Origin of the sequence: Cyclobacterium xiamenense, assembly GCF_009467825.1 — a bacterium.
Lineage (GTDB): Bacteria > Bacteroidota > Bacteroidia > Cytophagales > Cyclobacteriaceae > Cyclobacterium > Cyclobacterium xiamenense.
The window spans coordinates 115,343-173,013 of sequence record NZ_WIOK01000009.1 but is presented as its reverse complement, the minus strand read 5'-3'; the positions used below and the strand labels follow the sequence as shown (position 1 = coordinate 173,013).

The 57,671-nt window shown below is 48.8% G+C and carries 49 protein-coding genes (1 of these 49 cut by a window edge); 25 read left to right on the top strand and 24 right to left on the bottom strand.

Annotation, left to right across the window (positions count from 1 at the left end):
- Positions 1-198 precede the first annotated feature (198 nt).
- Positions 199-1,587, top strand: coding sequence for a methyltransferase RsmF C-terminal domain-like protein (locus tag GCU44_RS09190; RefSeq protein WP_154856132.1), 1,389 nt, complete (start codon positions 199-201; stop codon positions 1,585-1,587).
- 6 nt (positions 1,588-1,593) lie between these two features.
- On the opposite strand, the gene hflX is transcribed toward GCU44_RS09190, so the two are convergent.
- Positions 1,594-2,853 carry a GTPase HflX gene (hflX, locus tag GCU44_RS09185; RefSeq protein ID WP_154856130.1) on the bottom strand — a complete coding sequence of 420 codons (1,260 nt, stop codon included), beginning with the start codon at positions 2,851-2,853 and terminating at the stop codon, positions 1,594-1,596.
- A gap of 220 nt (positions 2,854-3,073) precedes the next feature.
- Here hflX and rfbC point away from each other — a divergent pair, with 220 nt between their 5' ends.
- The 8 genes from rfbC to GCU44_RS09145 all read left to right on the top strand — a co-directional run bounded on the left by rfbC (position 3,074) and on the right by GCU44_RS09145 (position 10,965).
- Entirely contained in the window at positions 3,074-3,625 is a 552-nt protein-coding gene (rfbC, locus tag GCU44_RS09180; protein WP_092171111.1) for a dTDP-4-dehydrorhamnose 3,5-epimerase, read from the top strand.
- Positions 3,625-4,380: a tyrosine-protein phosphatase gene (locus tag GCU44_RS09175; protein WP_092171108.1), complete on the top strand. Its 756-nt coding sequence runs from the start codon at positions 3,625-3,627 to the stop codon at positions 4,378-4,380. Before rfbC ends, GCU44_RS09175 begins: the two co-directional genes overlap by 1 nt.
- Positions 4,381-4,401: 21 nt before the next feature.
- Positions 4,402-5,376, top strand: coding sequence for an NAD-dependent epimerase/dehydratase family protein (locus tag GCU44_RS09170; RefSeq protein WP_154856128.1), 975 nt, complete (start codon positions 4,402-4,404; stop codon positions 5,374-5,376).
- A 93-nt stretch (positions 5,377-5,469) separates the two neighbouring features.
- Entirely contained in the window at positions 5,470-6,882 is a 1,413-nt protein-coding gene (locus GCU44_RS09165; protein WP_154856126.1) for a tetratricopeptide repeat protein, read from the top strand.
- 36 nt (positions 6,883-6,918) lie between these two features.
- Positions 6,919-7,680: a phosphosulfolactate synthase gene (locus tag GCU44_RS09160; protein WP_154856124.1), complete on the top strand. Its 762-nt coding sequence runs from the start codon at positions 6,919-6,921 to the stop codon at positions 7,678-7,680.
- A gap of 42 nt (positions 7,681-7,722) precedes the next feature.
- Complete coding sequence (locus tag GCU44_RS09155) at positions 7,723-8,658, top strand: DUF368 domain-containing protein (protein ID WP_154856122.1); 936 nt, start codon at positions 7,723-7,725, stop codon at positions 8,656-8,658.
- Positions 8,655-9,407 carry a shikimate dehydrogenase family protein gene (locus GCU44_RS09150; protein ID WP_154856120.1) on the top strand — a complete coding sequence of 251 codons (753 nt, stop codon included), beginning with the start codon at positions 8,655-8,657 and terminating at the stop codon, positions 9,405-9,407. The genes GCU44_RS09155 and GCU44_RS09150 overlap by 4 nt, the downstream gene beginning before the upstream one ends.
- Positions 9,408-9,603: 196 nt before the next feature.
- On the top strand, positions 9,604-10,965 hold the full coding sequence (locus tag GCU44_RS09145) for a PhoH family protein (protein ID WP_092171095.1): 1,362 nt from the start codon (positions 9,604-9,606) through the stop codon (positions 10,963-10,965).
- A gap of 2 nt (positions 10,966-10,967) precedes the next feature.
- Here the strand turns inward: GCU44_RS09145 and GCU44_RS09140 are convergent, their stop codons facing one another.
- From GCU44_RS09140 to GCU44_RS09105, 8 genes are all read right to left on the bottom strand, one after another.
- Complete coding sequence (locus tag GCU44_RS09140; RefSeq protein WP_092171094.1) at positions 10,968-11,723, bottom strand: LytR/AlgR family response regulator transcription factor; 756 nt, start codon at positions 11,721-11,723, stop codon at positions 10,968-10,970.
- Between the two features lie 127 nt (positions 11,724-11,850).
- Complete coding sequence (locus GCU44_RS09135) at positions 11,851-12,585, bottom strand: LytR/AlgR family response regulator transcription factor (RefSeq protein WP_092171092.1); 735 nt, start codon at positions 12,583-12,585, stop codon at positions 11,851-11,853.
- A 13-nt stretch (positions 12,586-12,598) separates the two neighbouring features.
- Positions 12,599-13,648, bottom strand: coding sequence for a sensor histidine kinase (locus tag GCU44_RS09130; protein ID WP_092171090.1), 1,050 nt, complete (start codon positions 13,646-13,648; stop codon positions 12,599-12,601).
- Between the two features lie 31 nt (positions 13,649-13,679).
- Complete coding sequence (locus tag GCU44_RS09125) at positions 13,680-14,651, bottom strand: AAA family ATPase (protein WP_154856118.1); 972 nt, start codon at positions 14,649-14,651, stop codon at positions 13,680-13,682.
- A 123-nt stretch (positions 14,652-14,774) separates the two neighbouring features.
- Positions 14,775-15,395 (bottom strand): pseudouridine synthase, encoded by a 621-nt coding sequence (locus GCU44_RS09120; RefSeq protein WP_154856116.1) that lies wholly within the window; start codon positions 15,393-15,395, stop codon positions 14,775-14,777.
- A 15-nt stretch (positions 15,396-15,410) separates the two neighbouring features.
- Positions 15,411-16,247: an OmpA/MotB family protein gene (locus GCU44_RS09115; RefSeq protein ID WP_092171084.1), complete on the bottom strand. Its 837-nt coding sequence runs from the start codon at positions 16,245-16,247 to the stop codon at positions 15,411-15,413.
- An 86-nt stretch (positions 16,248-16,333) separates the two neighbouring features.
- Positions 16,334-18,427, bottom strand: a complete 2,094-nt coding sequence (gene recG, locus GCU44_RS09110; RefSeq protein WP_154856114.1) for an ATP-dependent DNA helicase RecG — start codon at positions 18,425-18,427, stop codon at positions 16,334-16,336.
- A 23-nt stretch (positions 18,428-18,450) separates the two neighbouring features.
- The gene (locus tag GCU44_RS09105) at positions 18,451-19,524 is read right to left on the bottom strand and encodes a phosphotransferase enzyme family protein (protein WP_154856111.1); all 1,074 of its coding nucleotides are present in this window, start codon (positions 19,522-19,524) and stop codon (positions 18,451-18,453) included.
- 287 nt (positions 19,525-19,811) lie between these two features.
- Here GCU44_RS09105 and GCU44_RS09100 point away from each other — a divergent pair, with 287 nt between their 5' ends.
- Positions 19,812-21,587 carry a sodium:solute symporter family protein gene (locus tag GCU44_RS09100; RefSeq protein ID WP_154856109.1) on the top strand — a complete coding sequence of 592 codons (1,776 nt, stop codon included), beginning with the start codon at positions 19,812-19,814 and terminating at the stop codon, positions 21,585-21,587.
- Positions 21,588-21,696: 109 nt separating this feature from the next.
- Positions 21,697-22,122, top strand: a complete 426-nt coding sequence (locus tag GCU44_RS09095; protein WP_154856107.1) for a Fur family transcriptional regulator — start codon at positions 21,697-21,699, stop codon at positions 22,120-22,122.
- Here the strand turns inward: GCU44_RS09095 and GCU44_RS09090 are convergent, their stop codons facing one another.
- A complete protein-coding gene (locus tag GCU44_RS09090) occupies positions 22,123-22,350 on the bottom strand; it encodes a hypothetical protein (RefSeq protein ID WP_092171074.1) in 228 nt (75 codons plus the stop codon).
- 172 nt (positions 22,351-22,522) lie between these two features.
- Here GCU44_RS09090 and GCU44_RS09085 point away from each other — a divergent pair, with 172 nt between their 5' ends.
- A complete protein-coding gene (locus GCU44_RS09085; protein WP_092171072.1) occupies positions 22,523-22,996 on the top strand; it encodes a YcxB family protein in 474 nt (157 codons plus the stop codon).
- A gap of 60 nt (positions 22,997-23,056) precedes the next feature.
- Here GCU44_RS09085 and GCU44_RS09080 read toward each other — a convergent pair whose 3' ends face one another.
- From GCU44_RS09080 to GCU44_RS09055, 6 genes are all read right to left on the bottom strand, one after another.
- Positions 23,057-23,977 (bottom strand): hydroxypyruvate isomerase family protein, encoded by a 921-nt coding sequence (locus GCU44_RS09080; RefSeq protein ID WP_092171070.1) that lies wholly within the window; start codon positions 23,975-23,977, stop codon positions 23,057-23,059.
- Between the two features lie 4 nt (positions 23,978-23,981).
- The gene (locus GCU44_RS09075; RefSeq protein ID WP_092171068.1) at positions 23,982-25,301 is read right to left on the bottom strand and encodes a Gfo/Idh/MocA family protein; all 1,320 of its coding nucleotides are present in this window, start codon (positions 25,299-25,301) and stop codon (positions 23,982-23,984) included.
- 19 nt (positions 25,302-25,320) lie between these two features.
- Positions 25,321-26,301, bottom strand: a complete 981-nt coding sequence (locus tag GCU44_RS09070; RefSeq protein ID WP_154856104.1) for a formylglycine-generating enzyme family protein — start codon at positions 26,299-26,301, stop codon at positions 25,321-25,323.
- A gap of 339 nt (positions 26,302-26,640) precedes the next feature.
- A complete protein-coding gene (gene uvrA, locus GCU44_RS09065; RefSeq protein WP_154856102.1) occupies positions 26,641-29,469 on the bottom strand; it encodes an excinuclease ABC subunit UvrA in 2,829 nt (942 codons plus the stop codon).
- A 71-nt stretch (positions 29,470-29,540) separates the two neighbouring features.
- Positions 29,541-31,658: a hypothetical protein gene (locus tag GCU44_RS09060; RefSeq protein WP_154856100.1), complete on the bottom strand. Its 2,118-nt coding sequence runs from the start codon at positions 31,656-31,658 to the stop codon at positions 29,541-29,543.
- A gap of 127 nt (positions 31,659-31,785) precedes the next feature.
- Positions 31,786-33,378, bottom strand: a complete 1,593-nt coding sequence (locus GCU44_RS09055) for an ATP-dependent DNA helicase (RefSeq protein WP_154856097.1) — start codon at positions 33,376-33,378, stop codon at positions 31,786-31,788.
- Between the two features lie 118 nt (positions 33,379-33,496).
- Here GCU44_RS09055 and GCU44_RS09050 point away from each other — a divergent pair, with 118 nt between their 5' ends.
- Positions 33,497-34,576, top strand: coding sequence for an endonuclease/exonuclease/phosphatase family protein (locus tag GCU44_RS09050; protein WP_154856095.1), 1,080 nt, complete (start codon positions 33,497-33,499; stop codon positions 34,574-34,576).
- Here GCU44_RS09050 and GCU44_RS09045 read toward each other — a convergent pair whose 3' ends face one another.
- The 3 genes from GCU44_RS09045 to GCU44_RS09035 are packed head-to-tail and all read right to left on the bottom strand — an operon-like array spanning position 34,577 to position 37,182.
- Entirely contained in the window at positions 34,577-35,500 is a 924-nt protein-coding gene (locus tag GCU44_RS09045; protein WP_154856093.1) for a sugar phosphate isomerase/epimerase family protein, read from the bottom strand.
- An 11-nt stretch (positions 35,501-35,511) separates the two neighbouring features.
- Positions 35,512-36,666 carry a methionine aminotransferase gene (locus GCU44_RS09040; RefSeq protein ID WP_154856091.1) on the bottom strand — a complete coding sequence of 385 codons (1,155 nt, stop codon included), beginning with the start codon at positions 36,664-36,666 and terminating at the stop codon, positions 35,512-35,514.
- A 54-nt stretch (positions 36,667-36,720) separates the two neighbouring features.
- Complete coding sequence (locus GCU44_RS09035) at positions 36,721-37,182, bottom strand: GlcG/HbpS family heme-binding protein (RefSeq protein ID WP_154856089.1); 462 nt, start codon at positions 37,180-37,182, stop codon at positions 36,721-36,723.
- Positions 37,183-37,289: 107 nt separating this feature from the next.
- Between GCU44_RS09035 and GCU44_RS09030 the strand changes: the two genes are divergently transcribed.
- The gene (locus GCU44_RS09030) at positions 37,290-37,712 is read left to right on the top strand and encodes a secondary thiamine-phosphate synthase enzyme YjbQ (RefSeq protein ID WP_154856087.1); all 423 of its coding nucleotides are present in this window, start codon (positions 37,290-37,292) and stop codon (positions 37,710-37,712) included.
- Positions 37,713-38,163: 451 nt separating this feature from the next.
- Here GCU44_RS09030 and dgt read toward each other — a convergent pair whose 3' ends face one another.
- The 5 genes from dgt to GCU44_RS09005 form a co-directional block, all read right to left on the bottom strand.
- Positions 38,164-39,492: a dGTP triphosphohydrolase gene (gene dgt, locus GCU44_RS09025; RefSeq protein ID WP_154856085.1), complete on the bottom strand. Its 1,329-nt coding sequence runs from the start codon at positions 39,490-39,492 to the stop codon at positions 38,164-38,166.
- Positions 39,493-39,538: 46 nt separating this feature from the next.
- Positions 39,539-40,960 (bottom strand): TolC family protein, encoded by a 1,422-nt coding sequence (locus GCU44_RS09020; protein ID WP_154856082.1) that lies wholly within the window; start codon positions 40,958-40,960, stop codon positions 39,539-39,541.
- A gap of 14 nt (positions 40,961-40,974) precedes the next feature.
- Positions 40,975-44,151 (bottom strand): efflux RND transporter permease subunit, encoded by a 3,177-nt coding sequence (locus GCU44_RS09015; protein ID WP_154856080.1) that lies wholly within the window; start codon positions 44,149-44,151, stop codon positions 40,975-40,977.
- Between the two features lie 12 nt (positions 44,152-44,163).
- The gene (locus GCU44_RS09010) at positions 44,164-45,327 is read right to left on the bottom strand and encodes an efflux RND transporter periplasmic adaptor subunit (protein WP_241684883.1); all 1,164 of its coding nucleotides are present in this window, start codon (positions 45,325-45,327) and stop codon (positions 44,164-44,166) included.
- 246 nt (positions 45,328-45,573) lie between these two features.
- Complete coding sequence (locus GCU44_RS09005; RefSeq protein WP_154856075.1) at positions 45,574-46,632, bottom strand: DUF481 domain-containing protein; 1,059 nt, start codon at positions 46,630-46,632, stop codon at positions 45,574-45,576.
- Positions 46,633-47,034: 402 nt separating this feature from the next.
- On the opposite strand from GCU44_RS09005, the gene GCU44_RS09000 reads away from it, so the two are divergent.
- The 11 genes from GCU44_RS09000 to GCU44_RS08950 all read left to right on the top strand — a co-directional run.
- The gene (locus tag GCU44_RS09000) at positions 47,035-48,102 is read left to right on the top strand and encodes a carbohydrate-binding family 9-like protein (protein ID WP_154856073.1); all 1,068 of its coding nucleotides are present in this window, start codon (positions 47,035-47,037) and stop codon (positions 48,100-48,102) included.
- Between the two features lie 66 nt (positions 48,103-48,168).
- A complete protein-coding gene (locus GCU44_RS08995) occupies positions 48,169-48,966 on the top strand; it encodes a DUF4382 domain-containing protein (protein ID WP_161993917.1) in 798 nt (265 codons plus the stop codon).
- Positions 48,966-50,030 carry a bifunctional diaminohydroxyphosphoribosylaminopyrimidine deaminase/5-amino-6-(5-phosphoribosylamino)uracil reductase RibD gene (gene ribD, locus GCU44_RS08990; protein WP_241684882.1) on the top strand — a complete coding sequence of 355 codons (1,065 nt, stop codon included), beginning with the start codon at positions 48,966-48,968 and terminating at the stop codon, positions 50,028-50,030. Before GCU44_RS08995 ends, ribD begins: the two co-directional genes overlap by 1 nt.
- Positions 50,023-50,505, top strand: coding sequence for a GAF domain-containing protein (locus GCU44_RS08985; RefSeq protein ID WP_154856069.1), 483 nt, complete (start codon positions 50,023-50,025; stop codon positions 50,503-50,505). The genes ribD and GCU44_RS08985 overlap by 8 nt, the downstream gene beginning before the upstream one ends.
- A gap of 19 nt (positions 50,506-50,524) precedes the next feature.
- Positions 50,525-51,124, top strand: a complete 600-nt coding sequence (locus GCU44_RS08980; protein WP_154856067.1) for a non-canonical purine NTP diphosphatase — start codon at positions 50,525-50,527, stop codon at positions 51,122-51,124.
- 19 nt (positions 51,125-51,143) lie between these two features.
- Entirely contained in the window at positions 51,144-51,767 is a 624-nt protein-coding gene (gene udk / locus GCU44_RS08975; protein ID WP_092171032.1) for a uridine kinase, read from the top strand.
- Between the two features lie 151 nt (positions 51,768-51,918).
- Positions 51,919-52,290: a hypothetical protein gene (locus tag GCU44_RS08970; RefSeq protein WP_154856064.1), complete on the top strand. Its 372-nt coding sequence runs from the start codon at positions 51,919-51,921 to the stop codon at positions 52,288-52,290.
- Positions 52,291-52,395: 105 nt separating this feature from the next.
- Complete coding sequence (secDF, locus tag GCU44_RS08965) at positions 52,396-55,362, top strand: protein translocase subunit SecDF (protein ID WP_154856062.1); 2,967 nt, start codon at positions 52,396-52,398, stop codon at positions 55,360-55,362.
- Positions 55,363-55,540: 178 nt separating this feature from the next.
- A complete protein-coding gene (locus GCU44_RS08960; RefSeq protein WP_154856060.1) occupies positions 55,541-56,209 on the top strand; it encodes a hypothetical protein in 669 nt (222 codons plus the stop codon).
- A gap of 79 nt (positions 56,210-56,288) precedes the next feature.
- Positions 56,289-57,545 (top strand): methionine adenosyltransferase, encoded by a 1,257-nt coding sequence (gene metK, locus GCU44_RS08955; protein ID WP_154856058.1) that lies wholly within the window; start codon positions 56,289-56,291, stop codon positions 57,543-57,545.
- A 103-nt stretch (positions 57,546-57,648) separates the two neighbouring features.
- Positions 57,649-57,671: the start of a DUF1572 family protein gene (locus GCU44_RS08950; RefSeq protein ID WP_154856056.1), read on the top strand. The gene runs 496 nt beyond the window's last position; only the first 23 of its 519 coding nucleotides appear in the window; the start codon lies at positions 57,649-57,651; its stop codon lies beyond the right edge, outside the window.

The following is a 57,671-nucleotide window of genomic DNA, read 5'->3' as shown; positions in this document are numbered from 1 at the left end:
AAAAGTTGCCGGTCTCGTTTGGTTAAAACCCTACCTTTCCGGAAATCCTTTGCGGGCAACGCATTTTTTCCCGTATTTTTACCATATGGAGTACTTCCGTATTTCGGTCCTGTACGAAAGCCGCAGAACGAAACGAGCAAAACCGGCGGTTTCCCATACCTGCATCCGTCCTCATAATCGAAACACTACCCAATAACAATGAACGAATACCCACTCCCCTCACACTTTTTGGAAGCGATGAAGCAACAGTTGGGCGAATCAGACCTGAACCTTTTTCTGCAGGCACTACAGCAGCCGGCGCCGGTAAGCATCCGGCTCAACCCCTCCAAAGGAATGTCGGCTCCGGCAGCAAGTGAGCCCGTTGGCTGGTCTCCGCATGCCTTCCTGCTGCAATCCCGCCCAAGCTTCACGTTGGATCCATACTTTCATGCCGGTGCCTACTACGTACAGGAGGCCTCTTCCGGTTTTTTAAATCATGTACTGAACCAGTTGGAGCTCCCAGAGGCTCCCCTGGCCCTCGACCTGTGTGCCGCTCCGGGAGGGAAATCCACCCTAATTAGCAGTTTTTTGGGAGAAAAGGGGCTGTTGCTGGCCAATGAAGTAATCAAAAGTAGAAATCTAGTCCTGAAGGAAAACACGATCAAGTGGGGACTGGGCAATACGGTCATCACCCAAAATGACCCCGCGCATTTTGCGCAGCTGTCCAATTCCTTTGATTTTGTTCTGGTGGACGCTCCCTGTTCGGGAGAGGGGCTGTTTCGAAAGGATCCACAGTCCATTCAGGAGTGGTCTCCGGAAAACGTGCACCTTTGCCAGGGCAGGCAGTCCCGCATTTTGCAGGAAGCGGCTGCCTTGCCCAAACCGGAGGGCTACCTCATCTATTCCACCTGCACCTATAATTCGTTGGAAAACGAAGAAAATATTCGTTTCCTTGTAGCAAATTTTGGCTACAAACCGGTAGAAATCCCGATTGATCCATCCTGGGGGATTAGCCAAAGCGCCTGCGAGACGGAACGAGGAGCGTACCCCGTGTACCGCTTTTACCCTCATCGGGTACCGGGAGAGGGGCTTTTCATGGCGGTACTTCAGCGCCCGCCTTCCGAGGACTACCGAAAACCCGCAAAGATGGGCAAAGACTTCAGGCACCCTCACCTGCAGCGACTTCCGGGAAAGATCCGAAACCACCCCTCCTTTCCGACGCTAGACCTCGCTGAAAACTTTGCCTACTACCAATACAGCAACCACCTCTTTGCGCTTCCAGCACGCTGGGTTGCCTGGTTTGAAACCATCGCCACCCGGATGAATGTGCAGTATTTCGGCGTGGAATTGGGCGACTGGGCGCGGGACACCTTCCTGCCCGGGCCGGCCTGGGCGCTTAGCCTATTGCCCAAACCATCCTATGCCGTGGAGGAACTAACGACCGAAGAAGCGATCCGTTACCTCAAAAAAGAACCCATCACCCTTTCCAAAGCGGATCGGGGATGGGTGTTGGTTAACTACAAGGGTTTGGGTATGGGATGGGTCAAAAACCTGGGAAATCGGTCAAACAATTATTACCCGAAAGAATGGCGTATTCGGATGGACTGAGGATGTCTATACTTCGTACTGCGACAAATCCAGTACCTCGTCTTCCAGGTAATGTGGGTAAATCTTCTGGTGAATTTTCTTCACTTCAGCCGTAACCACCTTTCGGAAGCCTTCGATATTGGTCCCATTTCCTGCCGCCATAAAGACCGGAGTAATGGAGGACTTTCTGGCATAGCTTTCCTCCAGCTTTTCAAAATCGATAAAGTTGGCCTCTTCTACTTCGTGGGCAGACATCAGCATCAGTTCTTCTTCCGAGGGCATTTTTGGCGCCACATCGATCTTATTGAATACCATGATCACCGGCTTGTCTCCTGCGCCCATTTCGTTCAAGGTCTGATTAACCACCGCGATCTGATCCTCAAAATTGGGATGGGAAAGGTCCACCACGTGAATCAGCAAATCAGCCTCCTCGATTTCCGCCAGGGTAGATTTGAAGGACTCGATCAAATGGGTAGGCAGCTTCCGAATAAACCCTACTGTGTCCGAAATCAGAAAAGGAATGTTGTCCAAAACCACTTTTCTCACTGTGGAATCTACCGTTGCAAATAGCTTATTCTCGGCAAGGATATTTGCCTTGGTCAGCAGGTTCATGAGGGTACTTTTACCCACATTGGTATAGCCGACGAGGGCGACGCGAACAATGCCTTTTCTTCCTTTGCGTTGGGTATACCCCTGTTTTTCGATTTTCTTCAATTTTTCCTTCAGCAGATCGATTTTTTGCCGAATGTCTCGTTTATCCGTTTCGATTTCTTTTTCTCCGGCGCCGCCCCGAGTTGCTGTTCCACCCCGCTGTCGTTCCAGGTGTGTCCACATGCGCGTCAGTCGGGGCAGCAGGTATTGGTACCGTGCCAATTCCACCTGTGTTTTCGCCTGTGCAGTCTGCGCACGGCTCAGGAAAATATCGAGGATCAACATGGAGCGATCGTAGACCTTTATTTTCAACTCGTTTTCCAGTATTTTCACCTGTGAAGGACTCAAATCTTCGTCAAAAATCGCCATATCCACGGCAAAGTACTCGATATACGACTTGATTTCTTCCAATTTTCCGGAACCAACAAAGGTACGGGCATCTGGCTTTTCCATTCGCTGCGTGAACCGATGGATCGCTTTCGCCCCCAGCGTCTCGGTCAAAAAGGCCAATTCGTCCAGGTGGTCCTGCACCAATTGCTCCGTTTCGTGCTGATGGATCAGGGCAATCAACACTGCCGTTTCCTCCTTGGGCGCCGTATCTACCAATTTTGCCAGTTTTCTAGTGTATTTACTCATGCATTGTATGTTCAAACATTGCCTTAATTCTGGGAATCTATAACGCAAAACTAGCGCAATAGATTCACCTATTTGGGTTTTTTAGCCCAAGAGCGCTCTTTCTTTCGGCGGAATTGCCGCCCATTTGCAGCAGGAAATGGCAAAATTCGTTTTTATGTGATATATTTTCAGAGTGGATTCACCAAATTGCATCGTTTTTTAGACATTAACTTACAAAGCTATGGAAATCAGAGAGACAGCCCTGAAAGATGTGTACGAAATCTATCCAAAAATCTTCAAAGATGCAAGGGGCTATTTTTTAGAAAGTTACCGGGAGGACCTGTTTGAGAAGCACGGTATGAGTACCCGGTGGGTTCAGGACAACCAGTCTTTTTCGGAGGCGGGTATTGTGCGCGGACTTCACTTTCAGCGCGGAATCCACGCCCAGGCCAAACTCGTACGGGTAATCAGCGGTAAGGTACTGGATGTGTGTGTAGACCTGCGCAAAGGCTCCCCTACCTTTGGAAAATACCATGCGGTAGTTCTGGATGAAAAACTCCAAAACATGCTCTATGTACCCACCGGTTTTGCGCATGGCTTTGCCGTTTGGAAAGATGCCGTGTTTACGTACAAATGCTCCAACCTATATAACAAAGAAAGTGAAGGTGGAATTATTTGGAACGATAAGCAGTTAGACATTGATTGGGGAGTGGACCATCCGCTTCTATCCGAAAAGGACCAAACCTGGCCTGATCTGGAGAAATTCGAAGAAATAAGCAGAGGAGGACTTTAATGTCTATATTTGATTTATTTATCAAATTAAAAAAATCACCCGAAAACCAGGCCCTGGACCTGAGCTGGCTGCACGCAGACATGCACAGTCACCTGATTCCGGGAATCGATGACGGAGCGCAATCCATCGAAGAATCCCTGGTTTTGATTGAACGTCTGGCATCGTACGGGCTAAAGAAACTCATCATCACTCCGCATATCATGAGTGAGTTTTTCAAGAATACCCCGGAAACCATCCTGCCCGGACTCAAAAAGCTGCAGACTGCGGTTGCAGATACCGGTATTCCCATTGAATTGGAAGCCGCTGCGGAATACTACCTGGACGAAATTTTCTTTGAAAAGGTCGAAAAAAACGAACCCCTGCTGAGTTTTGGGGCAAATAAGCTGGTACTCGTTGAAACGGGTTTTATGAGTAAGCCCCACATCCTGTTGGAAACGTTTTTTCGCATGGAAATGTCGGGCTATCAGCCGGTCTTCGCACATCCCGAACGGTACATGTACCTGCATCAGGAGAGTAGCACACTGGAAGCGCTGGCGGATCGAAACATTCCTTTTCAGCTAAACCTCCTTTCGCTTACAGGGTATTACTCCAAAGCGGTGAAGAAATTTGCCGAAAAAATTGTGGACCGGGGATTGGTAAAACTTGCCGGAACCGACTGCCACAACGAAAAATACCTTGATGCGTTGGAAAGGCTCCCACAGGAAAAATACTACGAAAAGTTGCAGGCATTGGACCTTTGGAACCAACAATTGTAAGTACCGGATAAAGCTAAGGCATTGAAAAAGATACTCATTACGGGCATTACAGGTTTGCTAGGCAGTTACCTCGCAAAGGGTCTGGTCGGGAAAGCGGTCATTTCCGGTACGAAGAGGACCGGAAGTAGTACCTCCTTGTTGGGAAATCTGGCAAACGACATCGCCTGGTTTGAAGGAGAAATCACCGATGTGGAAATGCTGGCCGAGGCCTGTAAGGGGCAGGACCTGGTGGTGCATGCGGCCGGTTTGGTATCCTTTGACGATTCCCAAAAGGAAGCCCTGCTAAAAACCAATGCGTATGGAACCGCCTGTCTGGTGGATGCCATGCTTTCCCTGGGGGCCGGAAAGTTGGTCTTCATTAGTTCGGTAGCAGCCCTTGGGAGGCAGGAAAACCAATTGTCCATTTCCGAAGAGCAAAAATGGATCAATTCCGAACTGAACACTCCCTACGCCATTTCCAAACACCTGGCTGAATTAGAAGTCTGGCGGGGAGCGCAGGAAGGCCTGGAGGTCATGGTTTTCAACCCCTCCGTGCTGCTTGGGAAAATTTCCGACGAACGAAGCAGCAGCCAAATTTACCGCTATGTATTGGAAGGCAACCGCTATTATCCCAAAGGCAACGTCAACTACATCGATATACGGGATGCGGTACACATCATGCTGCAGCTAATGGAGTCGGGCCGTTGGAATGAACGGTACATCGTCAGTAACGAGAGCCTTTCCTACCGCGAATTTTTTGCGGAAATGGCACGGGTTTTCCAAAAAAATCCACCGTCCCTTCCCCTCAGCGATTGGCTGGCAGGATGGGTAGTCCGTTGGTCTCGGTTGCACAATCTATTTTCCCGAACCAAACTTCCGATCAGCCGCCAATCCGTTCGGGCAGCCCAGACGCGGGTGGGCTACGACAGCAGCAAAGTGCGAGCCGAAACCGGCTTCGTGTTTACCCCCCTGCAAGAAACGTTTCAATGGGCCCTTTCGGAACAGGATCAAACATGAGGAGCAGTAGCAAATCGGAAGTGAATTTATTTACGGAATATTCCCTGCAATAAAAATAATTGGTATCTTAAACGTAAAATATATATCAAACCTATGACAGGAGATTTTGACAATCATTCGGATCAGGAGAAGGAATTGGTACAGCGGTTTGAGAATTCCCTTAAATCTAATCTGGACCTATTTTTTGGTGAAGAAGAACTGGAGGATATCATCAGGTACTATCATGACCATTTAACGTACAAAAAAGCCCTCAAAACCTGTGAGTGGGCCCTGCAAAAATTCCCGTTTTCGGTGGAATTAAAGCTGTTGATGGCCCAATCGCTGCTTTTTCTGGACGAGCTTGAAGAAAGTCTGGAGTTGTTGGAAAACCTGAATAACCTTTCTCCTAACAATGAGGAAATCGTCCTGACCATGGCGAACGCCCTCTCACTACTGGATCAATCGGAAGAAGCGATTCAGTTGCTAAATGGATTTCTCCCCCTGGCAGAAGACAAGGCAGAGGTCTACTACCTATTGGGTAATTTTTACCGCAATGAGAAAAAAATGGAAGAGGCCATCACCTGTTTCAAAGAGGTGGTAAAATTGAAAATCAACCACGAGGACGCACTTTTCCAACTGGCCATGATGACCGAAGAGGAAGGTTCCTTCGATGAAATACTGGATTTTTACCAGGAGTTTATCGATCAGGACCCGTACAATGCCAACGCCTGGTATAATTTGGGAGTGGTCTACAACCGATTGGGAAAATTTACAGAAGCGATCGACGCCTACGATTATGCCCTGCTCATCGACGACACCTTTGCTTCGGCCTATTTCAACCTGGGAAATGCACTGATGAACACCCATCAGTACGAAAAAGCGCTGGAAGCCTATCAGAACACCATACACTGCGAAGGCAGCAACGCAGAAAACTGCTGCTACATGGCCGCCTCCTATGAGAAACTGGATCAAATCGACATGGCCTTCAAGTATTTCAAAAAGTCGGCAAAACTGGATCCTGAATACGACGATGCCTGGTTTGGGCTGGGCATGTGCATGATGAAGAAGAAAAAGTATTTCGAAGCCATCCACTATTTCAAAAAGGCATTGAAACTTACGGCTGAAAACGCCAACTATTGGGTCGGACTGGCAGGTGCCGAATACGAACTGGGCAACCTGCAGGCGAGCTCGGAGGCCTACGAAGAGGCCATCAACCTGGAGCCCGGCATCATCGAAACCTATATCAACCTTTCGCTGATTTATTTTGATCAGAACCGGTTTGAGGAAGCCGAGGATGTCATCAAAGAAGGCATGGAAGAATTACCCGAAGAGGCCGAGTTGTATTACCGGCTGGTGGTCTACCTGATCAAGACAGGTAAATACAAAGAAGCCTTTTCAATTTTGGAAAATGCATTAACTTTGGACTTCGAAAAACACGAGTTGCTTTACGATCTGATGCCCGAACTCGAGCAGCAAAAAGCAATTTATAAAATCATCAATCAGTACAGAGAGGATTTTAAAAGATAAGATTCTTTTTTGTCGCTACTATCAAAATATCGTTGAATGAATTACGTTCTTAAGAGCATTCCTTCACGGACTGTGAAGCCCCGAAACTCCGGATTTACCATGGCCATGGACAAAGGGCTCAGTCTAAGAGAGGTAGAAGATTTTATTGAAGTAAGTGGGGATTATGTGGACATTGTAAAACTAGGTTGGGCAACTTCTTTTGTAACCAAAAAATTAAGGGAGAAAATTGATATCTATCGGTCTGCAGACATTCCCGTCTACTTTGGCGGTACGCTTTTTGAAGCATTTGTAATCCGAAATCAATTCGACGATTACGTTCGTCTTTTGGACGAATACCAACTCTCATTCGCTGAAGTATCCGATGGATCCATCACCCTGGATCACGGCCAAAAATGCCGCTACATCGAAACACTGGCCAAGCAGGTGACTGTCTTGTCCGAGGTAGGTTCAAAAGATGCCGCCAAAATCATCCCCCCTTATAAGTGGATCGAACAAATGCGAAAAGAACTGGACGCTGGCGCATGGAAAGTAATCGGCGAAGCCCGGGAAGGTGGTACCGTGGGCCTTTTCCGGGACTCCGGAGAAGTACGGCAGGGCCTGGTGGAGGAAATTCTCACGCAGATTCCGGAGGAACAAATCATCTGGGAAGCTCCCCAAAAAGAGCAGCAAGTCTGGTTTATCAAACTGCTCGGTTCAAATGTAAACCTTGGCAACATCGCTCCCAATGAAATCATCCCGCTGGAAACATTGCGATTAGGCCTGAGAGGAGATACCTTTGATTTCTTTTTAAATCTCTGAACGAGCTGTTTTTCATCGGATCAACTAAAACAAGGCCACACAATGAAGCGATTAGGCGATTGGATAATTTTGTTCCTTAAGGGAATGGGTATGGGAAGTGCGGATATCGTGCCGGGGGTTTCAGGAGGCTCCATCGCTTTGGTGACGCGGATCTACGAAGAACTACTGGAAAGTATCAATTCATTCGATCTGGAAGCCCTACAGCTACTCCGACGTCTGCAGTTCGTTTCATTCTGGCAACACGTCAATGGTGGCTTTTTATTGGTCCTATTTATGGGCATTTTCACGAGTATTTTCGCTTTCTCAAAAGCCATTACCTACTTCATCGAAACCCATCCTATCCCACTCTGGTCGTTTTTCTGCGGGCTGATTCTCATCAGTGCCATCGTTATTTTGCGGGATATCAAGCGCTGGAACCTACTGGCAATCCTAATGTTTCCCCTGGGCGCGGTATTGGCTTATTTTATCACCGAACTTCCCCTAATGGCCTTACCGAATAACCTTTGGTTTACCTTCATTGCAGGCGCCATTGCCATTTGCGCCATGATTTTGCCGGGAATTTCGGGAAGCTTCCTGCTGCTCATCCTTGGCAAATACGAGTTTATCCTGGCTGCCGTCAACGATCGAAATATCCTTATCCTCGCTACCTTTGCTCTGGGGTGTATCGGTGGTCTGTTGCTGTTCAGCCGGGTCATTTCCTGGTTTTTGAAAAACTATCACGCATTGACCCTGTCCTTTCTTTCGGGTTTTATGATCGGTTCGATCAACAAAATATGGCCCTGGAAAAAAGTGCTTTCGTACCGGATATCCAGTTCCGGTTTGCAAAAACCACTCCTTACCGAAAACATCCTTCCACACGTTTACCTGGTAGAGACGGGGGAAGAACCCGCCTTTCTTTTTGCCATTTTTGCATTCTTAATCGGAGTAATTTTGGTGGTAGGGATCGACCGGCTGGCTCATAATTTTACTAGAGAATGAAAAAATACGGACTTATTGGATTTCCCCTGACACACTCCTTTTCGAAAAGCTATTTTGCGGAAAAGTTTCGGAGAGAAGGCATCGTGGATTGCCAATACGAACTGTATGAACTCCCGGAGATACAAGCCTTACCGGCAGTATTGGTGAATGAACCCGAACTGGTAGGGTTAAATGTCACCATTCCCTACAAACAACAAGTCATTCCTTACCTGGATCGATTGGATCCCGCATGTAAAGAGATTGGGGCGGTCAACTGCATTAAAATCACTCCACTGGAATTAATTGGCTTCAATACCGATTATTTTGGTTTTAAAACCTCGCTTTCAAACTGGCTCGGAACCGAGCGGCCCGGGGCGCTAATCCTGGGAACGGGAGGTGCCTCCAGGGCAGTTGCACAGGCCTTAAAAGACCTGAACATCTCCTTTTTACGGATTTCCAGAAGTCCCAACCCGGATTCGGGTACCACGCGATCGTATGAAGACCTCACCGCTTCCCCTCAATTGCTGCAGGAATATCCCTTGATTATCAATACTACACCGCTTGGCACCTATCCCAATACCGCCGACCTGCCGCCAATCCCACTTGCCGGGCTCGGACCGGAACAGTGGTATTACGACCTGGTGTATAACCCGGAGGAAACAAGCCTGATGCGCGAAGCCGCTCGAAGAGGGGCCAAGACCAAAAATGGGATGGAGATGCTGCACCTACAGGCGGAGGCAGCCTGGGAAATTTGGAACGAAGTCGATTGATCGTTTTCCGTCCAAATTATCCTGGCGCCATACCCCGAGCCGTATTGCCCTCTTGCTTGTAATTCACAGCTAATTAGCCGGTTAGCATTTATCGTTTTTTTCTGTCAAATTCAAGGGATATATTTCAGCGAATTCTTACCGCTTTTTCGATTAAAATAAGTATTATTAGTAGTCATTCCACTCCAATTTTGTTTGTATGGTGAAGAAAGCATCGACTCAGGAAAAGAAGATTTTTGTTCTGGATACTTCTGTCATTTTGTATGACCATCACTCCATCATGAATTTTGCCGAACACGACGTAGTGATTCCAATTACGGTACTGGAAGAGCTCGATCAATTTAAAAAGGGCAATGACACCAAAAATTTCGAAGCCAGAGAGTTCATTCGCCTACTGGACCGGCTGTCAAAGGATCAGATGATTCAGCATTGGACGCCGCTTAACGGGAAAACCAAAGGTTCCTTTAAGGTGATGATGAATCCGGACAACGCACTCAACGCCAACGAAATCTTCGGCGAAGAAAAAAACGACCACAAAATACTGAATGCAGCACTTAGTGTGCGGCAAACCGAAAAAAAGCGCAAAGTAATCCTGGTCAGCAAGGACATCAACCTCCGGCTTAAGGCCAAATCACTGGACATTCTGGCAGAGGACTACGAAACCGGTAAAATCAAAAACATTTCAGAAATTGAAAATACGGGCAAGGATGTCATTGAAAACGTCAGCCAGGACACCATCAATGACCTGTACGAAAAAAGCAGGCTGGAAGGGGCCGCCATTTTTGGCAAACGCCGCAAAACCATTCCCGCCAACAACACCTTTTATATTCTAAAAGGAAGCACCCCCAACGCATCCATCCTGGCGTTTTATCAGGCGCAAGAGAAGTCTTTTCAAAAAATTTCCAAGTCAAAAGCCTACAATATTAGCCCAAAAAATGCCGAACAGGCATTTGCCCTGCACGCCATCATGGACCCGGCGATCAAGTTGGTGAGTATTCAGGGTGTGGCCGGAACGGGCAAAACCCTGTTGGCATTGGCAGGGGCGCTGGAACAACGCAGTAATTACAAACAGATTTTCCTGGCCCGCCCCATTGTGCCCCTGAGCAACAAAGATATAGGATACCTACCGGGAGACATCAAATCGAAGCTGAATCCGTACATGGAGCCGCTTTGGGATAATCTGAAGTTTATCCAAAACCAATACAAAGAGAGCGACAAAGAATACCAGCGGATTTCCGACATGGTAAACCAGGAAAAGTTAGTCATTCAGCCCCTGGCCTATATTCGTGGTCGCTCCCTTTCCAATATCTTTTTTATCGTGGACGAGGCACAGAACCTGACCCCCCATGAGGTGAAAACCATTATCAGCAGGGCTGGAGAAAACACGAAGATCGTCTTCACCGGAGATGTCTTTCAGATTGACACACCCTACCTGGACAGCCAAAGTAACGGGCTGTCCTATCTGATCGACCGGGTACGAAACCACCCTCTGTACGCCCACATCAAACTGGAAAAAGGAGAACGGTCCGAATTGGCCAATCTGGCAAACGATTTGTTGTAGGTTTAGCTTTCTGTAATGGTATTGAGCTTGGCCAGGAAGCTATTGTAATATTGCCGGCCTACCTGCACCACGTCCCCCGTCTTCAGGTTAATCTCCTTGGTATTGAAACTCTCAATTTGTCCCAACTGGACGATGTAGGATTTTTGCACCCGCAGAAAAAGGTTGGATGGTAATTTTTCCTCCATGTCTTTCATCGATTTTCGGATGGTAAAATTCCTGTTTTTCGTGAAAATGGTCACCATGTTGCCGTTGGCCTCCACATAATAGATATCCGAATAATCTACCCGTTCAAAGCTATTATCTGCTTTGATATACACGGCATCTACTACCAGGTAGGGACTTTCCGCGATCTTGGCGCTTGCCCCTTCTGAAAGGGCCGGTCTGGTTCGTTGGTTGTACAGCACGATTTCCACCATGGCATGGATATCGTTGCTGTTGAAAGGCTTTACAATAAACCCCGCGGGATGCGTCCTTTTTGCGCGCTCGATGATGGCCGGATCGCTGTAGGAAGTGACGTATACGATGGGTGCATCCACCATCTGCTGGATGATTTCCCCAAGTTCGATTCCGTCCTTATCGCCCTTCAGCTTGATATCCATAAAGACCATGTCGGGACGGTATTTCTTGACTACTTTGATGGCCTGATTTGCCGAATTGGCTATGTCGATGTTTACATAACCTAAAAGCTGCAGAATTTCCTCAATATTTTCGGAAATATTTACATCGTCTTCAACGATAAGTATCCGTTCTTCTTTCATGGTCTGTTTTTTAAGGGAAAAATTTAAATAAAAGCTGTTTCGCCGAATTTACAAATTAAAACACAATTTAATGCAGCGATACCGCAATAAAATGCGCAAAAAAGATAAATGATTGGGCCTATCCAAATCAAAGACTCATCAAATCTTTAAATCGGGCTGCTTGCCTTCGGCTTACTTCAATCCGCTCGCCCCCCTTCAACGTCACCACCAAGCCACCGTTAAACCAGGGTTCGATGGATTCTACCCAACTCAGGTTGATGATGTGCTTTCGGCTTGCCCGGAAAAAAGACTTCTCGTCCAATCGCTCATCCAATGCATTCAGTGATTTATGAATCATGGGTTTGTTGGTTTCAAAATACACCTTGATGTAGTTCCCATCCGACTCAAACAAGCGTACATCAGAAAGCTTGACAAACCAGCATTTGTCGCCGTCTTTGACAAAGACCTGATCGCTAAGGGAAAGTTTACTCTTGGGGCTCTTTGAGGCGGATTCCTCCTCCTTTTTCAGGTCTTCCAACTTTTTCTCCAACTTTTTCAGCGTGTCGGTCAAGCGCTCGGGCTCGATGGGTTTCAACAAATAATCCAGGGCATTTACCTGAAAAGCCTGCAGTGCAAACTCATCGTAAGCGGTAATAAATACGACCAATGGAACAAAATCAAGTTCTTCCAGTAAATCAAAACCGGTTTTTTCGGGCATTTGAATGTCCAGAAAAAGTACCTCTGGTTGCAATTCTTCGATCTTCTCTTTGGCATCGTCTACATTCGTTGCCTCCCCCAATACCTCTACATTATCGTTTTGATTTAATAAATTAATGAGTTCCTTCCTCGCCAATCGTTCATCATCTACTACTAATACACGCATATCTCTACAAATTTTATTCTAAATTAACGTTTTGTTTTGGTATTTTAATTTCTGTAACGACAAATTCGTTCCCGTAATTAAATATTTTGAAGCTAGCCCGATTACCATAAATCAATTTTAACCGCTGTATGGTGTTGGCTAAGCCATGCCCTTCCCCTTTCTTTTTGGGCGATTTGTCCTGCTTTAGGTGGCCGCTGTTTCTGACCCAAATATACAAATCATCCAAGAGACCTATCGTGCATTTTATTTCTATTAATCCGCCTTTCATCAAATTGGAAATGCCATGTTTGATCCCATTTTCCACGATGGTCTGCAGCATCATTGGGGGTATTTTGTAGTCGTAGGCTTTTTTTTCGACATCGTAGATTACCTTTAGCCGCTCCTCAAAACGTATGCTTTCCAAATTCAGGTAATCCTTGACGGTGTTCATCTCCTCGGCCAACGGAATGGTTTTGTGCTTGTCCATGATCAGCGAATACCTCAGAATATTGGAGAGCTGAGTGATGGCAGATTTGGCTTTCACCGGATTTTCGTCTACCAGCGCCCGGACACTATTCAATGCGTTGAAGATAAAATGCGGATTGAGCTGGTTGCGCAAATGGATTAGCTTGATTTCGTTGATCCTCGCCTGGTATTTCAAGCTGGAGTTGTAATTATCCAGAAAATAAAAAAGGAAGTACAGCAGTGACCAAAGCGAATAAAACAGAAAACTGGTAAATAAATTGGCCAACAACACCAGCGGCCGAAAATCATCCATCAGGTGCAAGGTGCCAAAAATCCAATTGATCAACACTTGTACAAGCGTGTTCAAAAAACTCAGGATCAACACGGCGATCAAGACGTGGCTGATCAGGCGGGTAAGTTCAAAACTTAGCCAATTGTTATTTTTTATCAGAAACCGGAAAAAATGGGTAGACAAAAAATAGAAAATGGCCAGCGAAAAATAGGCGCCAATCTGTATCGGAGTAATCCCTCTGGCCAGCGATACAAAAAACAGGTTGACCAGCGCAAAACACAGCCAACCAAATATTTGTAACAGCCAATATAATTTGTGTTTATCCATTCAACGCCCTTCTCTCCAAACCCGCCTGCGACTAACGGATGCCCGCTACCTTGTTCAAAGGTATCTTGTCGAGTATCTTGTGGATCAAATCTCGGGTACTGACATTGTCTGCTTCTGCCTCGTAATTGAGAATGATTCGGTGATTCAACACGTCTTCGGCAATGCCCTTAATATCTTCCGGCAACACATAGTCCCTCCCGTCCATAAAGGCAAGTGCTTTTGCTCCTAAATTCAAATTGATGGACGCGCGGGGCGACGCACCAAATTGTATGTATTTGGCCTCTTCCTGCATGCCGTATTTCTCTGGAAACCGGGTAGAAAAAACCAGTTCGATGATGTAATTCTCCAGTGCCTCGGCGATTTGCACCTCATTGATCGCATTTCGGATGGCAAAGATGTCTTCTTTATCCAGGATCGGGCGTACCTCCGAAGCAAAATGAGCGTTCGTCATCCGACGCATCACCTCCAACTCGTCCGAACGCGAAGGATAATCGATGTTTACCTTCATCATAAACCGATCCACCTGCGCTTCCGGAAGCGGATAGGTACCCTCCTGGTCCACGGGATTTTGGGTAGCCAGTACCAGAAAGGGCTTGTCCAGTAAATAGGTGGTCTCCCCAATGGTTACCTGCTTTTCCTGCATGGCTTCCAATAACGCCGATTGCACCTTGGCCGGAGACCGGTTTACCTCATCCGCCAGGATAATGTTTGAAAATATCGGGCCCTTTTTAACTTCAAAATCCGCATTAAGCTGGTTGTAAATCATCGTACCCACCAGGTCGGAAGGCAAAAGATCCGGCGTAAACTGTATGCGTTTAAAATCCAAATGAAGCACTTTGGACAAGGTATTTACCGTGAGCGTCTTCGCGAGGCCCGGAACCCCCTCCAGCAAGATGTGGCCGTTGGTAAACAGGCCGATCAGGAGCCGGTTGACCATCTTGTCCTGACCGACAACTATCTTTTTCACTTCTTGAATGACTTCCTGTATCTTCTCCTGATGCATGCTGATATGTTATGGTTATAATTAATTGGTTAAGTCTACCGGCTAAAATAGAAGCCTAAATTAGAATAATTCATGGTTTATCCCAATTCAGAACCTTTTCTTATTTTCTACCCGAATCAAATATTACTGTTTTTTTGGAAAGGAACCCGGCCGAGACCGGGAAATTCCCAGCAAGGCATACACTTCTTCCTCGTTAAAGGCCCTTACCTCTCCCGACCGAAAGCCCTCCACCGTGAGCCCCTCTATGGCCCACCTCGCAAGGCGCAGCGTAGGAAACCCCACCGCTGCGGTCATTTTCCGTACCTGCCTGTTTTTTCCCTCGGTCAGGGTAAGGGCTATCCAGGTATCGGGAACTTGCTTGCGGTACCGGATCGGAGGAAGACGCTCCGGCAATAAGGTACCCGCTTCGGGATGAAGCCTTACGGTCGCTTTCGCTGTTTTGACTCGCTTCCCTTTGACTCGGATGGATGGCCCCTGCTCCAGTTGCTCCAACGCATGCGCCGAAATTTCCCCTTCCACCTGAACCCAGTACGTGCGGGCATGCGCGTGCACCGGGTCCAAAAGCTGGTGGTTTAACCTGGGATCGTTGGTAAGCAGCAACAGCCCTTCGCTATCTTTATCCAGTCTCCCTACCGGGTACACGTCGGATGGAAAGTCCCCAAGTGCAGCCAGGGTTTCGCCTTCTCCGCTAAACTGACTCAACACACCATAGGGCTTGTACAGCACGTAATACCTGTAGTCCATGGGCCTTAGATTTCGTTAGTTTAGAAGCTGGAACAACTCGTTCAGTCGAGGTGTCAGTATGATTTCTGTCCGCCTGTTTTTTGCCCGGCCGTCTGCCGATTCGTTGGATGCCTTGGGTTCATAAAAACTTCTTCCCGCTGCAATGACCCGCTCGGGCGCCACACTGAGGGTTCCTGTGAGAAGCCGGACAATCGCCGTAGCTCGGGCAGTGCTCAATTCCCAGTTGTCTTCAAACCTTCCACGTATCGGTACCGAATCCGTGTGGCCTTCCACCATAATCTGGATCTCCGGGCTGTTGTTCAAAACCACCGCCAGTTTTGCCAGTGCTTCCTTCCCATCCTGATTTACCGTAGCACTACCCGATGAAAAAAGCAGCTTATCCTGCAAGGACACGTACAATTTCCCATCCTGCTCGTTGATCTGAAGCTCATCCGAACGGTATTGCACCAGGGCCTTATCGATCGTAGCTTTCAAATTTTCCATCACCGAACGCTGCTCGTCCAATAGGTTTTGGAGCAAATCCAATCGCTGTTGCTGCTCCGACAGGCGCTGCTCCTTTTCTGTCAACTCCTGCCTAACGGAGGAGGACGTGGACATGGCCCGATCCAGCCGCGCTTCCAGTTCTGCTTTTTCCTGCCGTTCGGCTACCAAATTCTCCTCCAGTTCTGCGTTCGACTGCCGCATGTCTGCCAGTTTTTGGAACGCACTATCCAGTTGATCTTCGGTATCTCTCAAGGAACGCATCATTTCGGCATTCCTTATGTTTACTTCGTGGTATTTCTTCTGTGGCACACAGGAACCGATCACCGAAACCCCAATTAAAAAACTGCCAATTATTACTTTTATCTTCATCGCTTAGCTGACTTTATGACAAAAACACCAAAAACGTACCAATTTACAGTGAATACAATTAAATATGCACCATTAGAAAGAATACCTTACGAAATTCTGCTCCAATTCAACTCATTTTTTCGCAATCGAGCTAGCTGATCGGCAATAGGCTTGTTTTCCGGAAAACGTAAATAGGGATCTTTTTCCAATACCGTTCGGGCTGCCTCCCTTGCTTGAGAGAGGATGGCTCCATCCCTGGCCAAATCAGCCACCTTCAGGTCCGTTATACCGGACTGCTGGGTTCCGGAAAGGTCCCCCGGACCCCGAATTCGCAAATCCACGTCGGCAATTTCAAAACCGTTGGAAGTCCGAACCATCGTTTCCAAACGCAGCCGGCTGTCCTTGCCCAGTTCGTACCTGCTCATCAGGATGCAGTAGGATTGCTCGGCTCCCCGGCCAACCCGTCCCCGCAACTGGTGCAACTGAGACAATCCAAATCGTTCGGCGTTTTCGATCACCATTACCGTGGCATTGGGTACGTTGACACCCACTTCGATCACGGTGGTAGCCACCATTATTTTGGTTTCGCCCGTTACAAAACGGTTCATTTCGTATTCCTTGTCAGCCGATTTCATGTTGCCATGCAATATCCCGATGGGGTATCCGGGAAAAGCCCGGCATACACTTTCGTAACCATCCATCAGGCTTTTCAGGTCGCTCTTTTCGGACTCCTCTATCAGCGGGTAAACGATGTACACCTGCCGGCCCTGTTCGATCTGCTTTTTTAAAAACCCGAAAACCCGAAGCCGATCCTTGTCGTACCGGTGCAGGGTCTGAATCGCTTTACGTCCGGCCGGTAGCTCGTCTATCACCGAGATATCCAAATCTCCATACAAGGTCATGGCAAGGGTCCGGGGAATGGGCGTGGCCGTCATCACCAGGACATGGGGATAAAAATCTTCGTTTTTTGCCCATAATTTTGCCCGCTGTGCGACTCCAAACCGGTGTTGCTCGTCAATAATGGCCAAGCCTAGCCGGTGAAACTTTACCACATCTTCCAGCAGCGCATGGGTGCCCACCAGTAAATGCAATGCTCCCGAGGCCAGGTCCCGATGTATCTCCTCCCGCTTTTTTTTACTGCTCGACCCAGTCAGCAAGGCAATCTTCAGCCCCATTTGTTGGGCATAGGGCATCAAGCCCTCGTAGTGCTGATTGGCGAGAATTTCGGTAGGGGCCATCAGGCAGGTCTGGTACCCGGAATCCACCGCCACCAATAGGCAAATAAATGCCACAATGGTTTTGCCGGAACCCACGTCTCCCTGCACCAACCGGTTCATCTGCAAGCCGGATTTCAAGTCGTTGTATATTTCGCGGATCACCTTCTTCTGCGCGTTGGTAAGCTGAAAGGGCAGAATATCGTGGTAAAAACGGGTAAGCAACCGCGTTTGATCCAAAACCCTTCCCTTGTATTTTTCGGTTCGAGCCAGCTTAAGCTTTAATAGGCGCAACTGCAAAAAGAAAAACTCTTCGAATTTCAACCGGTGCATGGCCTTTCGTAAGGAATCGCTTCCGGAGGGAAAATGAATCTCACGGATCGCGTCCCTCTTTGGTAGCAATGCCAGCGACTCAATGAGGGCTGCAGGAAGGGTTTCCGGGAGTTTGGGCAGGGCAAGGGGAAGCAGCCCTTTTAACATTCGCGAGAGGCCTTTGCTATCCAGAAAGCGGTGCCTGAGCTTCTCGGTGGTGGGATAGACCGGCTGAAAAAACGGCGCCTGATCCACAGTCCCACCTAGCGGCTCCAAATCCGGATGTGCCATGCTGAACTTGCTACCAAAGCGCTGCGGCTTTCCAAAGGCCACCAGGGGAACTCCCTTTACTAATTTCTTGCTGACCCAACTCAGTCCCTTAAACCAGGTGAGTTCGATGATCCCTGTTTCATCGGCAAACTGGGCCACAAGCCGTTTTTTCCTTCCCTCACCAATAGACTGAACCGACAGAACCTTCCCGACGACCTGCACCAGTGGAAGGTCCGCCTGAATTTCCCTAATTTTGTAAAACCGGGTTCGATCCTCGTACCGAAACGGATAGTGTTGAAGCAGTTCACCAAAAGTGAAGATATTCAGCTCCGAATTCAGCAAAGCTGCTTTTTGAGGTCCTACTCCCTTCAGGAATTCGATTTTGGTATCAAAAAATCCGGACAAGGTTTACGCGGTTTGGCAGGTGGTTACAACGATAATTCATTCCTTAACTTTTCTTCCAGAGCGTTTATGGCCGCTCGTTTTCCGATCAACGCATCAAGCAATGCTGCCTGGTTTTGTGCCCGGTGCAGGTTCTGCTCGGGGTACTGCACCTGGTAGTAGACGTTTCCATTTAGGTGATCGGTCAAAAAACGAACGCCCATGATCAAGGTCATCATTTCCCCGCCAAAAGGCAAGGATTCCAATTCCTCACTCCCGATTTCTCCAGCCAACACCGTATAAAACCCTTCCAGAAGCCCCTCGTATTTTACCATATCCACGTCGATAGTGTCCCATTCCATCGAGGATTCATCCCGGGTACAGGCTACCGTCCGCACCAGATCGCCAAAATCAAAAAACACAAACCCGGCCATGATGGTGTCCAAATCTATAAGCGCATTTACCCGTTCTAGGTTTTCGGCAAATATCAAATTGTTGATTTTTGTGTCGTTATGCGTGACGCGTAGGGGAAGTTGGGAACGGTAGTACAGGTATTTATCCACCAGCTCGCTCTTTTCCCGGTAAAAATCAATCATTTCTTTGGTAACGCGATCCAGGGACACCTTCGGGTGCAGCAGTGCGGTATCAAACTGCCGATACCGTTTTTCCAAATCATGAAAATGGGGAATGGTATCTTTGAGTTGTCCGGCGTCTGCCGGAAGAAAGACCTGAATAAAACGTGCAAACGCCTCGGCGGCAATTTTTGCTTGTCCCCGTTGATCGATGGCATCCCGGGTAATGCCACTCACAAAGGGGAATAGGCGAAAGAGGCCTCCGTCCAGCCGGGTGAGGAAACTACCTTCCCGGTTGGTAACGGGCATGGGCAGCGCAAAGGGGAGTTGGCCTGGATCAAACTGCTCCATGAGGTAGGCCAGGTTACCTGAGATGCGTTCCGGAAGGGAAAATACCTTGTCGTTAAACTCCTGCAAAATATAGACCTGACCGTCTACAGTGAGCAGATAGGTCTTGTGAATGTGACCCGATCCGAATCTGCGATGTTTGATTTGATCCGTTTCCCATCCGTAGGCTGCTTTCAACGCATCCAATACCGATTCATTCATAGTCGTTTTTGGTTCGGTATTCACCGATTTATTTTACCGATTTTTCCAGTTTATAGGGGTAAAATTACAATTCTTTTAGCTATATATACACGAAAGAGATTATATTTACCCGACCGGGCGCATCCGTACCGGAAAAGGGATTGATTTTCATCCAAGCGAAAATTTTCCCTGATTATTTAAAATAATTGAAAAAGTTTTATTTATTTAGAAAAATTTTACCAAAACCTTTTGTGGTCGAACTTCGGTTCGGAACCCGGACCAACAAACCATCTTAATCCAAATTCACCATGAATATTTCAATCATCGATTGGGCAATAATCATTTCATTTTTTGTCATATCCATGCTAATCGGCGTCTTTGCCTCCAAAACAGCGGGAAAGAATGCCAAGGAATTTTTTCTTTCCGGAAGAAACATGCCCTGGTGGCTGTTGGGGGTAAGTATGGTCGCAACCACCTTTTCGGCCGACACACCCAATCTGGTGACCGACATCGTCCGGAAAAACGGGGTTTCGGGTAACTGGGTCTGGTGGGCCTTTTTATTGACCGGTATGCTGACGGTGTTTGTCTATGCGAAGTTGTGGAGAAGGTCGGAGGTAACCACGGATTTGGAATTTTATGAATTGCGGTACGGGGGAAAGGGCGCTGCCTTTTTGAGGGCATTCCGGGCTTTATACCTGGGTGTCTTTTTCAACGTGGTCATCATGGCCACGGTCTCCCTGGCAGCCATTAAAATATTTGGCGTGATGCTGGGACTCAGCTCCTGGGAAACACTATTGATTGTCTCGGTAGTAACCGTAATTTACAGTTCCCTTGGCGGTTTGAAGGGCGTTTTATTAACCGATTTTTTTCAGTTTTTCATCGCCATGGCGGGAGCGTTTGGAGCGGCCATCTATGTGGTCAACCTGCCCGAAATCGGTAGTTTAAACAACTTACTTACCCACCCCAATGTATCCGACAAACTAAACATTATTCCGGACTTCAGTGACTGGAACTTGTTGATCCCACTGTTTATCATGCCCCTGGCGGTGCAGTGGTGGGCGACCTGGTATCCCGGAGCTGAGCCGGGAGGAGGGGGCTACATTGCCCAGCGGATGCTTTCTGCCAAAGACGAGAAGAACGCGATAGGAGCGACATTGCTATTCAACATCACCCATTATGCCATACGACCCTGGCCCTGGATTATCATTGCCCTTTCTTCGCTGATTATATTTCCACAATTGAGCGACATGCAAGAGGCCTTTCCCAACATCGAAGCCGGGAAACTCGGTGATGATTTGGCCTACTCAGCGATGCTGACCTTCCTGCCTACCGGACTCATTGGTGTGGTGCTGGCTTCGTTGATTGCGGCGGTCATGTCCACCCTTTCCACCCACTTGAACTGGGGGTCTTCCTATGTGGTAAATGATTTTTACGCTCGTTTTGTAAAACCCACCGCCTCCGACAAAGAATTGGTGGCCGTAGGTCGGCTTTCTACGGTGGGCCTGATGGTGCTGGCAGCCTTGCTGGCCACCGTCCTTTCCAATGCCCTGGAGGCATTCAACATCTTATTGCAGATTGGTGCGGGTACCGGTCTAATATTTATCCTTCGCTGGTTTTGGTGGAGGATAAATGCCTATACCGAAATTTCCGCCATGGTTGTTTCTTTCCTGGTGGCCATCTATTTTGAGTCCATCCACAACAAACTAGGCTATTGGCCCATTCCGGATGACATGGCTTACCTGAAATTGCTATTTGGCGTCACCCTGACCACCATCACCTGGGTGTCGGTCACCTTGTTGACCAAGCCGGAAGACGATACGGTACTGCTTGCATTTTACAGGAAGGTACGTCCCGCAAGCTGGGGCTGGAAAAACCTACTGGCCAAATACCCCGAGGAGAAAGAAGAGGTCGGTCAACTCCCCATGGAAATCGGATTAATGCTCATCGGTTCCATTATGGTATACGCTGCGTTGTTTGCGGCTGGATTTTGGATATACGGCGAGACGCTACCCGCAGTCACCGCAACCGTTGTTTCTGTCATTGGAGGTGTTTTGGTATTTAGGGGTTGGAAAAAAATGAAATGAGTCCAAAATCCCAGGTAGCGCCGCGAGAGATTGGGAATTTTTCTTAGAAAACCGCGGTTCTACAGCTAGAAACCGCTTAGAAAAATTAAATTGCATCAATCCGGAAGTGATGACACTGAAGACAGCAGAAATATTAAAGGAAAATAATTTGCGCGTAACGAGTTGCAGGCGGGATGTGCTGGATACGTTTCTCGGGAGACAGGTTGCCCTTTCTCATTCCGACTTGGAGGAGGCCCTTAAGGAAAACTTTGACCGGGTAACGATTTACCGCACCTTAAAAACGTTTTTAGAAAATGACCTGATCCACAAAGTGCTGGACGATACCGGCGCGGCAAAATATGCCCTGTGCAACCACAGTCCCGCATTGCCCCACCACGATCACGAGCACGTACATTTTAAATGCGAGGTATGCGGCGACACCAACTGTCTGGAAGAAATCGCTCTACCAAAGTTAAATTTACCGAAAGGATACAAGCCTCGGGAAATGAGCTTGCTTATTCAGGGGACCTGCAAGAACTGCAGCCCAGCAGACTAACTAAAAGACAACCGGTTTTTTCGTTTTATCCTTGTCCTCGGAGGGCCACACGATCCCTGGGGGTAGGTCGATTTTTGGCGGGGTGAAATCTTCCACGCCACCGTCTCCATCATCGTCGTTATTTCTTCGGTTTTTGTTGATTTTGGCTTTGGTTAAGGTGGCAACGAAATAAATTAACACTACGTAGGCCACACCGCACAAGACCAAATCGATTACCAGGCTACTCATCATATCCAAAGATTTCCAATCAAATTACAATATAAATTTTAATAAATCAACAAGTTAACCATGAGATTGGGGGCAATGTTGGAAAAAAATAAAAATAGAAAGGGAAACCAAATTAACTTGCTATCTAAGTGATAACATAGGATATTTGCGGATCAAAAAGTAAAAGCATAACATGATTGTCAAAACTAAGAAATACAAACTGGAAACAGGTACCTATATCAAGCAAGGATTGGTAAACATATTCAAGGAACAATGGTGGGTGGCACTGATTGCGGTTGCTATCGCTTGCGGGTATTTTTGGATTGCTTCCTGGTGGTGGATCAGCATGGCCCTGCTTGCCTATGCCTTGTATTGGCTTTTTTGGGTGATCCAGTTTGCCGGAGTCACCCAAATGGAACAAAACAAAGTGATGTTTGAAAAACTTTCCTACGAGATTGACAGCCGGCAGGTGATGATGAAAATAAACAGCAAACAAGGGATGCCCATTAAATGGGAAATGATAAAAAAAGCCCAAATAAAGGATCAGGCGTACATCCTGGTCTTATCCAAGGCACAATTCATTCATTTGCCCTTCAAAATATTTAATTCCCAAAACGAAATCAAATTCGTTGAAACCATCTTAAAACGAAAGGGCCTGGTGGCCTAATAAAAAAAGGGCAGCGTCTTAACGGCTGCCCTTTTTTTATTTTTTTCGGTGCTCTATCACTTAAAGAAAGCTGTCCGCTTTCCGGTAGGCAGCAATTACCGCTGCTTCCCCCTCTTTACCCGGCATGGAATTGCCGTGTTCCATCCCGCAAACACCTTTAAATCCTTTATCGTAGATAAATTTAAATACGTTCTGGTAATTGATCTCTCCGGTTCCCGGTTCTTTTCTACCCGGGTTGTCACCGATCTGAATGTAGGCGATTTCCTCCCAGCACATGTCCATAAGGGTAATCAGGTGCCCCTCGTTTTTTTGCTGATGGTAAATATCGTAGAGGATCTTGCAACTCGGACTATTCACGCCTTTGCAAATCATGTAAGTCTGTGGAGAATACCGTAAAAACAAGTTTGGGGTATCACTCAAAGGCTCGAGAACCATGGTCAAGCCGTGTGGCTCCAAAATCTCCGCTCCTTTTCGGAGGGCCTCGATGACGTTGGCCGTCTGAATGTCCAGGGGCAGGTTTCGCTGGTAATCCCCCGGTACCACGGTCGTCCATTTCGCATTGACCCTTTTGGCTACTTCCACCGCTTTTCTACAACCTTCCAAAAAGATATCTACGTGTTCCTTTTTCCCTGCAGCCAGTGTGTTGGCCCCATTTCCGCCTTTGTTTAGTACAAAAACCCCCATGGTCATGCCCAATTTGGCCAAATGATTACCGATCTTCTCCTGCATCTCGGGCGTTCTGCCCATCATGCCGTTGTCTTCCAGGCTTCGAAAACCCCTTTCGTGCATGAAGGTTATTTGATCCAAAAGATCCTCTCCCGCGTGCTGTTTAAACATGCCGAAATGGGGCGCATAGTCCAGGTTAAAGGGTTCGTCAGCCTCCCGAAAACCGGACTGTGCAGCGTTCAATGTTCCCATGCCCGTCAGGCCGGCAGCGGCTGTTCCCAGCGATACGTTTTGTATGAATTTCCTTCGTTTCATCGGCTTATACTACATTGGTTTGTCCAGGAACAGCAAATGCGTAGTACCCATCCTCGTTAGGCACCACCTTGGGTGTGGCATCCCAGGCCAGCGTTTCCGGCATGAGATTAATGTTCGAATTAATTGCTTCATCCCAGGTCACCACTTTTCCAGAATAGGTGGCGTACCTCCCGAGAATGGAACTCATGGTACTCTTGGCGGCGTTTTCCGCGTCGGCAAACTTGTATTCACCCTTGACAATGGCGGCAAACAACAGGTCGTGCTCTACCTGGTAGGGATTGGCGTTTCCTTTTCCATCGTGGTCGTACAAGCTATTGCCTTTGTAGTCACTCAGCCTTCCCACATGCCCGGCGTTCATGTATGCTTTACCAGAAGTCCCCTGAAAACTCTCGTCTACTCTGTTGGTTGCCCCTGGAAAATGACGGCATTCGCTGTGAATAACGGTCCCATCTTCGTAGGTAAACAAGACCACGTGGTGGTCAAAAATTTCTCCGTGATCTTTTCCTCTACGAACGGTTCTTCCGCCAGTTCCCTCGGCCTTCACGGGGTAGCCATTTTTTACCCAGTTGGCTACATCGATGTTGTGCACGTGCTGCTCGGTAATGTGATCGCCACAAAGCCAATTAAAATAATACCAGTTTCGCATTTGGTATTCCATTTCAGTCTGTCCGGGCTGTCGCTCGCGTACCCAGACACCCCCATCGTTCCAAAACACCTGGCCACCGATAATGTCGCCAATGGCCCCGTTGTGAATGCGTTCGATGGTTTGAATGTAGTTGTCCTGGTAATGCCGCTGCAGGCCCACGACCACGTTTAGCTTTTTGGCTTTAGCGATTTCTGCTGCGGCCAATACCCGTCGAATGCCGACCGCATCGGTTGCGACGGGTTTTTCCATGAATATCTGCTTTTCTTGTTTGACGGCCTCCTCAAAGTGATCGGGACGAAAACCGGGAGGCGTGGCGATGATGACCACATCGGCCTCTTTCATGGCATGTTTGTATCCGTCAAAACCCACAAACTTCATTTCTTCCGGCACCACTACTTTGTCCTTGCCGTATTTCTTGAAAATTCGCTCGTAACTTTGGTCCAACCGATCTTTGAAGGCATCGGCCATGGCGACTAGTTTGATGTTGTGTCCCGTCTCGAAGGCCTGGAAAACGGCTCCGGTACCCCGGCCACCACAACCGATAACAGCAATCTTGATGGCGTCTTCCCCAGCGGCGTAGGCGCCTGGAAGGCTGAATGGACTGAGCATGGCTCCACCGGTAAGAACGGCGGACGTTTTGATGAAATCCCTTCTTTGGTTGGTATTCTTGACTTTCATTGCATTTTGAGTTAGATTATTAATAGTCTTCTTCTGGTAATTTACCGAAATATTCTGCGATTTCCTCCGGACTTGGAGGATTGAGTGGACGTACGACCCGCATCCCCAGAAAGGGGGCCTCCGGGAACCACCATTGACTTTTTGGAATTTGCGGATCGATGCGTTTCCATTCGGGCGTACTGGCAAAGCGTTTGCTACTTTTCAGCTGCGAGGCCTCGCTGTCATAACTGCCACCCCGAATCACTTTGGGATACAATTCCTCGGATTCAATCAGGGGATTATCGGCCGGTTTCTGCCGGGCGTCGTAGGCATCGGCCTGGTAATGATCCTGTGTCCACTCGTTTACATTGCCCAAGATGTCGTACAGGCCCCAGGGGTTTGGCTCCTTCTGTCCTACGGTATGGGTCACGCCCTCACTGTTGCCTGCGTACCAGGCATAGGTACCCAATGCGGCCGGGTCGTCTCCGAAAAAATAGTCCGTTTCAGTACCCGCTCTCGCAGCGTACTCCCATTCTGCCTCTGTAGGGAGACGGAAAAAGACACCGGTCTTCAGATACAGCCAGCGGCAAAACTGAATCGCTCCGTATTGCGTCATGGCAATGGCCGGTTTGTTTTCCTTCCCCATGCCAAAGGTCATGTCCAGGTAGGGAATGGAGGGCCTGGTAAGTCCGTCTACCTCAGGAGTCAGGGGACCTTCACTGGTCGACGCCTCAAATCCCTTGTCCAAAAACAATTCAAACAAGTCCCAGGTGACCTCGTGTGAGGCCATCCAAAATGGATCAATTTTTACTTCATGCACCGGGCTTTCGTCCGGATCTCCCGCATTGCTTCCCATCCGAAAGGATCCTTCCGGGATCGGAACCAGGGAAAAGGACTTTCCCGTACCGGGGATTTCCTGCGTATACGGCTCAAACGCTTCTTCTACCTGATAGGCACTGCCGATAACAAGCACGGCAACGATGGCGCCCAAAAAAGTGATTCTCCTTACTCTATCTACCATGGAACTTGCTAAGAATAGCTACAATTAGTGTATGTAATTCGGCGGTACACCGACTCGGTATACCATTCGAATCGGTAAATTACTTTTATTTTTTAATAATTGAAAGCCCAATACCAGAGAAGGTAGATAGTTGCCGCACCCGGTTAAAACGGTGTAGGAATACGCACAAAAAATCTCTCGGCAAAAAGCAGCCCCGGATCGGGATGCACGCTAGTACCGTTGGGATTTGAAAGTCGTTGCCAACCTACTGGTTGAATCACTGCTGCGGAAAAAAAGCAATCCTGCAGTGGGGCAGTAGTCAGGGAATCGAAAACGTCTGAAAATAAACCAAGACCGAATTTATACCCGGGATTCCTTATTCAGCTGGGACAGATACCGTCCGGTATGATTTTCAATTTCCTGCATCAATTTTTCGGGTACGCCCTCAAAGGTGACCGTTCCGCCTTTGTCTCCACCTTCCGGACCCAGGTCAATCACCCAATCTGCAGCCATGATCACTTCGGTATTGTGCTCGATGATCAATACCGTATGTCCCTGATCAATTAACGCATTAATCGAATGCAACAGCTTTTTGATGTCGTGAAAATGAAGCCCAGTGGTGGGCTCATCAAAAATAAATAAGATACGATCTTTGGCCTTCGTTTCCCCCTTTCCTAAAAAGGAGGCTAACTTTACGCGTTGTGCCTCGCCCCCGCTTAGGGTATTGGAAGATTGCCCCAGACCGATGTAACCCAAGCCCACTTCCTGCAGGGGTTGCAATTTCTGAATGATGGCGGTTTTCCCTTCAAAAAAATCCATGGCTTCGTCGATGCTCATCGCCAATACATCCGCTATGTTTTTTTCCTGGTAAGTCACATCCAGGATCTCATTTTTGAAACGTTTTCCCTTACAGGACTCACAGGTCAGGTAGATATCCGCCATGAACTGCATCTCAATCTTTTGTGTCCCTTCTCCCTGACAGGCTTCACACCTACCTCCATCTACGTTAAAACTAAAAAACGCTGGTTTGTAACCTCGTTGGCGGGAAAGCGGCAGATCCGCAAACAAGGCCCGGATACCGTCGTATGCTTTTACATAGGTCACCGGATTGGACCGGGAAGATTTCCCAATGGGATTCTGGTCGACAAACTCCACCCGGGTTATCTTTCGAAAATCGCCCTCCAATTTTTCAAACTTACCCGATTCGTCCGATACCGTCCCCAGGATTTTTCCCAAAGCAGGATACAGCACTTTTTTCACCAATGTGGACTTTCCAGAACCACTAACCCCGGTTACTACGGTCAATACCCCAAGCGGGACCTTTACGGTGATGTTATTCAGGTTGTTTTCCCTCGCACCCCGGATTAAAATATATTCCTTCCATGTTCTGTTTTCCGTCTTGTGACTGATGGATTCCAGACCACTGATGTAGCGGGAAGTGTGGGTGTTTCCGGCGGCCAACAGTTCGTCCAAATTGCCCTGAAAAACCAATTCGCCCCCATGCACACCGGCATCCGGACCGATATCAATTACCTGATCGGCTGCACGAATGATTTTCTCTTCGTGCTCCACCACAATCACGGTATTGCCCAAATCCCGAAGCGACTTTAGTACAGCAATGAGGCGTTCTGTGTCCCTGGGATGCAACCCTATGCTGGGCTCATCCAGAATGTACATCGAACCAACTAGCGCACTGCCCAGCGAAGTGGCCAGCTTGATTCGCTGGTATTCACCTCCGGAAAGCGATCCGGTTAACCGGTTTAGCGTAAGGTATCCCAGACCTACCTGATCCAGGTAATGAAGCCGGTTAGAAATTTCTTTCAGCAGGCGCTGTGCTACCTGTTGATCGCTCTCGTCCAATTTCAGCTCCTCAAAAAATGTCAGACACTTGTCTATGGGCAGCAAAACCAGATCGGTAATGGACTTACCGCTGATTTTTACATACGAAGCATCCTTGCGTATGCGGGTACCTTTGCAGTCCGGGCAGGTGGTCCGTCCTCTGAATCTGGACAGCATTACCCGGTACTGGATTTTGTGCAGCTTACTTTCGATGAAGGCAAAAAAATCGTTTAACCCTTGAAAATAAGAATTTCCGGTCCATAAAAGCGCCTTATCCCTTTCGTCTAAATCTTCGTAAGGCCGATGAATCGGGAAATCAAATTTAATCCCGTTTTTTAAAAGCGGTTCTACCCACTTTTTGGTCGTCTCGCCCCTCCAGGGAGCAATCGCTCCCTCAAAAACCGACAGGCTCTTGTCCGGAATGACCAAATCTGGGTCGATTCCGAGCACCGAGCCAAACCCCTCACAGGTCCGGCAAGCACCGTAAGGGTTATTAAAACTGAAAAAATTAACCGAGGGCAACTCAAATCGAATGCCATCCAACTCAAACTTATCGCTGAAAGTCCTTCGCCCCTGTTCGGGAACCATCACCACACAACTGCCGTGTCCCTCAAAGAATGCGGTCTGCACGCTATCCGCTATCCGGAATTGGTTGTCTTCGTCGTCCAGATAGACGGATATCCGGTCTATGAGGATCTCGTACGCCCCCTCGGGTAAGGCCTCCTTTTCCAGCAATTCTTCCACGAAAAAAGCTTCTCCATCAATCAGCACCCGGGTGAACCCTTTCTGGAGTAGAATTTCCAACTCTTTTCCCGTGTCCCTCCCAAATACCAGGTGTAGTGGGCAACTGATTAGTACACGCGTACCTTCCGCAAAGGAATGGATGTAATCCACCACATCGGTGACTGTGTGGTGTTTTACCTCCTCACCGCTGACGGGAGAATAGGTTTTCCCGATTCTACTAAACAGCAATTTCAGGTAATCGTATATTTCGGTGGTGGTACCCACAGTCGACCGGGGGTTTTTGGTGTTTACGCTTTGCTGAATCGCAATCGCCGGTGATACCCCCTTGATGTACTCAACTTCCGGTTTTTCCATGCGGCCCAAAAACTGCCGCGCATAAGAGCTTAGGCTCTCTACATACATGCGCTGCCCTTCTGCAAAAAGCGTATCGAACGCCAGGGAGGATTTTCCGGAGCCAGATAGCCCAGTGACCACCACCAGCTTGTTTCTTGGGATGGCCAGACTCAGGCTTTTGAGGTTATTAACCCGGGCATTTTTTATGATGATAAAGGACTTCGGATCTAGATTCTCCAGTGTAGAAGTGTTCTCGGTACTGCTTGCTCCCATAACTTGCAAAGATACCAACCCAACCCCACAAATGACAAAATGTTCGGATAAAATCCGTTCCCGATATCGACCTACCGTTTGATTACTTTGAAGGTCTTTGCGCCAGTATCGGTCTGAAAGGTCAGAAAATACATGCCTCCTGGATACATGCGCATGTCGATGACGTAGCCCTCTTCGGTGCGTTCCATCAACGGTGCACCCTGGTGAATCCGCTGATCTTTGCTGCTCAACGTAACCTGGTACACTTCTCCGGGCAGCCCGACATGTATAAAATCTACCGTGGGATTCGGAAATGGACGGATAATTCTGCTTTCCGGGCTATTGGCCACGCGAATCACCTCGGAATACCCAAATGCGCCATCGTTATCCACCTGCTTGATTCGGTAATACGTCCACTCGGACGCAAACGCAGTATCCGTCGCCCGGTACTGCACACGTCCATTCGAGTTGCCCCTGGAGGGGACCGTTTCTTCCAGCGCCGTCCAGTCAGCACCGTCAGCCGAACGCTCAATGATAAAATGACTGGTGTTCTTTTCCTGCAGGGTTTCCCATGTTAGGCAGTTACTTTGTCCGCAAGCGTTGCCTTCAAACCGACCCCAGTGCAAAGGCAAAACCAAACTCACGAATTCGTACTCAAAATCAAGGGTATTCGCCCCGGTATTCTCGTAGTATTCCAGTACCATTTCCAACTGGTCGATACCTGCCAGAATATCAACTTGCGCAGTGTATTCCATGGCCGTGCTTCCACCGGATTCCCACTGCCCGGATAGCATCCAGGTCAGGCCACCATCCAGACTCAACCGAAACCCATCGTCCGCCCGCACAGCGAAATTCAACGTCCCCGGTTCTACGTCCAACCGCATCTTGTACCGCACCGAAAACCGATCGGTCAGAAAAGGACAACCGTAATCGGGCGTGAATGTAACCGGAGAGGAGGGTAAGCCATTGAAATCAAAGTCCTGTACGAATACCGCATTTTCCGTCATTCGGCCCAGGTAGTCCTGAGAATCGTAATTTTTGATGCCGGAATAAATGTGTCCGATCCATTCATTGATACCGTATTCCTCCTGATCCAAATCAGCGATTATGTCGATGGTTACCTCCAGTACATTGGAGGCAAAGGCATTCACCTGTGTATTTCCCTCACCATCAATCACCTCGTTCTCTGCCCTCCGGCGAAAATACCGGGTACCTGTCCAGGCATTGGCTGGAGTAGACATATCGTATTGGGGGATGTCGTAGGTAAGACCCGTGGCGCCCGGTATGGGAATCCAATCGGATTCCGTCGGGTTGGCAATAGTCGTGTATTCCCATTGATAGGTTGGCTCAGATCCTTCGGCAAATACGGCCGGACCCAGCGATTCAAACGCCTCCGGATCAGGCGCGATGCCGCAATACGACCGCACTCCGGCTGCATTCCCGGGATTGGCAATCTCTCCCGGACCAAAATACAATTCAAAATCAAAACTTAGCCGGTTGTTCCCCTCTTTCTCGTAATAATGCAGGTCCATCCACACGGATTCGCCTCCCTCGAAGGGAATGTAGTAATTCCGGATGTTTTGGGAATAGACAAAATTGTACAAACCGTCGCTGCCGTCCTTGTACCAGTTGTCATGTGTCACCGGGTCTCCATTGACGTCGGGGGTCAGATCCGAAACCGTTCCATTTTCAAACATGCGAAAAAAGGAACCGTCGTCGCTTCCCACGCGTACCCGGTAAATTCCGGGCTCAGAGATCGTCTTTCTGCTACGCAGAATTACGCCAAAATAGGAAAGCTGCGTGTCACAGCCTCCACCGACTGTTTGGCTGATACCCGTTGGAAAAAAATCAAGGTCCCTGCTGAAACCATCCACGCTATAGTCCGAAAACTGCGTATCAAAAGCAAGACTTGCGGTAGACAAAAAGTGCGTTCCATCGCGTAGCAAATAGCCTTTGTATTTACGGTTAGCGCCGGAAAGTCCCCTGAAATCCCTGTTCCAGTCATTTTGTGGCCGGTACGCCGTATCCAATTGAAAAACGTACCCATCCCAGTTGTCGGGCGGCCGAACCCAAGGTCTGCCAAAATTAACCGGCAGCGTGCCCTCGCAGGCCAATTGCGCCAAGCCTTCGCCTGGGTTAAAAAAAACCAACCCTATTGCGAATAACAATACGCCTACCAAAAACTTTTTTCGCTGTTTAAACCGTTCCAAAGCCCCTCCTTTTTAAAAATATCTAAAAACATTTTTATTGCTGTCAAATACAAATTTATATATTTAAAATGTATTTAACAAGAGGTTTTGGAAAAAAATTTTATCCGACCTGCTTAGCGTCAGGGAATTAGGACGACTTTTTTTGCGTTTGACGCATGTCCAGCCAGGGTCTAAGTTGTTGAAATTGCTTCCATTTCGCATACACCGTGATATCATGAATCCGTTGTACTTCCTGGAAAATGGCCTTTGCTGTCGAAAGATCTCCCTTTCTGTAGGCATCAAAGGCAAAGGGGAGGGAAGCAAAGGCCCGTTGCTCTTTCAACTCTTCTTCAATCTGCGACTCCTCCTGCCGCTGCAAGCTAAAATTCAAGCTGTCCTGACTTACTTTTACACTCTGCATGCCTATAGGTGCCCGCAATACCAGGCCCTCCAGGCTGGTACAACGGCTGAGGGCTACATAAACTTGTCCGGCTTCAAAGGAGCGTCCGATGTCAACGATGCATTTGTCAAAGGTAAGTCCCTGGCTTTTGTGAACCGTAATGGCCCAGGCAAGCTTCAGCGGAAACTGGGTAAACTTGCCGATCACCTCCGCGTGAACCCTGCCCTCTTTTTCATCAAAGGTAAAATCCACGTGTTCCCAGACTTCCCGCTCCACTTCCAGTAGGGCCCCCTCGTTGTTTTCTACCGTGACTTTGTTTTCCTCCATTTCGACCACCTTACCGATCATCCCGTTGAAGTACTTTTTCTCCGGGTTGTTTTTCATGAAAATCACCTGCGCCCCCACTTTGAGTGTAAGGTCGATGGGATCAAAAGGGGCCATGGTAGGCGGAAAATCCCCTTCCAGACTTGCCGAATACAGGCGCTCTTCCGTTTCTAGCATGTCCAGTTTTTGTTGATTGATTTGGCGAATGGAGTGGTTGTGGGTACCCAACATGATGTAACCCTCGTCAAGTAGGTCGAACCGATACGCCGCGGCCCGCTGGTTTAAGAATGTGATGTCTTCGTAGGTATGCCGGCTTTCCCGAATCCGGTTCAGCAAATCCTTGAAAACCTCGTCCTTCTGTCGGTAGATTTTTTTCAGGGAGATGTGGTAGGGCTGCAACTGTTGAAACGCATGCGAACTGAAAAAAAAACGCGTCTCGTAGTGAGAAGAAAGCAGGGACCAATCGTTTTCCCTAACCACCGGAGGTAGTTGGAACGGATCCCCTATCAGGAGCAACTGAACGCCACCGAAGGGCAGATGCCTTTTCCTTCGGAACAGGCGCAGCACCTGATCCAGCACGTCTAGTAATTCTACCCGTACCATGGATATTTCATCGATGACGAGTAGGTCCAGGTTTTTGATGAGGCTGAGCCGGCTCTTGGAATACCGAAAAGTATCGAAAATTGACCCACTGGAGCCGCTGGCTTTTGGCTGTAACCGGGGGTCCCCCGGTAAAAACAGCTGTCTTGGGTCAATCTTAAAAAAACTGTGGATGGTTTTTCCCTTGGCATTAATGGCAGCTACCCCGGTAGGTGCTACCACTACTGTGTTTTTGCTAGTGTTGATCCGCCGCAGCGTATGCAAAAATGTGGTCTTTCCGGTACCTGCCCTTCCGGTGAGAAACAGCGATTTGTTTGTATGCAAGGCAATTTCAAGCGCCTGAATAAACGGTTCGTTGGACATGTCCAGGCCACGGGCTTCGAACTCCCGCCTGAAAAAAGCTTTCAAAAAAGTCATCGGATTTTTTCGTTGATTTCTTGCTTAAAATTAGAAATAAATCTACCCCTTTCGTATATATTGTGTTTTATTTGGAAATAAAGTTCTCGCCACCGGATTAGTTAAACTACTTTTGAGCATGGAACTAGCCCTGAATCTTATCAAAATCTTCCTCGCCGCCTTTGGTATGGTGGCCGTGATTGCCAGCAAACTGAAACTGGGCCACTGGTCGGTACGCATGTTTGACTTCCCTCGGTTGCAATTGCTATTCCTCGCGTTTGTTACCCTGGTCCTGTTTTTCATTCCCTACCTGAACACCGATCTCTGGAACTTACTCTTACTCTCCGGAGTGGTCGCCAGTTTTTTCTTTCAGGCGCGAAAAATCTTCCCTTACACCGTTTTTTCAGGTAAAGAGGTTCAGAGCAGTACCAAGCAAGCTACCAAAGACGAAATTTCCCTCCTGGTTAGTAATGTATATACGCCGAACCGGGAGGCGGATAAGCTGATCTCACTGGTTCGTCGCTACGAACCCAACCTCGTTTTAACCCTGGAGTCAGATGCCTGGTGGGAAAAGCAGCTGGAGGTTTTGCAACCCGAATATCCCCAACAGGTCAAAATTCCGCTGGACAATCAATATGGCATGCATTTGTATGCCAACCTGGCCCTGGAAAACGTAAAGGTACACTACCTGGTAAAAGCCGACATTCCTTCGATTCACGCGGAAGCAGTCCTTCCCTCCGGGAAAAAAGTCCAAATTCATTGCCTGCATCCGGAACCCCCAAGTCCCAGTGAAAGCGACACTTCTGTACCACGGGATGCGGAATTACTGATCGTCGGGAAAAACGTGAAAAACGCGGAACTGCCGGTTTTGGTCTTTGGTGACCTCAACGACGTGGCCTGGTCCCGCACTACCCGGCTTTTCCAAAAGATCAGCGGCCTGCTAGACCCCCGAAAGGGTAGGGGATTTTTTAACACCTTCCACGCAAAACACCCGATGCTCCGGTGGCCATTGGACCACATATTTCTTTCCAGGCATTTCGTATTGAAACAAATCAAACGCCTTCCCTCAATCTCTTCCGACCATTTTCCCATGTACGCCCGGTTTGAACTGAGCCCCGCAAACGGTCAGGAAAATGAGAAAGAAAAACTGGATCAGGACGAAAAGGAGTGGACCCGAGAGACAATCGATGAGGCAAACCCACGCATACTCACCATTTAATTAATCGAACGGGATGTATTGCCGGAGGTAATTCCTTGCCGTTAAAATAGCCATTCGCATGTCTTCGCGGGATTTTTCGTACGCCTTGTCTTCCACCTCAATGCAACAAGGCCCCCGATAACCCACGTCGGTCAACGCTGCAAAAAACCTTCCCCAGGGAACATCTCCCAGACCTGGGATTTTGGGAGAATGGTACTCCAATGGATTCGCCAGAATGCCGACGCGATTAAGTTTCTCCGGATAGAGTTTGACATCCTTTAAGTGAATGTGATGCAAGCGCTCCCGAAACTCGTAAATCGGCTGAACGGGATCCATTTGCATCCACACCAAATGGGACGGATCGTAATTCAATCCGAAATTCGGATCGGGAATATGGGTAAACATTTTCTCCCAAACGGCAGGAGAAATAGCCAGGTTTTTCCCACCGGGCCATTCATCGTTTGTGAAAAACATGGGACAATTTTCAATCCCAATGCGAATACCTTTTTTGGAAGCATGACGAACGACCGCAGGAAACCGTTCGGCAAATAGTTTCAGATTATCCTCGATCGTAAGCGATGGATTCCGACCGACGAAGGTGTTTACCACGGGGATTCCCAGCTTTTCCGCCCCGTCGATCACCGCCAGAATATGCGAAAGTGCTACTTCCGCTTTGCGATCATCCGGATCCAATGGGTTGGGATAATAGCCGAGTCCGGATACAAAAACGCCCTTTTCCCGCTGGTAGGTCCGCAGGTGGTCGATTTGCGATTCGTCCAGGGCCGCCACATCGATATGCGTGACCCCGGCGTAGCGCCTTTCCGCCTTTCCTTTAGGCCAACACATGATTTCCACGCAGGAAAAATCGGCTGCCGCAGCAAAATCAATGACTTCTTCAAAACTATTTTCCGCCAAAATGGCGCTTACAAAACCTAATTTGAGCATGCAATCAATCGTTAAAGTTTGGAAAGTATCTCTCCGGCCTTATCCAGTATCTCATCGTCCTTGGCAAAACAAAACCGAAGTAATTTGTCGTCTTTTTTATCTGCATAAAACACGGAAACGGGCACCGAGGCAACCTTGATTTCTTTTGTCAGGCGGATTGCCAGATCGTAATCGTATTCGTCCGTAATCGCTCGGTACGAAACGATTTGAAAAAAACTTCCCTTGGATGGGGTGAACGTAAACCGGGAGGCTTTCAAGGCCTCGTTGAACCGATCCCGTTTCCGCTGGTAAAAAGCCCCCAACTGCTCGTAATGCTCTGGCAATTTTAGAAAATCAGCCAGCGCATACTGCATGGGCGTAACGGTACTAAAGGTGATGTACTGATGAATTCGTCGAAATTCCTTTGAGAGGGCTTTTGGCGCCAGGCAGTAGCCAATTTTCCATCCGGTGGTATGGTAGGTCTTTCCAAGAGAGCCGCAGACAAAGGTCCGTTCCTGCAATACCGGGTGCGTCATCATAGAATGGTGCACCGCCCCGTCGAAGACGATGTGTTCGTATACCTCATCGCTGATAATGTAACTATCCGTATCGCGCACCAGTTCCGCCAACGCTTCCAGGTCCTCTTTGCTAAAAACAGTCCCTACCGGATTGTGGGGCGTATTGACCATGATGGCTTTGGTTTTCGGTGAAATCTTCTCCTTTACCCGTTGCCAATCGATTTTAAACTCCGGCGAATCCAGGGTGACGTACACGGCAACGCCTCCGTTCAAATCGATGGCCGGAACGTAGCTGTCGTAAGCTGGCTCCAATACAATGACTTCATCGCCCGGATACACCACCGCTGTGACGGCACAAAAAATAGCCTCGGTAGCACCGGAGGTGATGGTGACCTCGGTTTCGGGATCGTAATCGACCCCGTACACGCGGCTGGTTTTTTCGGCCAGGCTTTCCCTGAAAGCCGGCACCCCGCTCATTGGGGCGTATTGATTGTAACCGTTTTTTACGTAATGGCTTACCAATTCGCTTAGCCGGGGAGAGCAGTCAAAACTCGGGAACCCCTGAGACAAATTGTAGGCCCCCTCCTGGGTAGCCAACCCGGACATCACGGTAAATATGGTCGTCCCAACGTAGGGCAACTTGGAAGGAAGTAGTTTTTCTTTCTGCATAAAATAAAAAGGGACCGGAAACGAATTCCCGGTCCTTCGTTGGTACACGTAGGATTAAAATGCCTCTACTCCGGCCGCGGCGATAATGCCATCTTGAGCTGAAGTCACGCCACTCACACCAATGGAACCGATCACATGGTCTCCATCCCGGATGGGCAGCCCCCCCTCCACGGCGGCTATGCCCAGACTAAGGAAGTGTACGTTCCCGGCCTTGACCCCATCTTCAAACACTTTGGTGGGTCTTTTAAACTTAACTGCGGTACCTGCCTTTTGGAGCGCTACGTCCACACTCCCAATTTGGGTACCATCCATCCTGCGCAGGGCTAACAGGTGTCCACCGGCGTCCAGAATAGCAATGACGACATTCCAATTGTCCTGCCGGGCACGGGCCTCAGCAGCATCCGATATGCGCTGGGCATCCTCCAGGCTAAGCAGACGGACCGACTGCTGCCCAATGGCTGGCAGGCTTAGTCCAAGAACCAGCGCCAGGCAAATTGTTGAAAAGAACTGTTTCATGCGTACGTTTTATTTAGGTTGAGGATTCACTTCGTCTTTAAAGATAAAGAATTAATGGGTATTCTTAAATGTTTTATATTTGAGATTCCACCAATTGAAAAAAAACGATGAAAATTTTCCAAAAAGAAATGCAATTGCCCGCCTTTAATCGGGGATTTCATCTCATCACCCGGAATATTGTGGATAACTTTCCCGAGCTGGCCAAAATCAACGCGGGTATGCTGCAGGTATGGATCAAACATACCTCCGCCGGATTGACCATCAATGAAAATGCCGACCCCACTGTTCGTCAAGACTTTGAGACGTTTGCCAATGACCTGATCCCGGAGAATTATCCACACTTTATCCACACCTATGAAGGCCCAGATGACATGCCTGCGCACCTGAAAGCAAGTATTTTCGGTGTTTCCGTACAAATTCCCGTTTCCGGGGGAAAACTTAATCTCGGAACCTGGCAGGGAATTTACCTGGGAGAATTCCGGGACCACGGCGGCACCAGAAAATTGGTGCTCACGCTCTTCGGTATCTAAATCCCATCATTACCGGATACCCTCGCTCTTAAACCTGTTTTCGGTAGTTTATCCACTAGTTTATCCACAAATTAGTCAGCGAACCGTAAGTTAGCCGGGAGCGATTTTTCCATCCAAATAAAAAAGTTGTTTGCCTGTAAAAAAATGCGCTTTATTTTTTTGTTACCAGGCTTACCTCAAATTCCGAAAAACGTGCCCTATTGAGCAGATAAGGCCATTATAGTTGCTACAAAAACAGTTTTACCCCAATTATTCAAAGTGAGGTGAAAAATCAATAAGGATTGCCCGTTCAAAGTCCAATAAAGCCCGATTCATAGCAACTACATTGCTGTTTTGAGGAATATGAGTTACGCCAAACCGATACCAGTGGACGGTCTGATCCGGTTCTCACCTATCGTGAAAAAAAAACGCAAAACGACTACCCGCTCCGGAAAAAATACGGCTACCCCGCTCAGGTATTCGGAAGTGAAATTCCTTTCACCCGCCGGTACAAGGAAAGCGCGTATTTATCGGTCATGCCAGAGACAAAGTCCAACAAGCCCCGCAGCAAGGGATAAGCAGACTGGCTCGACAACAGAGCCAACTCCTCCGGAAGCAGGCGGAGAATGCTTCTATTTTGGCCGGAGAATCGTTCCTTACAGAAGTGGTGGTGGTACAAGGCAGTGCCAAATGTTTCCAGCAGTCCCTCCAAAACCTGGTATCCGGCCGCTTCCTTTTCCAGGACCGGCTGCGAACGGTAAATTTTCTGAATGGACAAGCGGCTAATCTCTTGCAGCGCTGCTGCCGAAGGAATGCGATCGGTCAATGCCTGATCAAAGGCGCCCGTAAGCAGCAGCGGCTCGCTATCCCGAAACACCCGATCGGTCTCTTCTATGAGTTGATTGATGGCCATGGCCCGTAAAATGGCTAGCTTCTGACGGTTTCCCGGGTATTTCTCCAACTTCTGCGGAGAAAACCTGTCGCCAATAATGGCAGCGAGTAAGGAAATGGTCTTTTCCTGCGAAACCAATCCCATCGTACATCCGTCTTCCAAATCGATGATGTTGTAGCAGATGTCGTCTGCTGCTTCCACCAGAAAGGCCAATGGATGCCGCATCCAGCAGTTTTCGGCTAGCTGGGGAATGGCCATCCTATCCGCCAGCGTACGGTAATCGGATAGGTTGTTGGTGAAAAACCCGAATTTCTTCTGACTGCGGCGTTTTTGGTCAGCAGCCGAAGCCCAGGAAGGCCTGGGGTATTTGGTAAATGCTGCCAGGGTGGGTAAAGAAATGTTAATCCCGTTTTTTCGATCCAGTAGCATCCGAAACCCCTGGGCATTTCCTTCAAAACTCGTCAGGTCCTCCCACTCCTGGTCCGAACATTCTTCCCGCCAACGCTGACCGGTAGGATGAAACCGGAAAAAATCGGAGATAGCTTCCTCTCCGGCATGACCAAAGGGAGGGTTTCCAATATCATGAGCCAGTGCCGCAGCGGCTACAATGCCCCCAATGTCAAACGATTGCAACTGGGTGTTTTTCAATGCGGGGTATTTTTCCAGCAGAAAGGTGCCAGCAGATTTTCCCAAGGAGCGTCCCACGCTGGAAACTTCCAGGCTATGCGTCAGGCGCGTATGCACAAAATCCTGCTCCGGCAAGGGAAATACCTGGGTCTTATCCTGCAGGTTGCGGAAAGGTGCAGAAAAAATGATCCGGTCGTAGTCTTTTTCAAATTGGCTGCGTTGCCGCCCGGCAGCTGCGGCTTGAAAGCCCTCCGGTAGTAAAAGTTTTTCCCAGTTCATCATAGGGCCCAAAAATACGAAGCCCGGGAATGGGGAAAAAGAAAATTTCCTATTTCCAACCGCCGCCCAACGCCCGGTACAAATCCACCACCGTGAGAAACATCTCGATACGGGTGTTGGTTTTACTCAGTTCCGCCTCCAAAACCCGGGACTGCGCCGTAATGACCTCCAGATAGGTGGCGTATCCTCCACGAAACAGCTCGTTAGAAGTAGAGACCGCGTTCAAGAGCACGGCGGTTTCTTCATCCCGGAGGCTGTACACGGTACGGAGGTTTTCGATGCGTTGCAGCTGATTCATCACTTCCCGGTATCCGTCCAGGATTCGTTGCTGGTAATTGTACAAGGCTATTTTGTTAGAGGCTATTTCCCGGTCAAAGCCTGCCTGAATCCTGTTTTGGGCAAAAATCGGAGCCGTCAGTCCACCCAAAAGGCCGATCGTCAGCCCGCCGGGCATTTCGAATGCTGCCGGAAGACTGCGGTCGTTTAGCCCCACATAGGGCGTAAAACTAAACGAAGGCAAAAATTCCTTTCGTGCTGCCTCCACGTTGTAATTTGCTGCACGTAGTTCGTGCTCCGCTTGCTGAATATCGGGCCGACGCAATAACATATCGGAAGGCAGCCCCACATCCATCGCGTAGGGCAACTTGATTTCCAGCAAGGAGGACGCCCGGGAAATGGGCGCCGGAAACCGGCCCAGAATAAAATTCAGGTTGTTTTCCGTTTCGATAATTTCCTGTCGCTTTTCGATCGCTAGACTTTTCGTGGAGAGCAATTGGGCAGAAAACTGCTGTACCGCCAGCTCTGTGGCACGACCGGCCATTTTCTGGATCTTTATCAGCTCCAGCGCCATTTCCTGAAATTCAATGTTTCGTTCAATAGTTTCCAATTCGATATCCATGCCCAGTAGTTCGTAATACAACTTGGCTATTTCAGCCACCATATTGGTCACCACCACATGCCGTCCATTTTCGGTTGCCAGAAATTGCTCAAAAGAGGCTTCTTTCCGGTCCCGAAGCTTGCCCCATACGTCAATCTCCCAGGTACTTTGAAACCCGATAAAATTATTTTCCAGGCGGTTGACCACATTTCGGTCACCATTGATGGTGCCTCCCAACAGGTTGGGGCGAATGTCTCCCGAGCGGTACCGCACAATGCCGTCCATGGTCGGGTAAATGGCTCCCTTGCTGATCCGAAACTGGGTCCGGGCAATCTCGATGCGCTCGAGTGCCATCCGCAGGTCCAGGTTATTTTCCAAACCCGCTTCTATCAACTGTACCAGGTTGGGGTCATTGAAAAAGGCCTCCCAGGAAATGTCTCCAATGCTGGAGGAATCCGCTATATCCAGAAACGTTTCGGGCACTGGTTCCATTTCGGGCAACACCGGAACTTCGATGCTCTTGCAGGAATACGTCACAGCCAATGCGACTGCCGCTAACAGCTGAAGTAAGAATGACTTATTGGAAAAAAACATGAATCGTGCGTGGTTCAATTATTCGAAAAGGATACCGAAGGCGCTTCTTCTTTCAGGGCTGTTTCGGGTTCGGGATCACTTGTTTTAAAGGTGAAATGAGCAAAGATCACGTAAAGTCCGGGAATAATGATCAAGCCGAAGATGGTTCCGATCAACATCCCTCCGGCGGCTGCCGTACCAATGGATCGGTTGCCCAAGGCCCCGGCACCCGTCGCCATCGCCAGGGGAAGCAGCCCTGCGATAAAAGCAAAAGAGGTCATCAAAATGGGCCGAAGTCGGGTGACCGCTCCCTCTACCGCAGCCTGCACCACCGTATGCCCGGCTTCTCTTTTTTGTATGGCAAACTCCACAATCAAAATGGCATTTTTGCCCAATAGCCCGATCAGCATGATCAGTGCTACCTGTGCGTAAATGTTGTTTTGCAATCCGAGCACATACAAGGCGAAAAAGGCGCCAAACACCCCAACGGGAAGGGAGAGGATCACTGGCAGGGGAAGCAAAAAGCTCTCGTATTGGGCAGACAGGATCAAGTACACGAACAACAAACAGATCAGGAAAATAACGATGGCCTGGTTTCCAGATCCTACCTCTTCCCGGGACATGCCGTACCAGTCGTGTCCATAGCCTTGAGGCAATTTTTCCGCCGCTATTCGTTCGATCGCCGCAATGACGTCCCCGCTACTGTAACCCGGAGCAGCCGCTCCCTTAACAGTGGACGAATTGTACATATTAAAGCGGGTGAGCTGTTCGGGACCGTAGGCTTTTTCCATCGTAAGAAAGGAGGAAATAGGCACCATCTCCCCTACATTATTCTTCACTTGCAAATTCATGACGTCTTCCGGTCTGGCCCGGTACTGAGGCCCAGCCTGAAGCATCACATCGTACATCTGCTCAAAACGGACAAAATCCGACACGTACATCCCTCCCAGCAATACCTGCATGGTGCTGAGCGCCTTGGCGATGGTAACGCCATTTTTAGCCGCCATGTCTTGATCAATATGTACGACAAACTGGGGGAAAGTTGGGTCAAAATCCGTAAATGCATTGCTGATTTCCGGAGCTGCTTCAAGTTCCTCGATCAATTCGTTGGTAATCGTTGCGAGACGGTCCAGGTTTCCCGTTCCCGTCTGATCGAGCACCTTCATTTGAAATCCGCTGGAATTGCCAAAGCCCGAAACTGTTGGTGGCAAAAAGAAATCGATTTTTGCATCGGACACGCCTTCCGACAAGCCCCTGAATTGATCAAGTGTCTCTTGTATGGGCAAATCTTTACGTTCATCCCAGGATTTCAGGTTGACCATGGCCATTCCGTAGGAAGCGCCGGAAAGGCCGTTACCCAGGGAATAGCCTGCCAAACTGGAGACCGATTCCACCGCTTCGTTGCCTTCCAGTTTCGAAACCAGTTCATCAAGTACCTTTTCGGTTCGTTCCACGGTGGCACCCACGGGAGTTGTTACGTTGACGTAGACCATGCTTTGATCCTCCGTGGGGATAAAGCCGGTGGGCAGTATTTTACTGATACCCCAGGTCGCTGCAAAGAAAAACACCAGGATTAGCGTGGTCACTCCCCGCCGCGGAACGATGTACGTGATGTACTGGTAGTATTTCCCCTCGAAAAAGGTATACGTACGGTTAAACCAGTCAAAGAACCGCTGCAACAGTGTATGTTTCTTTTCCTTACCGTAGTGATTTTGCAGGAGTATCGCACAGAGCGCCGGGGTCAGTGTCAAGGCATTGATTCCTGAGATAAAAATCGCAAAAGCCAGGGTCAGGGAAAACTGCCGGTAGAAGATCCCCACCGGGCCAGACATGAAGGCCACCGGGATAAATACCGCCGACATCACCATGGTGATGGCAATAATGGCCCCGCTAATCTCCTTCATGGCAGCGAAGGTCGCTGCGCGAGGAGCCAAGCCCTCTTTTTCCATCTTCGCATGCACCGCTTCTACCACCACGATGGCATTGTCGACCACGATACCGATGGCCAAAACAAGGGCAAATAAGGTCAGCAGATTGATGGAAAATCCCAGCCACTGCATGAAAAACAAGGTGCCTATCAGGGCTACCGGTACCGCCAGGGTAGGAATAAGCGTGGATCGAAAATCCTGGAGGAAAATAAAAACCACGATAAATACCAAAATAAAGGCTTCCACCAAGGTCACCAACACCTCTTGAATCGAAGCGTTCAGAAAGCGCGACACGTCGTAGGAAATTTTGTAATCCATTCCTGCAGGAAAGGTAGTGTCTTTTATTTCCGCAACTTTCTTTTTCACGTTCGCGATTACTTCACTTGCATTGGACCCAGGACGTTGGATCACCATGATGGAGGCAGCTGGCTTGCCGTCCAGTTTGGCGATCCTGCCATAATTCAGGTTTCCGAATTCAATATCCGCGATGTCCTTCAAGCGTAGGATAGAACCATCTGGATTGGCTCGGATGACCAGGTTTTCGTATTGCTTGGGTTCATAAAACTTTCCAGTGTATTTCAAGACGTACTGCAGCATCTGCATGTCCTTACCGGAACTGATGCCCAGTTGCCCTGGAGCAGCCTCCACGTTCTGATCCCGAATGGCCTGCACCACATCGTCAGTCGACACTTTATACGCTGTCATCCGGTCTGGTTTCAGCCAGATCCGCATGGAATAATCCTTCGTACTCATTATTTCCGCCAAACCAACTCCGTCCACCCGTCGCAATTCCTGCAGCACATTCAGATCAGTAAAGTTATAAATAAAGGCTTCGTCCAGCGACGTGTCCTCACTGGCTACATTGATGTACATGAGCAATCCCTCCACCTGCTTTTCCACCGTCACGCCCGCTTGGATCGCTTCCTCGGGCAATTCGTTTACCACGGTAGAGATACGGTTTTGTATCTCTACCGCAGCCAGGTCAGGGTCGGTTCCGGCTTCAAAATACACTTTGATTATCACCGTACCGCGATTGCTGCTTACTGAGGTCATGTAAGTCATACCCGGAACCCCGTTAACTACTTTTTCCAAAGGGGTGGCAACCGTCTTCGCAGCCACCTCTGCGTTCGCACCCCGGTATTTTGCTCGTATGGCTACCGATGGAGGGGCAATGTCCGGAAACAATTCTACGGGCAGGGTAAAGAAAGACAAGAGTCCCAGCAGCACGAAAAAAAGAGAAATGACCAGGGATAAAACCGGCCGCTTGATAAATAACTTGAACATGACGGTTTTCGCTTAAGGGGTGTGTACTACTTCGGCCAGGCCATTTTCGTCCTGTACGGGTTCGCCTGCTTCCTCATCCGAAGCCATTATTTTAGGCTGGATGGTCATCCCATTTTTGATGTTTTGAATGCCTTCAAACACCAGGCGTTCGCCGGCCTCCAATCCGGATTCCACAATATAATAATGGGAAAACCGTGCCCGCGGTACAAAACTTCTCATTTCTACCTGGTTATTGTCGTCCACCACGTACACAAAACTTCGGTCCTGAATCTCGAACACCGCTTTCTGCGGAATGATAATGGCGTTCCGTATGCGGTTTGTTAAAATAATCTTCCCGGTAGAACCGTGCTTTAAAATCTTGTTCGGATTGGGAAAGCGGGCCCGAAAGGCTATGGAACCGGTATTCGCGTTAAACTCGCCTTCCATGGTTTCGATCATCCCCTTAAACGGATAGGGAGAACCATCCGCCAACACCAACTCCACCACGTTATTCTCCGCTGTTTCGTCCTTGGACTTGATGTATTCCAGGTATTCGCGTTCCGAAACATTGAAATACACGTGAACCGAACTCACATCGGATACCGTGGTCAGCAAACTTCCCTGATCGATCAAACTCCCCGTTCGTAACGGAATCCTGTCCGTGGTGCCATCGAAAGGGGCGCGGATTTCGGTGTAGGATAGCTGCACCGCCGCATTGGCTTCTGCCGATTTGGCTTCCTCTATCTTGGCCATCACCGCATCGTACTTGGCACGCGTCAGGTTCAACTCGGACTCCGAAATCACGTTATTGTCCACCATGATTTTTAGCCGCTCCACTTCAAATTCCATCACCTTCGCCTCTGCTTTGGCGCTTTCCAAATTTGCCTTCGCTTTGGCCAGGTCCGCTTTGTATTCCTGATCGTTGGTTTTAAAGAGGATCTGACCCTTTTTTACTTCCTTGCCTTCGTCTACAAATACCCGTTCGAGAAAACCCTCCACCCGTGCTCTCAATTCCACGTTTTGTATGGCTTTGATATCTGCTACGTAATCACGGTGAAGGATCGTATCTTTTGCCACCACCTGAATCACCGGAAATTCCTTGATCGCCGCTGTACCGGTAACCGACTTTTCTTTTTCGCTACATGAAAAAATAACACTGCATGCGGATAGGAAAAAAACGATTCCGACTCCTTTCATTTTACTTCTTTTCATTACCGCTTCTCCTACTGAGTTACCTACTTGGCGCCATCGCTTTTTAGACAATTCGACCTTTTAAATCTTTCCTAATTAGTACAATTAATTTTTCAAACCAAGCAAAAAAATGTCCGAAGCCCCTATTGAATCGATTAACGGAGAATATCCCAGATGAACATCCACCCGGAATCGGGTCAGTTTTACCGTCTTTTTTCAAAAAGGAACCGGGGAACAGCCTTTCCTTCCCTCCTAAAGCTTCCAGCCGAAGGAAGTTTGAAAAACGTAATCGGACCTGCTGGCATTTTCTCTGGGTCGGTTGTCAAAATTCACCGTGAATCCCAGCCCAAAATACAGGTTCAAAGGCAGATCGTATTTGACGTCAAATGAATAGTCGATCCGCCATCGTCCGCTCTCCGTCAGGCTGGGATACGCCACGACATGGGAAATCAAGCTTAGGTCATCCAACCCATATAGGTTTAGCTCCGATCCAATAAATCCTTCTCCGCTCCTGTTTCTTGGGTTGCTTCCGGGCAGGGAAAATACTTCGTTGTTGAACGAGATACCGCCGGTAAATCCCCAATAAGTACGATTTGTTCGAACGATGTATTTTCCTAAACCTAGTTTACTTACGGTCCGAAGCTCAATCAACTGCTCTGTATTGGATAGCAAGTTTATGGCGGCCAAACCAAACCAATTCTTCTTTAGGAAATAACTGACCCGAGTATCGGCATTTAGCCGACGTATGGGCGTGGAACCCTCCTGAAAGGAACGCAGGTCATTGTAGCTTCCTGTCGCCGACCATTTTTTTGCGCGGTACCCTAGTGTACTTCGCACATTAAACTGCCGGAGGTCATTGGCACGGGTGAAATTATACGACAAACCGATGGACGCAGACAGCCGATCCAGGAATTTGGTTTTCAGGGAGTTCAGGTAAATAACTTCCTCGTAGGGAAGCGTGGCAAGGGTATCGCGGTTGCTTACCACATGCACCCTGGCCGAATCCGGACTCAGCAGGGTGCCTACAAACCGGTTTTTGTTCTTACTCATGATGATGAACTGTGTGGTCGTCTGGATGAAGGCAATCTTCTCCCACTCGATTTTGAAGTCTTCGTCGCTATAATCGGTCTCCATCTTCAAGACTCCCTTGTCCATGCTTTTGATTTCCCCGTGAAGTACGTTTCCATTCCGGAGCCCTAGCGTATCTACCTGGGCTGTAGCTTGGGAGTATAGGACCGAAACCAAGAGTAAGATTGGCAACCATACGTAGGCTGTACCTGGGCTTTTGTGTTGTGTTGAAAGTTCACTCATAAAAGCTGAAGGTTAGGTCAACAGTTTTTTTGGTCTATTTCGCCTAGAAAGTCCGGCTATGCCTGGCAACAACTCAGAAAAAACTGCTGATCGTTTTTTTGTAAGCGGATTGGCCAGATTGAGTATTGCTAGTTAAGAATAATCTACCAAAAATCGCAGCTATCTCGGGAAGAAAAGCGGGCAACTTTTAGCTAACCGCTGTTTGTTTGCCGAAAACTCCTGCCTGAGGTGGATCGAAAACCGCAGGGAGTCCTGCCAAAATGGCCGTAAACACGAAGGATTTTGCTTGCATAACGATTGAATTATTCGTCCCTGATTCATTTTTTCTCCCAACCCCACTGGATTTATTCTATTTTTGTAACCGATTCACGCTTCCACCTGCCACCAAACACCAAAATTCTTATGGAAAAAATGTTCGCTACCGCGCTTCTTATTCTGAGTACCTCGTTTGGGGAAACCCTTTCCCAGTCCCTTCCCGATCCGAAGCACTACCTGGCTTATTTTGTATCGGAACCGCTTACCATGGATGGAAAGTTGTCCGAAAATTCCTGGGAGCAAGCGCCTTGGTCTGAATTTTTTCAGGACATACAGGGCGCCGACCATCCAACACCCCGGCAGGCTACCCGGATGAAAATGCTTTGGGACAAGGAATTTCTGTACATAGGCGTACACCTGGAAGAAACCGATTTATGGGCCACGTATACCGAACGGGAATCGGTGATTTTTCAGGAAAATGACATTGAGGTTTTTATTGACCCGGACGGCGATACCCACCATTACTACGAACTGGAAATCAACGCGCTGGGCACCGTCTGGGACTTGATGCTTACCCGTCCCTACAAGGACGGCGGAAAACCAATTAACGGATGGAACATCAACGACTTTCGGCATGCCCTGCACCTGGAAGGCACGCTGAACGATCCCTCCGATACGGACGCGTATTGGTCGGTAGAAATGGCCATCCCCTGGAAAAGCCTCTCCCAGTCCGGTGGTAACTACCGGGCTCCGGAGTCTGGAAGCCAATGGAAAATAAATTTTTCGCGGGTACAGTGGCAAATTGAGCCGGATGAGACCGGATACAAAAAGAAAATCAATCCGGCTACCGGGAAATCCTTTCCGGAGGACAATTGGGTGTGGTCCCCCATGGGGCTGGTCAACATGCACCTGCCCGACCGATGGGGCATTGTGCAGTTTTCAGATATTCCTGTGGGAACAGGCACCGATACCTTCATCCCCAATCCGGACGAAAACGTAAAACGCGCCTTACGGAAGCTTTACGATGCCCAACGAAAACTGTACGCCGAGGAAAGCCGTTACGGAAGCAGCCTGGAAGCATTGCAGGTCGAAAGTGATTTACAAGAACTACATTTTGAAGTGAGCGCAACGCGATTTAAAATTTCCTCCCCCTCCCGGGTGAATGCGGCGCAGCGGTGGTACATTACCGAAGACGGCAGAATATGGAAGATGTGATGCAAAACCTTAGTTACCGGGAACCAAAACAATAAGATGGCGGTTTTAGGCGCAAAATATACCGGTATGGCTACCATCAAACGGATCGTTTACTTCAGTATGCTTATGGGATTTCTGGCCGCATGCGAGGATGCCTCGTCGGAAAACCGCTCGCTGGTAAATGTATTGCTGGTGGACGCTCCGGGGGATTTTGATCAGGTTTGGATTGAGGTGTTGGGCGTGGAGCTCTTGCCTTCCGGGGTCAGGGGCAGCGCCGAAAATGCCAACTGGATAAGCCTACCCTACCAGGCAGCAACCAATACTGTACGCATAAGTGATCTGGTCGACGACCAACGACTATTGGTCGGCCGAACAGAGCTCCAATCGGGGACGATTTCTGGTATCCGGCTTCGATTGGGCGATGAAATGTACCTGATTCGGGATGAAACCCGAACGGATCTGAGCCCAGCCCCCAACCTGGAGGCTTTGCTGGAGCTGGACGTACGCCTTGATGTAGCGCCGGGGCTTTCCTATGACCTGTACATCGATTTTGACCTGGCCCAATCCATCCGGCAGGGGCCGGGGGAAACATTTCAGCTCATACCGAAAGTCAGGGCCTTCGTTACGGAACAAACCGCCGCCATCCGGGGGACCATACAGCCGCGGGGAATCCGTCCACACGTCTTTGCGATAAACGCAACCGATACCCTGGCTACGTTGACCGGGAATACCGGGGGATTTCATTTCAAAGGCCTGTCGCCTACCGATTACCGGCTGTTTGTGGATGCACCCGCAGGCTATGCCGATACGACCCTTTTGGTGAGCACCCAAGCAGACAGCCTGGTAACCCTGCCAACCATCAACCTACGAATCGAAAACCCCTGATGCAAACGAATATTCCTCGACACGGCTCCGACCACACCACGCAGGACCTGTTCTTTATGCGCCGGGCTATGGAATTGGCCTCCCTCGGTCTGGGGCAGGTAAGCCCCAATCCCCTGGTGGGCTGTGTCATCGTGCACAAGGGGCAGGTAATTGGCGAGGGCTACCACGAGCGTTTTGGACAGGCGCATGCAGAACCCAACGCCATTGCCAGTGTAGCAAATAAGGGGCTTTTGCCTGCCTCTACCCTTTACGTAACCCTGGAGCCTTGTGCGCATCATGGCAAGACGCCCCCCTGCGCCGATTTGATCGTTCGCCAACAAATCGGTCGAGTGGTCGTAGGTGCAGTAGACAGCAACCCGCTGGTGGGAGGCAAAGGCATTGCGCGAATCGAGCAAGCCGGAATATCCGTGGTAACGGGACTTCTGGAACCGGAAATTCGCTACCAAAACCGCCGGTTTTTTACCCAAATGGAGAAAAAAAGGCCGTTTATCCTGCTCAAATGGGCACAAACCCGGGATGGCTTCATTGCCCGAACCAATTACGACAGCAAGTGGATCAGTAATCCCCTGAGCCGGCAACTCGTCCACCGCTGGCGCGCGGAAGAAAGCGCCATACTGGTGGGTACCCATACCGCACATTACGACAATCCTCGGCTAAATGTCCGTGACTGGACCGGAAAAAACCCCCTTCGACTGGTGATAGACCGAAGGTTGAGGCTATCCCAAGAATTGCACCTGTTTGACGACTCCCAGCCCACACTTATCTACAATGAGAAGCAGGCGAAGCAGGCGGGCCAAACCGAATGGGTTCGCCTGAATGAAGACTTTGGGCTGCAGCATCTACTGGACGACTTGCAGCAACGAAACATCCAAAGTCTGATGGTGGAAGGAGGCGCCGCCTTGCTGCGGGATTTTATTGGGCAGGGGCTATGGGACGAAGCACGGGTGTTTACTGGAAATACCCATTTTGGACTCGGCATACCTGCGCCCATCCTTCCCGGATTTCCAACCGAACAAATCAAACTGGATCAGGACTTGTTGCAAACCTATACCAACCATGAATGAAGCATTAAATCTGCCGCCGGCCGCCGGAAAACGCGATCGTTATCGCGCCCTGCTGCCTCAGCTGGAGGCGCTGCTGGCCGGCGAAACCGATCTGATCGCCAACCTGGCCAATACGGCTGCCGTTTTGAAAGAGGCCTTTGATTTCTTGTGGGTGGGGTTTTACCTGGTCCGAGATAATCAATTGGTATTGGGACCCTTTCAGGGGCCGATCGCCTGCACCCGCATTGACTACGGAAAAGGCGTCTGCGGAAAAGCCTGGGAAACGGAAGAGACGCAGGTGGTTCCGGACGTAGACGCCTTTCCGGGACATATTGCCTGTAGCAGTGCCTCCCGCTCCGAAATCGTGGTGCCGCTGTTTTCTTCGGAAAAAGTCGTTGGAGTACTGGATATTGACTCCGAGAATCTGGCCCAATTTGATGCCACCGACCAACAGTACCTGGAAAAAATGGTGCAGCTCATTTCCATTCCCGGCTAATCTGCCTTACTTTCATCCTATGAAAATCTGTTTTGCCACCAATAATCCCAAAAAGCTGGAGGAAGTAAAAGCTGCACTGGGAAAGGAATTTGAAATAGTATCACTGGCCGAAATTGGCTGTTCGGAAGAATTGCCGGAGACGGGCGATACCCTGGAGCACAATGCCTTTCAAAAAGCACAGTACGTGAAAACGCATTATGGGGTCGACTGTTTCGCCGATGACACCGGCCTGGAAGTAGAAGCCCTGGATGGTGCACCTGGGGTGTATTCCGGGAGGTTTGCGGGGGAACCCCGAAGTGACGAGCGGAACCTTTCGCTGCTATTGGAACGGATGCGGGACAAAACAAACCGAAAAGCGTCCTTCCGAACGGTCATTGCCTTGCTTTTGGGAAATGATTCGCATGCCTTCGAAGGGAAGGTTTCCGGTGAGATTTTGCGGAAGCGTTCCGGAGAAGCGGGTTTTGGATACGACCCTGTATTCCGGCCAGAGGGCTACAAGGAAACCTTTGCGGAACTATCCATGCAGGAAAAAAACGCCATCAGCCATCGGGGAAGGGCCGTTCGAACGTTAGCCGATTTCCTAAAAGCTGGCGCGGCGGGAAAAAATCAGTCATCCTAACAGACACGCATTCCGCTCCATGAACCATCCCTTTATTATCGGCATTACCGGAGGAAGCGCTTCGGGAAAAACCCATTTTCTGGATCGCTTGCTCCACGCCTTCGATCCGGGGCAGGTATGCCTTATCTCTCAGGACAACTACTACAAGCCCCGCAACCTGCAGCCCCTGGACGAACGCGGCATAACGAATTTTGATACGCCCCATTCCATCGATTTCGAGCAATATGCCACCGATATCCGCGCCCTACAGCAAGGCAAGCCGGTGCAGCGACAGGAATATACCTTTAACAATCCCAACAAGACGCCTCGGATGCTTACGTTTGAGCCAGCGCCGGTGGTCGTGGTAGAAGGAATCTTTGTCTTGTATTATCCGGAACTTGCCGCCCTGCTGGACCTCAAAGTCTACATCGATGCCAAGGACCACATCAAGCTTAAACGCAGGATCGTCCGGGATAAGGTAGAGCGTGGCTATGACCTGGACGACGTGCTGTACCGCTACGAACAGCACGTGATGCCTACCTATGAAAAATACATTGCGCCATTTAAGCACGATGCAGACCTGATCGTCCCCAACAACCATGGTTTTGACAAAGCGCTGGAGGTAATTCGCACTTTTCTCCAGGTAAAGATTTCCCGCTCCTAACAGCGTCTTCCCCGGGCACTGCTTGTGTCGAAAAACAGGGCAACGGGAAAAAGTAAGGTAACAGCTTGGTATACAAGCGCTTTGTGTTCAAAAATTATCGCGAGAAAGGAGCGAATATAAAAATTTCTTTCTATATTTGCGCCCCATGGCAATGAATCAAACAACGAATGGAATCGTACGGCAAAGGCTCAGCCTTTTGCTGGTACTTCTGTTTTGTACGTTTGTGTCGGTGTCGGAACTTACCGTTCAGTTGGATGCAGACAGCAGTCTGATAAATTTACAGTTCGACCTGGATGACGACGCCGCCGAAAATGATGCAGGGGAGGAGAAGACCTTTATTCACGCAGCAATCGATGCCGTGGTTCCTTTTGCATTGGTGGTTGTGGATCATGCCTATCACCTCATATACGAGGTGTCGGGTGGCGGAAACCTCCGGCTGGGTTTCGATGCCGGTAGCGGTCCCCCATTCAACCAGCTGTTTGAGATACTTTTTGAACAAATAATTTCGGTAAACGCTCCCTGAGCACCGTTCCTCCTGATTTTCCTTTCCTTTCGCCGGTAAACATTGGTTTGCTACCGGCAATACATCCCCTAGTCAACAAAAACTAACTTCATTTAACATAGAATCATGAAAAATAAAGGCATTATCGTTTTTTTAACGGTGGTCATTACCGGGTTGTGTTTGTACTACCTATCCTTTACACTGGTTTCCAACAGTGTGCAGAAAAAAGCCACTACCTATGCTACCGACGAATCGGGCAACATCGACTTTGATAAAAGACAATCCTACCTGGATTCTGTCTGGCGCGAGCCGGTCTACAGCTTTTTGGGTATCCCCTTCACCTATCAAGAAGTAAAAAATACCGAATTGGGGTTGGGTTTGGATTTGCAAGGCGGCATGCACGTGACCCTGGAAGTTTCCCCCATTGAAATCGTCAAAGGACTTTCCGGCGGAAGTAAGGATCCGGAGTTTAACCAGGCAATTTCCCTGGCCATCGAACGATCCAAAACCGTCAACGAGAGTTTTGTAAGCATCTTCTACCAGGCATGGCAAGAAGAAGCCGGAGACCGGCAATTGAACACCATTTTCGCCACTGCCGCTAACAGGGGGCGTATTTCACTGGAATCGTCGGATACCGACATCCTGAATATCATTGACGATGAAGTTGAAAACGCCATTGATCGTTCCTTTAATATCTTGCGGACACGGATTGACCGATTCGGTACCTCCCAACCCAATATCCAACGGATACAGAATACAGGCCGCATTCAGATTGAACTTCCGGGAGTAGACAATGTGGAGCGGGTTCGGAACCTGCTGCAGGGAGTCGCAAAATTACAGTTTTGGGAAGTCGCAGAAATCGATGAATTCGGCGATGCCTTGCAACAAGTGAATGCTTTTTTGGTAGAGGAGGCCCGCTCCGAGCAGCCCCAGGCTACCGCCGAAGACATGGAGGCTTTATCGGACACCACGGACCTGGAAAGTGACCTGGCTCGTCAACTGGCGGAAGGCGCTTCGGATCAGGATTCCCTGGGCATGGATGTATCGCCCATTTTCTCCCTGCTCAAGGCCAATTATGGGTTGGTTTACGAATTGCGCGATACCATCGCCATCAATCGGATATTAAAAAGAGATGACGTTCAGTCCCTTCTTCCTCGGGATATTCGGTTTATGTGGTCAGTCAAGCCTCAGGTACAGGAGGGTATGGAACTGTTGGAACTGCATGCGATCAAAGCCCCTCGGGGAACCGATCAGGCTCCCCTGGAAGGAGACGTAATTACCGATGCCCGACAGTCTCTGGATCAAACCTCACGGCCTGCCGTCAGCATGCAGATGAACGCAGAAGGAGCACGAAACTGGAGGCGCCTCACCGCGGAAAATATTGGTAACCGAATCGCCGTCGTATTGGATAATTACGTATATACCGCACCGACCGTACAAGGAGAAATCCCTTCCGGCCAATCGGAAATCACCGGAAACTTTACGATGGAGGAAGCCAAAGACCTGGCCAATATCCTTAAATCAGGAACCCTGCCTGCCCCTACGAATATTGTAGAAGAGGCCATTGTAGGTCCCACGCTAGGCATTGAGGCCCGAAACCAGGGGATCAATTCGATGATCGCCGGTTTGGTACTGGTGGTTTTGTTCATGGTCGCCTATTATTCCAAAGGAGGATTTGTCGCCATTGCAGCCCTGCTGTTCAATATTTTCTTTATCCTGGGAATTCTGGCGCAGCTGGGGGCTGCCCTTACCCTACCCGGAATCGCCGGTATCGTACTGACAATCGGTATGTCCATTGATGCAAACGTCCTGATCTTTGAGCGTATAAAGGAGGAATTGCGCAACGGAGCGGGTATCCTTCAGGCGATTAGCAGCGGGTACGACAAAGCGTTTAGTGCCATTCTTGACTCCAACGTTACCACCTTTCTGACAGGAGCGATATTGTATGCATTGGGGCAGGGACCGGTAAAAGGTTTTGCCATTGTATTGATGATTGGTATTGCGTCTTCCTTTTTCTCGGCCGTATTTATTACCCGGGTCATTGTCCACTGGATGAGCAAAAAAGGCGACAAAAGTACCATTTCCTTTGCCACGCCTTTCGCGCGCAATCTGCTTTCCGATCTGTCCATAGATTTTCTGGGCAAGCGAAAAATTGCATACTTGATTTCCACCTCCATCATCGTGGTCGGAATGGTCCTGGCACTCACCACTGGCTTGAAATTCGGTGTGGACTTTACCGGCGGTAGGTATTACATCGTAGAATTCAACGAACCCATCCCCGCCTCTGAGTTGAAAGTTGGGCTGGATAATGAATTTGATGGAGCCGTTGAGGTAAAAACCTACGGTGCCAACAACATCTTAAAAGTCACCACTTCTTATTTGGTAAACGAGGATAACGAGGAGGCAAACCGCGAAGTAGAGACAAAAATTCGTGAGGGAATAGCCACGGTCACCGGGTTTAGTTTCATTGAGGATGCCAACCAAATGACTGAGGGGGCCTTTGCGATCACGGGATCCAACAAGGTGGGCGCGACGGTCGCCGACGACATTAAAAACTCCTCCCTGGAGGCGATGTTTTTCTCTTTGGTCGCAATTTTCCTTTACATCTTACTTCGATTCCGTAAATGGCAGTTCTCTCTGGCTTCCATTATTGCGTTGATACACGATACCTTCTTTGTGATCGCCGCATTTGCCATAGCCAGTACTTTTGGAGCTACCTTTGAGATCGACCAGGTATTCATTGCTGCCGTTCTTACTGTCATCGGTTATTCCATCAACGATACGGTGATTGTCTTTGACCGAATCCGGGAAAATATTACCAACCGGGGCACAGGAAAATTGGTGCAGATGTTTAACGACGCCATCAACCAAACCCTGGCGCGAACCATCATTACCTCTGCCACTACGCTGATCGTGGTGCTGGTGTTATTGATCTTCGGCGGTGAGGTGTTGCGAGGCTTCTCCTTTGCGTTGCTGATTGGGGTGTTGGTTGGTACCTATTCCTCCATCTACATTGCTACTCCGGTAGTAGTGGATTTGATGAAGCGCGAAATAGCCAGTGAAGCCAGCACCCCGCCAAAAAAAGTAGCCTAAGTCGAATCCCTTTTTCTGCATCTTCTGATTCAGGAAAATGATCGTACTTCAATTAGAAGAGCCGGTTCATCGAGAACCGGCTCTTTTTTTTGTACAAAATGCAAAAAAAATACCCCAAACCGGGTATTGACCGAAGTTGTTTGTTTGAATAACTTGCAGCCAATAAATCTACTCTTGTATGCTCGTTTCTTTTTATTGCGTCGCACTGCTGGTAGGAATTGTGTCTTCAGGAACCTATCTCGCTTTTGGAAATAACCTGAAAGAATACAAACGAACCACAAGCCTGGTTTTACTGATTTTGATTACCGGCCTCCTTTCCGAATCCATTTGGAAGTATAGCGGCAGCAGCGATTCCTTTCTATTGTTTAATGCCCTCTACGTGTACCTGAGGCCAACACTCATGCTACTGCTTTTTAGCCAATTGCCGTACTCGTGTCATCTTCAGAAGAGAGTATTGCCCACATTACTTGTCTTCCTGCTGTTAGTCGTACCGATCAGTGTTTTTTTTCAATCGCCTTTCACGGGCATACAGTCCTATGCGTACTTGCTTGGCCACGGAATGGTGCTGTTTTATAGCATTATTTTTTTCAAAGACCTGCTCCAGCAGAGCCGCTACAAGGACGTGAATCTCCTGTCACTGCCTTACTTTTGGATGGCCTCCCTGGTTCTTTTTTCTTTTGGAGAGAGTTATATTTTTTTTATTTTAACCTATTACATTCCCTCGTTTGGGAGCTATGGAATGGGTCAGGTATTTCAATGGGTGCAGTTTTTTGGCGCTATTATGTACCTCACGCTGGGGCTTTCGTTCTACGCCCCGTTGATTTTTAACAGACGTTACAGCTATTAAAGGGAAGGCAGGTGAAAATATAGTTTTTAATTTTAGCTGTAAGCTGTAAATTTACCTGCTCATTTTAAAAACGCATTGTATGTCCTATTTATTTACTTCGGAGTCCGTATCCGAAGGACACCCTGATAAAATTTCCGATCAGATTTCAGATGCCATTATCGATCATTTTTTGGCTTTTGACCCCAACTCCAAAGTAGCTTGTGAGACCCTGGTAACCACCGGTCAGGTGGTCCTGGCAGGAGAGGTCAAATCCAACACGTATCTGGATGTTCAAAAAATTGCCAGGGACGTGATCAATAGGATCGGCTATACCAAGAGTGAATACATGTTTGACGGCAGTTCCTGCGGGGTATTGTCCGCCATCCACGAGCAATCGCCCGACATCAATCAAGGGGTAGATCGAAGCGACCCCGAAGAGCAGGGCGCCGGCGATCAGGGCATGATGTTTGGCTATGCCACCAACGAGACCGATAATTACATCCCCCTGGGGCTGGACCTGTCCCACCGTTTGCTTCGGGAATTGGCAGTCCTTCGTCGGGAAAACGACCAAATCAAGTATCTTAGACCCGATTCCAAAGCACAGGTAACCATTCAATATGGTGACGACCATACGCCGGAAAAAATCAATACCATCGTGGTTTCCACCCAACACGACGATTTTGCTGACGAAGCTGCCATGCTCCGAAAAATCAAGAAAGACATTATCGAAATTTTGATTCCACGGGTAAAGGCCCAATTGCCCCCCTCGCTACAGCAGCTATTTACCGATGATATCATCTACCACATTAATCCCACGGGAAAATTTGTGATTGGCGGTCCACATGGAGATACGGGACTTACCGGGAGAAAAATTATCGTCGACACCTACGGCGGCAAAGGCGCGCACGGTGGTGGTGCATTTTCCGGAAAAGATCCTTCTAAAGTAGACCGGTCCGCTGCGTATGCGACCCGACATATTGCCAAAAATCTGGTGGCTGCAGGCGTTGCAGACGAAGTACTGGTGCAGGTTTCCTACGCCATCGGCGTGGCCAAACCCATGGGCCTCTTTGTCAACACCTATGGCACTTCCAAGGTGAGCTTATTGGACGGAGAGATCGCAAAGCGAGTAGAGGCCTTGTTTGACATGCGGCCTTTTGCCATTGAAAACCGACTCAAACTGCGCAACCCGATCTACGAGGAAACGGCCGCATATGGACACATGGGTAGAGAAAGCGAAGTGGTGACCAAAACCTTCTTTTCCCCGGACAAAGCCTCCATCACCCTGGACGTGGAATTGTTTACCTGGGAAAAGCTGGATCAGGTAGCTGCCATCAAACAGGCGTTTGGATTGCGCTAACCTATTCTTCAGAGCTGCCGCCGGGCAGCTTTTTTTTATGCCTTAATTCAGGTATCTTAGTCAATAAACCAGCGGCTCCCTAAGCCGTCAAATCTAGAAAGACATGAACCCTACCACAAACTACCT

What these genes read in the sequence shown, in the direction of transcription:
- GCU44_RS09190 (WP_154856132.1), top strand. Translation starts at nt 199, where the DNA reads ATGAACGAATACCCACTCCCCTCACACTTTTTGGAAGCGATGAAGCAA.
- GCU44_RS09175 (WP_092171108.1), top strand. Translation starts at nt 3,625, where the DNA reads ATGTCTATATTTGATTTATTTATCAAATTAAAAAAATCACCCGAAAAC.
- rfbC (WP_092171111.1), top strand. Translation starts at nt 3,074, where the DNA reads ATGGAAATCAGAGAGACAGCCCTGAAAGATGTGTACGAAATCTATCCA.
- GCU44_RS09045 (WP_154856093.1), bottom strand. Translation starts at nt 35,500, where the DNA reads ATGCTCAAATTAGGTTTTGTAAGCGCCATTTTGGCGGAAAATAGTTTT.
- GCU44_RS09010 (WP_241684883.1), bottom strand. Translation starts at nt 45,327, where the DNA reads ATGAAAGGAGTCGGAATCGTTTTTTTCCTATCCGCATGCAGTGTTATT.
- GCU44_RS09130 (WP_092171090.1), bottom strand. Translation starts at nt 13,648, where the DNA reads ATGGATAAACACAAATTATATTGGCTGTTACAAATATTTGGTTGGCTG.
- secDF (WP_154856062.1), top strand. Translation starts at nt 52,396, where the DNA reads ATGAAAAATAAAGGCATTATCGTTTTTTTAACGGTGGTCATTACCGGG.
- hflX (WP_154856130.1), bottom strand. Translation starts at nt 2,853, where the DNA reads ATGAGTAAATACACTAGAAAACTGGCAAAATTGGTAGATACGGCGCCC.
- GCU44_RS09050 (WP_154856095.1), top strand. Translation starts at nt 33,497, where the DNA reads ATGGAACTAGCCCTGAATCTTATCAAAATCTTCCTCGCCGCCTTTGGT.
- GCU44_RS09145 (WP_092171095.1), top strand. Translation starts at nt 9,604, where the DNA reads ATGGTGAAGAAAGCATCGACTCAGGAAAAGAAGATTTTTGTTCTGGAT.
- GCU44_RS09115 (WP_092171084.1), bottom strand. Translation starts at nt 16,247, where the DNA reads ATGAAGATAAAAGTAATAATTGGCAGTTTTTTAATTGGGGTTTCGGTG.
- dgt (WP_154856085.1), bottom strand. Translation starts at nt 39,492, where the DNA reads ATGATGAACTGGGAAAAACTTTTACTACCGGAGGGCTTTCAAGCCGCA.
- GCU44_RS09140 (WP_092171094.1), bottom strand. Translation starts at nt 11,723, where the DNA reads ATGAAAGAAGAACGGATACTTATCGTTGAAGACGATGTAAATATTTCC.
- GCU44_RS09095 (WP_154856107.1), top strand. Translation starts at nt 21,697, where the DNA reads ATGACACTGAAGACAGCAGAAATATTAAAGGAAAATAATTTGCGCGTA.
- GCU44_RS09085 (WP_092171072.1), top strand. Translation starts at nt 22,523, where the DNA reads ATGATTGTCAAAACTAAGAAATACAAACTGGAAACAGGTACCTATATC.
- GCU44_RS09105 (WP_154856111.1), bottom strand. Translation starts at nt 19,524, where the DNA reads ATGAATGAATCGGTATTGGATGCGTTGAAAGCAGCCTACGGATGGGAA.
- GCU44_RS09030 (WP_154856087.1), top strand. Translation starts at nt 37,290, where the DNA reads ATGAAAATTTTCCAAAAAGAAATGCAATTGCCCGCCTTTAATCGGGGA.
- udk (WP_092171032.1), top strand. Translation starts at nt 51,144, where the DNA reads ATGAACCATCCCTTTATTATCGGCATTACCGGAGGAAGCGCTTCGGGA.
- GCU44_RS08995 (WP_161993917.1), top strand. Translation starts at nt 48,169, where the DNA reads ATGGCTACCATCAAACGGATCGTTTACTTCAGTATGCTTATGGGATTT.
- GCU44_RS09135 (WP_092171092.1), bottom strand. Translation starts at nt 12,585, where the DNA reads ATGCGTGTATTAGTAGTAGATGATGAACGATTGGCGAGGAAGGAACTC.
- GCU44_RS09165 (WP_154856126.1), top strand. Translation starts at nt 5,470, where the DNA reads ATGACAGGAGATTTTGACAATCATTCGGATCAGGAGAAGGAATTGGTA.
- GCU44_RS09100 (WP_154856109.1), top strand. Translation starts at nt 19,812, where the DNA reads ATGAATATTTCAATCATCGATTGGGCAATAATCATTTCATTTTTTGTC.
- GCU44_RS09120 (WP_154856116.1), bottom strand. Translation starts at nt 15,395, where the DNA reads ATGGACTACAGGTATTACGTGCTGTACAAGCCCTATGGTGTGTTGAGT.
- GCU44_RS08985 (WP_154856069.1), top strand. Translation starts at nt 50,023, where the DNA reads ATGAATGAAGCATTAAATCTGCCGCCGGCCGCCGGAAAACGCGATCGT.
- GCU44_RS09150 (WP_154856120.1), top strand. Translation starts at nt 8,655, where the DNA reads ATGAAAAAATACGGACTTATTGGATTTCCCCTGACACACTCCTTTTCG.
- uvrA (WP_154856102.1), bottom strand. Translation starts at nt 29,469, where the DNA reads ATGGGAGCAAGCAGTACCGAGAACACTTCTACACTGGAGAATCTAGAT.
- GCU44_RS09155 (WP_154856122.1), top strand. Translation starts at nt 7,723, where the DNA reads ATGAAGCGATTAGGCGATTGGATAATTTTGTTCCTTAAGGGAATGGGT.
- GCU44_RS08980 (WP_154856067.1), top strand. Translation starts at nt 50,525, where the DNA reads ATGAAAATCTGTTTTGCCACCAATAATCCCAAAAAGCTGGAGGAAGTA.
- GCU44_RS09040 (WP_154856091.1), bottom strand. Translation starts at nt 36,666, where the DNA reads ATGCAGAAAGAAAAACTACTTCCTTCCAAGTTGCCCTACGTTGGGACG.
- GCU44_RS09035 (WP_154856089.1), bottom strand. Translation starts at nt 37,182, where the DNA reads ATGAAACAGTTCTTTTCAACAATTTGCCTGGCGCTGGTTCTTGGACTA.
- GCU44_RS09125 (WP_154856118.1), bottom strand. Translation starts at nt 14,651, where the DNA reads ATGCATCAGGAGAAGATACAGGAAGTCATTCAAGAAGTGAAAAAGATA.
- GCU44_RS09160 (WP_154856124.1), top strand. Translation starts at nt 6,919, where the DNA reads ATGAATTACGTTCTTAAGAGCATTCCTTCACGGACTGTGAAGCCCCGA.
- GCU44_RS09070 (WP_154856104.1), bottom strand. Translation starts at nt 26,301, where the DNA reads ATGGTAGATAGAGTAAGGAGAATCACTTTTTTGGGCGCCATCGTTGCC.
- GCU44_RS09005 (WP_154856075.1), bottom strand. Translation starts at nt 46,632, where the DNA reads ATGAGTGAACTTTCAACACAACACAAAAGCCCAGGTACAGCCTACGTA.
- GCU44_RS09075 (WP_092171068.1), bottom strand. Translation starts at nt 25,301, where the DNA reads ATGAAAGTCAAGAATACCAACCAAAGAAGGGATTTCATCAAAACGTCC.
- GCU44_RS09080 (WP_092171070.1), bottom strand. Translation starts at nt 23,977, where the DNA reads ATGAAACGAAGGAAATTCATACAAAACGTATCGCTGGGAACAGCCGCT.
- GCU44_RS09090 (WP_092171074.1), bottom strand. Translation starts at nt 22,350, where the DNA reads ATGAGTAGCCTGGTAATCGATTTGGTCTTGTGCGGTGTGGCCTACGTA.
- GCU44_RS09015 (WP_154856080.1), bottom strand. Translation starts at nt 44,151, where the DNA reads ATGTTCAAGTTATTTATCAAGCGGCCGGTTTTATCCCTGGTCATTTCT.
- GCU44_RS09055 (WP_154856097.1), bottom strand. Translation starts at nt 33,378, where the DNA reads ATGACTTTTTTGAAAGCTTTTTTCAGGCGGGAGTTCGAAGCCCGTGGC.
- GCU44_RS09020 (WP_154856082.1), bottom strand. Translation starts at nt 40,960, where the DNA reads ATGTTTTTTTCCAATAAGTCATTCTTACTTCAGCTGTTAGCGGCAGTC.
- GCU44_RS08960 (WP_154856060.1), top strand. Translation starts at nt 55,541, where the DNA reads ATGCTCGTTTCTTTTTATTGCGTCGCACTGCTGGTAGGAATTGTGTCT.
- GCU44_RS08970 (WP_154856064.1), top strand. Translation starts at nt 51,919, where the DNA reads ATGAATCAAACAACGAATGGAATCGTACGGCAAAGGCTCAGCCTTTTG.
- GCU44_RS09000 (WP_154856073.1), top strand. Translation starts at nt 47,035, where the DNA reads ATGGAAAAAATGTTCGCTACCGCGCTTCTTATTCTGAGTACCTCGTTT.
- ribD (WP_241684882.1), top strand. Translation starts at nt 48,966, where the DNA reads ATGCAAACGAATATTCCTCGACACGGCTCCGACCACACCACGCAGGAC.
- metK (WP_154856058.1), top strand. Translation starts at nt 56,289, where the DNA reads ATGTCCTATTTATTTACTTCGGAGTCCGTATCCGAAGGACACCCTGAT.